Source organism: Pseudomonas sp. D8002 (assembly GCF_013385695.1).
GTDB lineage: Bacteria > Pseudomonadota > Gammaproteobacteria > Pseudomonadales > Pseudomonadaceae > Aquipseudomonas.
This window is the reverse complement of sequence record NZ_JACAPM010000031.1, coordinates 115,344-171,497: the sequence shown is the minus strand read 5'-3', so window position 1 is coordinate 171,497 and position 56,154 is coordinate 115,344. Positions and strand designations below refer to the sequence as shown.

The window sequence follows — 56,154 nt, the reverse complement described above, 5'->3', positions numbered from 1 at the left end:
GCGCCTCCAGGCCAGGTAGCCCAGTGGGTATTGCTGGGAAAACGGCAGCAGTTGGGTCGGGCCGGTTTCCAGGGGCATGTCGCTGTGGGCCACGGCCCCTTGCAGCGTGAGGTATTGGGACAGCGTGTGCAGGGGCAACGGAAAGCGCTCCACCACGTCGATGGTCTGGAACCCGAGGTGATAATCACGGTGCGGTTGCTGGGCTTGGCCACCGGGGTGCACCACGTTGACCTGGGCCGTGACTTGGTAGCCCGGGCCGAGCCAGGCTTGTGCGATCAACCCCAGCAGTGGGTTGGCGTAATATTCGACAAAGGATGCCGGCGACTGCAGTGCGGCCTTCTGTAATGAGTTCCAGATACGTCCGTTACTGCCGGCCTTGGCGAAGTGGTCGGCGGCCACACCTTGCGCAGCCTCTTGGGCAAAGATCGCTTCGAATACCTGGCTGTGACGGTCGACCACGTCCAGGTCGGCATAGCCCTGGCGCACCACCATCACTCCCGGCCCCTGGCTGAACAGGCGATGCAGTTCGTCCAGCACGGCGTGACGATCGCCGTTGCGCAGTGCCTGGGCCTGATAGATCGGGATGTTGCTGCACACTTCGGCGCAGTGCGGGTAGTCCTCGGCAGCAGCCTGCTGGGCACAGATCGAGTGAAAATCTTCCAGTTGCACCGCATCGGCGCTGACAAAGGCAGGCATCACGCACCCTCCACCAGGCTCAAGGCCTGATCGGGGCGTGGGGTGCCGCCGTCGCCACAGCCGATGACGCCTTGCTCCAGGTCGATCACCGTGCCGGTCATCATTCCCGACTCGCGTGACAATAGAAATGCCACGCTCTGGGCCACCTCTTCAGGTTTGAGCAGGCGGCCGAAGGGCTGCGCGGCTTCGGCGGCCTCCAACCAGCCATCCCCGGCACCGTGGTAGTGCCGCTGGATTTCATCCTCGTGAGGTGTGTCCATCCAGCCGATGTTCAAGCCGTTGACCCGAATCCGGTTGCGCAGGGCGCTGAACGCCACGTTTTTGGTCAGAATCGCGAGAGCGCCCTTGGACGCCGCGTAGGCACTCAAGAACGATTGCCCGCCGTGGCCGGTGACACTCTGGATATTGACCACTGCACCTTCAACCCTCTGGCTGATCATCAGCTTCAAGGCTTCCTGCATCAGGAAAAACGGCGCCCTCACATTGACCGCAAACAGTCGGTCAAACAGTTCAGGGGAGGTGTCGAGAATGGTGCCGCGATCCGACATCCCGGCGCAGTTGATCAGCCCGTGGAGGGTGCCGAAGTGGGCACGGGCCGCCTCGATCACGGCGCGGCAGTCGCCAATCTGTTCCAGGTCCGCCTGGACAAACACCGCGCGGCAATCGAGCGCTGCCAACTGCCGTACTTGCTCCTGGCCCTGGTCCGGACGGCGTCCGCAGATGATCAGGCCGGCAGCACCGCGCCGCGCCAGGGTATGGGCGACGGCAGCCCCCAATCCCTGGGTGCTGCCGGTGACGACAAAGTATTGGCCTTTGAAGGTATGGCTGAGGTCGGTTGAAGGCATCGGGGTCTCCTGGGTTGTTGTTGTTGTTTTGAAGGCCGGGCTCGACGCCGGGCAAAACTGAGACTAGCATTGCGGTCACCTCAACGAGTCTCAAAAAGACCTCAAAAAAACCTCAGGCTCAACGGCATGCTCGAACGCGCTAAACACTTTTCCATCAAGCAACTGGCCACCCAGGCGGGCGTCAGCAAGGCGACAGTCGATCGCGTCTTGCATGAGCGCGGCAGCGTGCACGCCCAAACCCGGCGGCGTATCGAACAGGCTCTGGATGAGCTGGAATCCCAGGAAAAAAATGGCCTGGCAGTAGGCCGTACCTTTCATGTCGATGTGATCATGCACACGCCCAAGCGCTTCAGTGCGGCGGTGCATGCCGCCATCACCGCCCAACTGGGCAGCCTGGCACCTTTTCGTATCGCCCCGCGGTTTCATGTGTTCGAAGAGATCGAGCCTCAGGCGATGCACGACCAATTGCTGCGCTGCCTCGAGTCCGGCAGCCAGGGTGTGGTGCTCAAGGCCGCGGACGAGCCGGCGGTGAATCTGGCGGTCAAGCACCTGGCGGCCGCAGGTATTCCGGTGGTGACCCTGGTCACCGATCTGCCCCACAGCGAGCGCATCGGCTACGTAGGCATGGATAACCGCACCGCCGGACAAACCGCCGCGTACCTCCTGTCCCGCTGGCTGTCACCCCAACCCCAGGAAGTGGCGGTGGTGATTGGCAGCGAATTGTTCCGGGGCGAGGAAGAACGCGAAATGGGTTTTCGCATGTGGCTGCGCGGCCGTGCGACGCACCTGCGGGTACTGGATATCAGCGGTGGGTACGGCGTGTATGACCGAACGTTTGCCCGGGTCACCGATGCGTTGAAGCAGCATCCGGAACTGAAGGCGGTGTACAGCGTCGGCGGTGGCAACCGCGCAATTGTCGACGCCTTCGCGGCTCTGGATCGCCCGTTGGACGTGTTTATTGCTCACGACCTCGACGAAGAGAATCGCCAGCTGTTGGCTGAAGAAAAAGTCGCCGCGATTATCGATCACAACCTGCAGATCGATGCGCGCCATGTGTTCCTGCACATCCTGCAATTTCATCGGCTGTGGAAGGCTGGGCCGATTGCGCCGTCACAGGTACAGATCGTCACACCGTTCAACCTGCCGGACTGAATCTCCACACCCAATAACAATCCCAGGAGTTCGACCATGCTACGTATCGCTGTCCTTGGTGCAGGGCGCATCGCCAACATTCACGCGGCCAATGTCGCGGCCCATCCTGATGCCACTCTGGTGGTGGTCGCCGACCCCTGGCGGGAGGGCGTCGATGGCTTGGCTGCGCAGCTGGGTTGCGAGGCGGCCTATGACTGCGCAGCAGTGCTAAGTCGGGACGATATCGACGCGGTGGTGATTGGCACACCCACCGACACTCATATCGATTTGCTGCTGGCGGCCGTGTCCCAGGGCAAGGCCGTGCTGTGCGAGAAGCCCATTGACCTGAATTTCGCCAAGGCGCGGGCGGCGGCGCAAGCTGTGGAGCGCGAGGGCGGTAAAGTAATGCTGGGCTTCAACCGCCGCTTCGATCCCGACACGCTGCGCCTGCGCCAGGCCATCGACGCGGGGCAAATTGGTGCTGTGCGGCAGGTGATCATCACCAGCCGCGACCCGGGGTTGGCGCCACGGGATTACCTGGCACATTCCGGCGGCATCCTGCGGGACATGACCATTCATGACTTCGACATGGCGCGGCACCTGCTGGGTGAAGAGCCCATTGAAGTCAGCGCGATAGCCAGCCGGCTGGTAGATCCGAGCCTGGCGCAGATTGACGACTTCGACAGCGTGATGGTGCTGCTGCGCACCGCATCCGGGAAACAGTGCCATATCAACTGCTGTCGGGAGGCGGTCTACGGGTATGACCAGCGACTTGAGGTATCCGGGGCCAAGGGGGTGCTGCTCACGGATAACCATCGACCCAGCACCTTGCGCCATTGGAACCACGAGCACACCGAGGCGTTGGAGCCGTTGCAGCATTTCTTCCTGGAGCGTTATGCGGATGCCTACCGCAATGAGTTGGGGCAGTTTATCCAGGCACTGAGCGCGGGGCGCGCGCTGCCCACCAACATGCGCGATGGGCTGTATGCGTTGCACTTGGCGGACTGTGCGCTGGAGTCCATCAAGACCGGGCGAATGGTTGAGGTCAATTACGCTATTTAAGGTGTTGCCGGAGCGGGCATGCTCGCTCCGGCAGATTGCGCGTTAGATTTTTGCCAACGCCTGCGCCAGATCCGCCCGCAGGTCTTCCACATCCTCAACCCCCACCGACAACCGCACCAACCCATCACCAATCCCCAGCTGCGCCCGGGTCGCTGCCGGGATGCTCGCATGGGTCATGATCGCCGGGTGCTCGATCAGACTTTCAACGCCCCCCAGGCTTTCAGCCAACGCAAAGATCTTCACGTTTTCCAGGAAGCGTGTCGCTCCTGCCAGGTCGCTTTTCAGGTCCACCGAAATCATCCCGCCAAACCCGCGCATCTGCCGGCGTGCCAGCTCATGCTGCGGGTGTGATGCCAGGCCTGGGTAATAAACCCGCGCCACTTGCGGCTGTTGCTCCAGCCACGTCGCCAGTTCCAGCGCATTGCTGCAATGGCGCTCCATGCGCAGCGCCAGGGTCTTCACCCCGCGCAAGGTCAGGAATGCGTCGAACGGCCCGGCAATCGCGCCCACGGAGATTTGCAGGAAGCCCAGGCGCTCGGCCAGTTCAGGGTTCTGGCCCACCACCGCAATGCCGCCGATTACATCGGAGTGGCCGTTGAGGTACTTGGTGGTGGAGTGCACCACGATGTCGAAACCCAGCTCCAGCGGGCGCTGGATCCAGGGGCTGGCGAAGGTGTTGTCGGCCACGCAGATGATGCCCCGGGCCTTGCAGATGCGGGAGATGGCACTGAGGTCGGTCAGGCTCAGCAGCGGGTTGCTCGGGGTTTCGACCCAGACCATCCGCGTGTCGTCCTGCAGCGCGGCTTCGAAGGCCGACAGGTCGGTCAGGTCGACGAAGCTGAAGCGATGCCCGGCGCTGCGCTGGCGCACTTTGTCGAACAGGCGGAAGGTGCCGCCGTACAAGTCATTGCCGGAAACCACGTGGGAACCGGCGTCGAGCAGTTCCAGCACGGTGGAAATCGCCGCCAGCCCGGAGGCGAACGCGAACGCCTGGGTGCCGCCTTCAAGGTCCGCCACGCAGCGTTCCAGGGCGAAGCGCGTCGGGTTGTGGGAGCGTCCGTAGTCAAAGCCTTTGTGAACGCCGGGGCTGTCCTGCAGGTAGGTGGAGTTGGCGTAGATCGGCGGCATCAGCGCCCCGGTGGTCGGGTCCGGGGATTGCCCGGCATGGATCACGCGGGTGGCGAAGGCGCTTTTATCGTGCTGGGTCATGCAAGGGATCTCCGTAGGTGATTGAGCAGGTCGACGCGGGTGATCAGGCCGTGAAAGCCCGAGGCGTCGGCAATGATTGCCACCAGCCCGCGATCCAGCTCGGCCTGCAATTGTGCAAGGCTGGCGCTGGGTGCGAGGGTGTGAAGGGCGTTGGTCATGGCGCTGCCCACGGTCATGGAAAAGTGCGCGGCGTTCTGATGCAGGCCGAGCAATACATCCGACTCGTCGAGCACCCCCACCAGTTGCTTGCCGTCCACCAGCACCGGCAGCTGTGAGACGTCGGCCAGGCGCATGCGCTGGAAGGCGGTGAGCAGGCTGTCGTCGGGGCCGACGCTGATCACCCGGCCGTCCTCGAAACGACGGGCGATCAGGTCGCGCAGGTCGCCGTAGTGTTTGTATTGCAGCAGGCCGGCGTCGTTCATCCATTGGTCGTTGTAGACCTTCGACAGGTAGCGCGTGCCGGTGTCGCAGACGAAGGTGACCACCCGCTTGGGCTCGGTCTGTTCGCGGCAATAACGCAGGGCTGCGGCCAGCAGGGTGCCGGTGGAGGAGCCACCGAGAATGCCTTCGGCCCGCAGCAGTTGGCGGGCGTGGTCGAAGCTTTCTTCGTCGCTGATGGAATAGGCGTGGCGCACGCTGGAGAGGTCGGCGATCGAGGGAATGAAGTCTTCGCCGATACCTTCCACGGCCCACGAGCCGGGCTCGGTCATGGTGCCGCTGCGGCTGTACTCGGCCATCACCGAGCCGACCGGGTCGGCCAGCACCATGGCCAGGTCAGGTTGCACGCGCTTGAAGAAGCGCGTCAGGCCGGTGAGGGTGCCGGCCGAGCCGACGCCAACCACGATGGCATCCAGGTCATGTTGGGTCTGGGCCCAGATTTCCGGGGCGGTGCTGGTCTCGTGGGCCAGGGGGTTGGCCGGGTTGTTGAACTGGTCGGCGAAGAACGAATCGGGAATGTCCTTGGCCAGTCGCGCCGCCACATCCTGGTAATACTCGGGGTGGCCCTTGCCGACATCCGAGCGGGTGATGTGCACCTCAGCGCCCATGGCTTTCAGGTGCAAGACTTTCTCGGTGGACATCTTGTCCGGCACCACCAGCACCACCCGATAGCCTTTGGCGCGTCCCACCAGGGCCAGGCCGAGGCCGGTATTGCCGGCGGTGGCTTCGATGATGGTGCCGCCGGGGCGCAGGCGGCCATCCCGCTCGGCGGCGTCGATCATGGCCAGGCCGATGCGGTCCTTGATCGAGCCGCCGGGGTTCTGGGATTCAAGCTTGAGGAACAGCGTGCACGGGCCGGTATCGAAGCGGCTGACCCGCACCAGCGGGGTGTTGCCGATCAGTTCGAGCACAGCGGGGCGGGAAGCGGTGGGCATGTCGTCACCTGGCTACGGAAAGGGCGTATGGGATGGACAGCAGCGTTTACAACATGGTTTCGAACATAGGCCGGTATCGGGCCGCTCGCAACCGCGCGGCCGCCAGAATGTCTTTTTTTGGCGCATTGCTGCTTCATGACGGAGCACGGCTGGAGGCGATCCATCGGCGGGTTTTCTGTCAACCTCACGTATTCATTGGCATGCAGCTGATTGGCCCAGGGTTTGCTAAAAGAAATCCAAACTTGGATACAAGATGGAATCCTCAATGCGCAACGAACAACTCGGCTGGACCCTGGGTGAATGGCAAGCTGCATACCGCACCCAGGCGCTGACTCCCGACATCCTGTTGACCCTGGCGAGCACGTTCCCCGCCGAGGACAATGCCTGGATCAGCCGGGTGCAACCGCAGCAATTGAGTGACCAGTTGGCGCAGTTGGCCGAGCGGCTTGCGGCGGTCGACGGCGATATCGACCAGTTGCCGTTGTATGGCGTGCCGTTTGCCATCAAGGACAACATCGATGCGGCGGGTTGGGAAACCACGGCGGCGTGTCCTGAGTTTGCCTATACCGCCGCGGCGGATGCCTCGGTGGTGGCGCGGTTGCGGGCGGCCGGGGCGATCCTGATGGGCAAGACCAACCTCGATCAGTTCGCCACCGGCCTGGTCGGTACACGCTCGCCCTACGGCGCGGTGGGCAACAGTTTTAACCCGGACTATGTCAGCGGCGGTTCCAGCTCGGGTTCGGCCTCGGTGGTTGCCCGCGGGCTGGTGGCGTTTTCCCTGGGCACCGACACCGCCGGTTCCGGGCGGGTGCCGGCGGGCTTCAACAATATCGTCGGGTTGAAGCCGACCAAGGGGCGCTTGTCCAACACGGGACTGGTGCCGGCCTGTCGTACCGTGGACTGTATTTCGGTATTTGCGCTGACGGTTGAAGATGCCGAGACGGTTGCGGGCCTCGCTGCTGCTTACGACGCCAGCGACGCCTATTCACGCGTCAATCCCAACACTGCTCCCGTAGCGGTCGGCGCCACAATCAAGCTGGCGGTTCCGGCCAGCCTGGAGTTTTTTGGCGACGCGCAGAACCAGGCCGTATTTGAACAGGCGCTGCTCAGGTTCCAGTCCCTCGGCGCCGAAATCACGGCGGTGGATTTCAGCCCGTTTCAGCAACTCGCCGAGCAGCTCTATTACGGCTCCTGGGTTGCGGAGCGCACGGTGGCACTGGAAGGCATGCTCGCCAGCAACGCCGAAGCGATCAACCCGGTGGTGCGTGGCATCGTGGAAAACGGCCACCAGTACAGCGCCTGCGATGCCTATAAAGCCGAATACCTGCGCGCCGAACTGAGCCGACGCATCAACGACAGCCTGGCCGGTTTCGACGCCTTGCTGGTGCCGACCTCACCGACGATCCGCACCCTGGCGGAAATGGCCGTGGAGCCGGTGCTCTACAACTCGCAGTTTGGCTTCTACACCAACTTCACCAACCTGGCCGACCTGTCGGCACTGGCCGTGCCCGCCGGGCTGCGCAGCGACGGCCTGCCGTGCGGCATCACCCTTATCGCGCCGGCCTGGCACGACGCCGCCCTGGCGCATCTGGGCAAGCGTTGGCAGGCCGGCCTTGATCTTCCGCTGGGCGCTACCCAACGCAATCTGCCGCAACCGGCACCGGCGGGGCAGGCGCCCGGCAGCGTGCGGGTGGCGGTGGTTGGGGCGCATCTCACCGGGATGCCGCTGAACTTCCAGCTGACCAGCCGCAACGCCGTGCTGGTGGAGCAAACCCTGACGGCGAGCAACTACCGCCTGCATGCACTGCCGGGCACGGTTCCGCCCAAGCCGGGGCTGGCCAGGGATGACTCGGGCCGCTCGATCATCGTCGAGCTGTGGGACATGCCTGTCGCCCGCTTTGGTGAGTTCGTCGCGGAGATTCCCGCGCCGCTGGGCATCGGCAACCTCACCCTGGCGGACGGGCGCAGCGTGAAGGGTTTTATCTGCGAGCCCTGGGCCCTGGCAGGCGCCACTGACATCACCGAATTCGGCGGCTGGCGCGCGTACATGGCGAGCAGGAACTAGGCATGCAGCTCTCAACCATGAGAAAACCCGGCGAACGGCCGGACAGCCTGGCGGAACGGGTCTACCAGCAGGTGAAGGACGACATCTTCGGCTTTCGCCTGCTGCCGAGTGATCGCTTCAGCGAAGGCGACGTGGCCGAGCGCATGCAGGCCAGCCGCACGCCGGTGCGCCAGGCGCTGTATAAGGGTACCTGGAGGTGTTTTTCAGGAGTGGCTGGCAGGTGCGGCCGTTCGACTTCAACTATTTCGAAGAGCTTTACGACGTAAGAATCGTGCTGGAGTTGGCCGCCGTCAGCCGCTTGTGTGGCATGGCGGAGCAGGGGCTTGAACGGCTTGAAGCGATCTGGCGGGTGGACGAAAGTGCGCGTCTGGATGACGCACAGGTCGTCTGCGCGCTGGATGAGGAGTTCCACTGCGGGTTGGTGCAGGCCACGGGCAACGCTGAAATGGCGCGCATGCATTACGAGATAACCGAGAAAATCCGCATCATTCGGCGGCTGGATTTCACTCAGCAATCACGTATCGCAGCGACCTATGAGGAACACGCAAGCATCCTCGATGCGATCTCGGCACGGCACAGCGATCTGGCGCAGCAACTGCTCAAGACTCACATCGAGGTGAGCAAGCAGGAGGTGCGCAAGATCACGTTGCATCGGTTGGCGGTGGCGAGAGGATAAGCCCTCGTATCGACGAGTCAGCCCGCCCCCTGTGGCGAGGGAGCTTGCTCCCGCTGGGGTGCGAAGCGCCCCCAAAACCGGTCACCCCATTTTACCTGGCGAAAACGCGGTGCCTGAATTGGGGCTGCTGCGCAGCCCAGCGGGAGCAAGCTCCCTCGCCACGGGTCATTGCCGCACGCCTAATACTTGCTGCAACCGATTTGTCACCGTCTCACTCGCCCCCAACATCGGCGCCCGCAACTCACTGCCGATCAAACCGTCCATCGCCAGCGCGGCCTTCACCGGTGCCGGATTGGGCTCCACGAACATTGTGTGAATCAACGGCAGCAGCCCGAAAAACGTCTCGCGAGCCGCCAGCAACCGGTTGTCGCGAACCTGTCGATGCAGCGCCACAAAATCCGCGGTACGCACATGCGCCGACGCGGCAATCGCGCCGGTCGCTCCCAGGCACAGCGCGTTGAATATCTGCACATCCTCGCCACACAACACATCCACATTCCCGCTGGCCAGCAGCGCCAGGGTATTGGCCAGGTTGCCGCCACAATCCTTGATCGCGACGATCCGTTCATGGGCGACGATGTTCAGCAACGTCGCCTGTTCGAAGGCGATACCGGTGCGGTAGGGAATGTCATACAGAATGATCGGCACACTGGACGCATCGGCCACGGTGCGGAAGAACGCCTCAAGGCCCGCCTGGGACGGGCGGATGTAGCTCGGCGGCGGTACCAGCAAACCGGCCACCGGGCGTTGCAGGATTTCACTCTGGAACTGCAGCAGCTCAATCTGGTTATACCCCGCCAGGCCCATTACCACCTGCTGCGGCGGTACCAGTTCCAGTACGGCATCCAGCATCGCCAACTGCTCACGGCGGCTCAGTGCTGCGGCTTCGCCGGTGGTGGTACAGACCATGATCCCGGCCACGCCTTGTTCCAGCAGATGGCAGACCAGGCGGCGCAAGCCGATGAAGTCGATGGCGCCGTTATGAAACGGTGTAACGACGGGAACCCAGATACCTTGAAACGATGACATGCGCTTTCTCCTGATGGTTGACCGATTTCGTCACCGTCAGAAGGGCAGAGGGAAGTAAGCAAGAGGAGGGGGCCTTCGCGCTCAATGTCCTGTCAGCTCATCTGACGGGACAGCGCGCCCCGGTCACATGAGCGACTGTTTCTTCGATTTGAGGGCGTGCGCAACGCAACCTTGCGCCTTGGCAATCAAGCCAATGACGGAAAAGTTGAAGGTCGTTGCAGACATTGAGGACACACCCTGAAGAAGGCGCTTATCTTTATGGATTATTACAGGGTGTGTCAACTCACGGCGATCAGTCGCGGTTCAGCCAGTGGCGCACGAAACGCACCTGCTCTGCCGACAGTTCTGCGTCTTCCGGCGCGCCCATGAAACCGCCGTGGGGCATTGCTTCAAAGATGTGCAGTTCCACCGGTACCTCGGCCCGGCGCAGCGCCCGGTGCAGGCGTACGGCGTTGGACAGGAACAGGTCGCGGGTGCCGCTTTGCACGAACGTCGGCGGGAAGCCTGGTGCGAAATCCCCGAACAGCGGCGACAGGTACGGGTGAGACAAATCCGCGCCAGCGGCGTACAGCAGGTTGGTGCTCATCAGCGGGTTGGGCAACACCACGTCGACGGTGCGGTTGACCTGGAAGCTGTCGCCCGATTCGGTCAGGTCCACTTCGGGTGACAGCAATACCAGCGCGGCCGGCAGCGGCAAGCCTTCGTCGCGGGCGCGCAGCACCATGGCAGCGGCGAGGTTGCCTCCGGCCGAGCGTCCGCCGATCACGATCTTGTCCGGGGTGTGGTGCTTCAGCACATGCCGGTAGGTGGCCATACAGTCATCGAGTGCCGCCGGGTACGGATGGTCAGGCGGCATGCGGTAGTCCACGCCGTAGCAGGTCAGGTTGTGCAGGTCGGCGTGCTTGCCGGCGGCGAGGCGGGCGTTTTCGCCGCCGCCGAACACCAGGGCGCCGCCGTGCAGGTCGATATAGGCGAACTCGGCCCCGTATGCCGGCGTCGCCCGGTACACGGTGGCGTCTTCCACGGTGAATGTCTCAACGTGGTCTGCCGTCTGTCCCGCCTGGGACGCCGCGTACTGTTGGGCAACTGCGGCCTGCATACGGCGCCAGCCAGCGTGGTCATCGGGTGCGGGCAGGGTGTACAGGCTGTTCAGCGGCACGCCATCGGCGTTCACCATGCGCTGCAGCATCGCCTGGGCCTCGGGGCTGATGGACCGCGGAACCGGGATGATTCGCGGGTCGATCCTTACACCATTACTCATTCTCTGCACCGTTTGGGTTCATGTCAGGACGCGAACGCATTCTTGTCGGTAGCGGTACTACACTGCAAGTCCGAACCTCCACGCTGGAGAACACTCATGCTCAACAAAAACACGGTGTGCCTTTGGTACGACGGCAGTGCACTGGACGCTGCCAACTTCTACGCCAGGACCTTCCCGGACAGCGCAGTGACTGCGGTCCATCACGCCCCCGGGGATTATCCGGCGGGCAAACAGGGCGATGTGTTGACGGTGGAATTCACCGTCATGGGTATTCCTTGTCTGGGGCTGAACGGTGGCTCCGGCGTGCAGCACAACGAGGCGTTCTCGTTCCAGGTAGCCACCGACGACCAGGCGGAAACCGACCGCTTGTGGCACGCGATTGTCAGCCATGGCGGCCAGGAAAACGTCTGCGGCTGGTGCCAGGATAAATGGGGTGTGAGATGGCAGATTACCCCGCGTGTACTGAGTGCGGCGATCACCCACCCCGACCCGGCAGCGGCCAAGCGGGCGTTTGAGGCGATGATGGGGATGACCAGGATTGATATTGCGGGGATTGAGGCGGCGCTCAAAGGTTGATGCACCGATTGAGTCAATCGGCGCCCACTGCCGTCCGGTCCACCAGACGAATACGGTTGCGTCCACCGCGCTTGGATTCATACAGCGCCGCGTCGCCTTGTTCGATCAAGGCCGCGAGGCTGGCGGGCGGCGTGTCGAACAGGCTGGCGCCGATGCTCAATGTCACCGCTTCGGGCGTGGCGAACGCCTGCGAGGCAGCCTGATGAAACTGTTCGCGCAGGGCGCTGCCCAGCGCGACAATGCGCGCGTTCGAGGTGTCATTAAGCAGGATCACGAACTCGTCGCCACCCAACCGCGCCGCCAGCGAATCATCGGGCAACTGCGCGCGAATCATCTCGCTCAGGGCCACCAGCAGCCGGTCGCCCGCGGTATGGCCGTACAGGTCGTTGATCAGCTTGAAATTGTCGATGTCGATCAACAGCAGGGCACCCGGCCGGGCCTGCGACACCTCGCTCAGCAGGCTCGGCGCGCGCATTTCAAGGGCGCGGCGGTTATACAGCGCGGTCAACGGGTCGCGGGCGGCCAACCGTGCAATCTGTTCCTCACGGCGGTAGCGCTCGGTGCCGGTCATCGACAATGCAATCAGCATGATCGCCATGGCGCCTTCCACCAGCGACACCTGAATGATCTCGCCACGAAACGCCGTCAGGTCGATCAGTGTCCCCGGCACGATCGCCACCAGCGACTTGGCCAGATAGAACAGCCCGTGGGCCAGCAGCACATAGCGCAGTTGCACCGCGCCCACGCTGAGTGATCGGCCATGGGGGCGCAACAGGAAACTGGCCCGCAGGGTCGGCAGGGCAACCAGCAGCGAGTTGGCCAGCAGCATGGCCCTGGACCACGACTGTCCTTCCGGCAACAGCAGCATGGCAAACCAGGCCACGAACATCAGGTACCAGGCGCGAGACAGGCGCACCTGGGTGAAACGCGCAACGCCCAGCAGGAACAGCCAGTGGGCGGTGATCAGCAACCCGTTGGCGAACCAGATGCCGATCAACAGCAGGCCGCTGGCCCGCAACAGCGCCAGGGTGCTGCCCACGCTGATGATGGCGAAACCGGCAGTCCAGTACAGCAGCGATGGCTCGCGGACATTGCGCCACTCGACGGCCAGGTACAGCGCGGCGGCGCCTGCCAGTGCGATGGTGAGGACCAGTATGGTGATGGGGTCGAGCGCCATGGGCGAACTGGCCTGCCTGAGTTGCGGTGAGACGGCGATTGTAAGCGTTTTCGCCGGTTTTTCGCAGTGCTCAGGCCCTGCGCGCCATCAGCAATACCGTCGCGGCGGCCGACAACAACCCCGCACAGCAGCGGTTGAAAATCCGCTTGCCCCGAGGCTGCGCGAACCAGCGGCGCATATGCAAACCCATATAGGCGTAGGCGCTGATGGCGAACCATTCCAGCGCCAGGAACATCGCTCCCAGCAGGGCAAATTGCGGCGTGATCGGATGTGCCGGGTCGACGAATTGCGGCAGGAAGGCGGTAAAAATCAGGATTGCCTTGGGATTGCCGGCGGCCACCAGGAACTCCTGTCGCGCCAAGGCCCACAAGCCCGCCTTGGGCGCCGTCGACTCAGCCTCCGCGTGCGGATTGGACCGCCACAGTTGATACGCCAGATAGAATAGATACGCCGCCCCCAGAATCTTGATCCCGTAGAACAACAACTCCGAGGTTTGCAGCACCACCGCCAGCCCGGCGGACGCGAGGGCGATCATCCCGGCAAAGGCCAGCAGTCGCCCGACGCCTGCCAGGCACGAAGTGCGGTAGCCGTAGCGGGTGGAGTTGCTCACGGACAGCAGGTTGTTCGGGCCTGGCGCCATGTTCAGGGCGAAGCAGGCCGGGAGGAAGAGGGTGAGGGTGGCGAGGTCCATGGGGGGCTCCGGCGGGCGCAGGCAGGTAAGGCCACGAGGATAAGGGATGTGAGGCGGTTGAACAATTTGCGCTAATGGGTAGAACCGATGGCGCTCTGGCCATGTCTGTGAGTCGTGGGTAAATAGATCGGTCACCATGACGCTCATTCGTTAATATGCCCGGCATGCCAATCGGGTAAAGGAAGTTGGCGTGAAGCACGAAGCGCTTTTCCCGGGAATTAAAAATAGAGTAGGCAGGGAATGGAATATCCTTCATTTGAAAACAAATCAAAAAAAAGAACCTTGTTGTTGGTGGTGTGTCTGTTATTTGGAACATGGATTGCTTATACGCTCTGGGCCGGTCGCATTGTAATGCGAACGGTTTTAATGCCATCGATTCCCGAGTGGACGACCTATATAGTCATTGGTTGTCTGGTTGGACTCTTTTTTGCTGCAAGGGCTACCTACTATCGTCCGGCTGTAAGAAACCCGAACCGTGTTGGAGAATCTTTTTTTGGTGGTTTTTGCCTGGGTCTGATTTTGTCCTTGCACAGTTATGACGTCATTACGTACCTGTTGCCCGGCGACATTGTTCAGTATGCGTCACCTTACGAGCTGGTGACTCCGGGGCCCTACGTTGGAAAGTTCAGTCGTTGTGAGGCGGGTCTGCGGATTAAGGATTTAAAGACTGAGCGCTGGGTTGCGCTTTGTACCACTCAGTCGGAATTCAACGATCAAAGAAAGACAGGCATGAATGCAGTGTGGGTGACTGCTCATTCAAACAAGATAGGTTCTTATATCAAGGCGTATGAATTTATTTATAAATAAATCATGTCGTCGTTGTACCGGCCTTCGTTCATAAGCCAATGACTCATTGTTGGCCGGGAGGGGAAGGTTTCGGTTTGCCATCAGCCACTTGTGTCTTGCCACAAACTTGCTGCGTTGCATTCGGCAGTATTGCGCCCCCTTGAAAGCCTCAGATGAACAGATCCGCCCCTTGCCTCTCAAAGCGCCGCATAGACAAGGGATGAAAGTCGGCGGGGGCGTGGATCAATCATCGAATGGCTGCCCGAAGTCGTGGTGACAAAACCGAAGCTCACTTGTTTTTCGGGATCAGCGAAACTGATCGGGCCACCAAGCCCGATATGGCCAAAGGTGTTCGGGCCCATTGCATGGGAAGCCGTCGGGTCGCGTTGCTGCTCGAGCATGCAACCCAATCCATAACGCATGGGGCGCATCCATACTCGATCCATGCCATGACTGTGCTCACGGCTGAATTCAGTAAGCAGCTCGGGACCGATAAAGTTTCCTGCCATCAATGCACTGTAGAAACCGGCCAGGCCGTGAGCCGAACCGTGTCCACACACGGCGGGTTGCCGGTAGGCCCACCAGCGAGGGTCACTGGTTCGTCTGGGCACCATTCCGGGGTTGGTGAAGGCGAGCGTCGCGATATGCGACGGCTCGTTTTTCACCACGGTTCGCAACGCCTGCGAGTAAGGGTCACCGACTCGTCCCGTGGCACTGTCGAAACGCGCGATACGGTGAAAGTGTTCTTCGCTCACGCCAAGGTGCACGTCCAACTCATGGGGATCGAGAATCTCTTCGTGGATAAACACACAGGGATCTCGTCCGTCCACCCGGCGAATCAACTCGCCGAGGATCCAGCCAAACGTGGTGGTGCCGTAGCCCAGGTCTGTTCCCGGTTCCCACCACAGCGGCTCGGCCTCCAGGAGTCGCAGCATGTGCTCCCAGTCATACATCATGGGGTTATGGTCGGGCCCCCGCAGCGCCGGCAGGCCTGCGGTATGGTTCATCACCTGGCGCAGGGTGACCTTTGCTTTCCCGCTCCGGGCGAACTCGGGCCAGTAACGGGCCACGGGTGCATCCAGCTCCAGCTTGCCCGCCTCAACCAACATCAGGACGGCCACCGCGACATAGGGTTTTATTACGCAGAAGGTATTGGCCAGCGTATCGCGGGTCCAGGGTTTCGTGCCCGCCTGGTCTGCCATGCCGGCCCACAGGTCGACAACGATCTCTGCGCCTACCTGCACGCACAGGCCGGCCCCACGTTCCTGCGGATCATCGAACATGTCCTCGAAGGCCTGCTTGACCGCTTCAAACTGCTTCGCACATATCCCTTGCGCTTTCATACCTCAACGTCCTCGTATTTGAAGTGCGGCCCTTGATACTTGCCGAACACGGATAATGGTTGTGGAGGAATTCACCCACGAGACCGAGTTTGGGAGTGCTCCATGGAAAAGCGATTTGCTCGTTTGTAGGTGCCGAAGTCATTGAACCTGACACCGGCCTGGGCCATGACTTTATGAGCATAAGGTGCCGTCATCTGACGCAGATAAAACGGGTCTCTCACCACGAAGTGATGGATGCTGTGAGTGCTGCCAAAGTTAAAACAGAACAACTGGAACGGCCACAGCCACCAAGGGTTCATCACCTGGGTTTGTTGTAATGCGTTACGCGGGGCAACATCGCCGTAATAGTGCATATTTGAACTTATAAAGAACAGGCAGAACTGCCGTATCATATTGGGCGCTATAAGAATAACCACTGCGCTATTGACGATATCCATTAATTCCAGCGTCGTAGCTGAACTGTGAACCTCCATCCCGGTAATTGACCCAAGCCAGACATACAGGTGGTAGCCGAGGAACACATACCAGCACCCCCAATACAGAAGCCCGAATGGTGTATTGAGCCGAATGATCTTGCCTAACAATTTTACCTTTTGCCGCCATCCAGGGGCAAACACCGCATTTAGAAAACCAAATACAAATCCGTCCACCAGTTTGAGTAATCGCAGTATTCCCCAAGGACTGCCGCTCGTGGTGATCCAGGCTTCAACATCAGAATCAGTTCCGGACTCCTTATGGTGATGAAAGTGCAGGCCGCGTCTTAGCCACGGACTGGGCATACCCGGGCGTGCCAGCCAGCAGAAGAGCATCATGGCATTATGGGCCAGCGGCTGTTTTCTAAAATAAAGGCGATGAATCAGGTCATGTTCGATTTCATGAATGAACGAAGTCAGCAGCGCATTGACCAGAATACACATCCATGCGGGGATAAAACCCTTTAGATAGAGCCCTCCCGTAATGACCATCCCTATCAGGGAAAACGCCATGACACTCGCGCCCAGAGCATCCTGGTGCTGCAGGATCGGATAACGCTTTCGCAGGTAGTTCCCATGATCGGTAATACTGCGGGTTACCTTATCAATCTTTTCCTGATCGGCAGTTGGGCGATCAATTTCGATGGCGCCTTCCAAGACATTCATCCATTCATCCTCTGATTGCATCGAGAAATTAACAGCCGCGTCAAGCCGGTCATGTCAATTATTTGAGCTGTAAAACAGTAGATACTCATATGGGTTGCTTGAATTGCACGGGGCATTCAAGGAATACGAAATCGACTTTTTTGCGAAAAGCTTGTTAGAATTCCATGCTTCAAAATGATAAGGGAAGTTCAACTCTTTGCAACTGTGTATTTTGGGTGGGTTCAGTGTTACAAGTGCGGTGTAAGGAATTGATGATTTAGTTACAGTTTGTACAAGTATAAAATGACGCTGTACAAGTATTGCCAAGGAGGCACCATGAGATTGCATCGCATCAAATATTTCCGGCGCGCTCTAAAAGAGCCCGAGGGTGGCGTAGAGAAAATAACAAGCGACGATGTATTTGATGCCGTGTTTTGCGATGAGCCGGCAGACAATGCCGCGAATCCTGCAGGCCTGGAAAGGCTACTCCGCTACCTGCAGTGCGGGGATACCGTGGTGGTGGACAGCATGGCAGCGCTGACTTCAAGCACGGAGCAGCTGTGCGCCATCATTCGCCGGTTGATTGAAAAGCAGGTCACGTTGGAGTGTTTGAACGAAAACCTGGTTTTCCGGCATGACTGTCTTGAAGTCGTGGAGTCGATCATTGCGGTAATGGAGCTGATTGCAGAGTTCGAGCGCGCAGCGATGAGGGAAAGACAGGCGGCGGGAATTGCCAGTGCAAAGAATCGTGGGACTTATAGAGGTCGCAAGAAAAAGCTGTCTGACAATCAGGTTGTAAACTTAATTGACCGGGCCACTGCAGGAGAAAGTAGATCCAAATTGGCGCGTGATTTTGAAATCAGTCGGCAGACGCTCTATCGGTACTTGAGATCCAGATAGGGGCTTCTACAGGTGGCACGAGGGAGCGGCTACCAACAAGATCCTACAGTTGAAAAAACCTGTAGGACGGCATGGCGCGAAAGCGGTGGAAGTCTTGCCATCATTGATTTCTTCACTGGCAAGACGACCCACTATCGCGGCCAACGCTCCTGCTCCCTCTATTCAAGGCAGCCTTCAGATGCTGCGGGCAAGCGCTCGAGAAACTCGGCGATCTGCCGGCCACCGCGCAAGTGCACCACGGGCACCGACGGGCCTGCCGCCAACCGCACCGCCTCGATACCTGGCCGGTGGCCGCGATCAAACGTCCACACGTACTTCAGGAATGTCAGGAACTCCCGGTCGAGTTTCTCGGTACAGCCGGCGGGAATATCCGGGCGCGGGCGGTTCAGCGCACTGCGCAGGATCACCCGGGTAAAGCAGGTGAGCCGTGGCGTGTCGAGCCAGATGATCAAATCGGCACGGGGCAGGCGCAGGTCGAACGTGCGCCGCGCATAGTTGCCTTCACACACCCAGCCATCGGCGGCAACGGCGTCGCGCACGCGGGTACGGAACTGCTCGGCGTCGGGCTCGACCCAGCCGGGCGACCAGAACAGGGTGTCCAGGTGCACCACGGGCAGGCCCAGGCGTTGTCCGAGGGCGCGGGCGAGGGTGGATTTCCGCTGCCCGCATTACCGAGAATCACGATGCGTTGCATGAAGGGACGTCCTGTCGCGGGAAAGCCCACAATTGTGCAGGTTTTACATGACCGACAAAAGCCATATGAGGTAGGTTGGGCGCCCCGGAATGGACCCTCTCGACCAAGGAAGCGCCTGTCAATGCCAAATGCCTTTTGCCAAATCAGCGAACGCCTGGACAACCGCCGGTTTATCGTCGCGGGCAACACCCATGGTGTGTCCGGTACAGGCACCGTGTTTCATTACCACGTCGATGAAAACGCCATCTGGGGCACCTACCAGGGCGGCCGGATTCGCATGGGCAATCAAGTCGGGCGCGCCACAGGCCCCGATACCATCGAGTTGCTGTACCAGTGCCTGACCACCGAGGGCGAGATTCTTGCCGGCTGGTCCCGGGGCACGCTAGGCGTGGATGACGCCGGGCGTACCACCCTGGCCTTCGTCTGGGGCTGGTTGTCGGGCGCGACGGGAGGCGGGGAGTCGAGCTACGTCGAACTCGTTGCCGAGTAATCATGCAATTTCGCGCCTACTGGAACCGCTCAACCAGGTAGTCGACAAAACACCGGACCCGCGCCGGCGTGTGGGTACCGCCGAGGAACACGGCATGGATCTCTTCGCCATCGCCTGGATTGAATGCCTCCAGCAGCGGCACCAGCCGACCCGCCTGAATGGCGTCCGCCACGGTCTCGGCGCAGACCCGCGCGATGCCGATGCCCTCGGCCGCCAATTGGCCCTGGGTGTCACCGTTATTGGTTTCGACATGGCCCTTGATCGTCAGTGAATAGTCGTGGCCATCCTTGCGAAACGGCCAGGTGGGCGCCGCACGCTTGAAGTTGAAACCAATGCAGTCGTGATCCAGCAGGTCTTCCGGCACCTGCGGCGTGCCGCGTCGTGCCAGATAGCTCGGCGCAGCAATGATGACCTTGTGGGTGGCGCCCAGCCGGCGGGACGTCAGGCTGCTGTCGGGCAGCGGGCCCAATCGCACTGCGACGTCGGCTTGCCCGGCGGCGATGTCGACCACGGTGTCGGTCAGGTTGATGTCCACCAGGATGTCCGGGTAACGCTGAATGAACTCGCCCAACAACGGGATCACGAAGGTCCTGCCATACAGCAGCGAACTGCTGACCCGCAGGCGCCCGCGGGGTGAACTCTGGTCGGTAATCTGCTGTTCGGTTTCCCGCAGGTCCGTGAGGATCCGCCGGGCGCACGACAGATAGGCGGCGCCCTCCGGGGTCACGGTCAGTGAGCGCGTGGTTCGCAGCAACAGGCGTACGCCCAGCCGGGCTTCCATGCGGTCCAGCACCCGCGCGATGGAGGAGGGGGCAAGGTTCAAGCGACGCGCGGCCGCCGAGAAACTCGCGGTCTCGGCCACGAGGGTAAAGATTTCCAGTTCGTCCGTTATGTCCACGGGAAACTCACTTGTGCGTTTTTCGCAAAGGCCTTGAGCGGCGTAATGGGGTTCACATCGGTTTTTGTCGGGTTCAGTATTGCGTAAAGCAATGTAATACGGAAACTCACCAGGAGAATCCCATGATCTTGCCCTACACCATCAATGTCCCCGACGAACGTCTTGTGGCCATCCGCGACAAAGTCGCCGCCTACGATTGGACCCGGCTTCCCGATTTGGGAGGGTGGAAGTCGGGCGTTGGCGTGCGCGACCTTCAGCGCCTGGTCGCTTACTGGCTGGAATCCTATGATTGGCGCCGGGTCGAAAAACACCTCAACCAACTGCCCAACTTCATCACCGAGATTGAGGGCGAGCACCTGCACTTCGTCCATGTGCGGGGCGACGGTTCCAGGCCGCCGATCCTGCTGCTCCATGGCTGGCCAGGTTCGTACCTGGAATTCGAGGCGCTGCTGGAACCGCTGGCGGCTGACGGACACGATGTGATCGTGCCGTCGCTTCCGGGGTTTGCATTCTCCAGGCCGATCACCGGAGTGATTGGCCCACGTCGGGCGGGCGAACTCATGCATGGGCTGATGGCCCGGCTGTTCGGGCCAACCCGCTTCATCGTTCAGGGCGGTGACTGGGGTTCGGGCATCGCCGGTTGGATGGCCCACGATCGGCCCGAGGCGTTACTGGGGATTCACCTGAACATGGCCGACCTGCTGGCCCAGGGCACCGTTGCGACCACGCCGGAGGAGGAGGCTTTCGTCGCCCGGCGTGACGTGCTGATCGACTGGGAAACCGGCTACAACCACCAGCAGGAAACCCGCCCGCAGACCCTGGGTGTCGCGCTGGCCGACAGCCCGGTGGGGGCCGCGGGATGGATCCTCGAAAAAATCGGCACATGGGCCGATCTGCCCACTACCGCCGATGGCAGCCCGGATCTCTGGGGCACCTTTACCGAGGAGCAACTGCTGACCAACATCATGTTGTATCTCGCGCCATCTTCCATGGTCACCGCGACGTGGATGTATCACGGCAAGCGCCTTGAGGGATCGTCAAAATTCCCGGTCGGCACCCGCATCCAGGTGCCGACCGGATTTGCCGCCTTTCGTGATCCGGTGTTCGTGCCGCCGCCGCGCTCATTTGCCGAAAAGACCTTCAACATCGTGCACTGGAGCGAGATGCCCGCCGGTGGTCACTTCGCGGCCTGGGAGCAGCCGGCGTTGATGCTGGCGGACCTGCGCGCCTTTATCGCTACGGTCTCGGCTTGATCATCAAATCCAGGTTCTGCACGGCGGCACCTGCGGCGCCCTTGCCGAGGTTGTCGAATATCGCCGCCAGCAGGACCTGGCCCGTCTCGTGGTTTTCACACACGATCAAACGCACATCGTCCGTGCCGTTCAGCGCTTGAGGGTCGAGGTAGGTCAACTCCCTCGCAGCCTGCATCGACAGCACCTGTACGTGACGGGTATCGCGGTAGTGCTGCGACAGGCAGGCATGCAACCGCGCGGCGTCCACGCCCGGGGCCAACAGCCGCAGTTGCAGCGGGATGGTTAGCACGATGCCCTGACGGAACGCCCCGTAGGCCGGCACAAACAGCGGCGGCTGCGTCAGCCCGCTTTGCTGCTGAATCTCCGGCACATGCTTGTGTGCCAGTCCCAGCCCATACACCAGGAACGCGGGCGCCTGTGAAGCGTCGGCGCCCTCGTGCTCCTGCACCCCGGCGCGGCCCTTGCCGGAATAGCCCGAGACGGCATGAATGGTCGTCGGGTAGTCCCCGGGCAGCAGCCCGGCCTCAAGCAACGGGCGCAGCAACCCAATCGCACCGGTGGGATAGCAACCGGGATTGCTCACCCGCTGCGCCGTGGCAATGCGTTGCGCCTGTTGCGGGGTCATCTCGGCGAAACCGTAGGTCCAGTCGGGATGAGTGCGGTGTGCCGAACTCGCGTCGATCACCCGCACGGCCGGATTGTGGATGCTGGCGACGGCGTCCCGTGCGGCGTCGTCGGGCAGGCAGAGAATCGCGATATCGCAGGCGTTGATCATCTCGGCGCGCTGCTGCGGGTCCTTGCGGTGTTCAGGGCTGAGGGTGATCAGTTGCAGATCGGTGCGGTCGCGCAGGCGTTGATGGATCTGCAGCCCGGTGGTGCCTTGGTCGCCGTCGATGAATACAAGAGGATTTGCCATGGGATGCACTCGGATAGGAAATCAGGTGTTCCAATCTTCGGCCAGCCGCTAGGATAGGAAAAGTTGAATTTCCAAACGATGAAGTTCAGTTTTTATGAACGAGGATTGACCCATGCGCGAAATCAGCCTGGACCGCCTGCGTACGTTGGTGGCAATTGCCGACCTCGGTTCGTTCGCCGAAGCAGCCCGCATGCTCAACCTGGCGCCACCCACCGTCAGCCTGCATATCGCCGACCTGGAGGCGCGAGTGGGCGGCAAGCTGCTATCGCGTACCCGTGGGCGGGTGCAGCCTTCAGCGATTGGCGAAACCCTGGTGGAGCGCGCGCGCCGCTTGTTGGCGGATGCCGAGCAGGCGCTTGAAGACGTGGAGCGACAGGTGCAGGGGCTGGCGGGGCGGGTGCGCCTGGGAGCCTCAACCGGAGCCATCGCACAGTTGCTGCCGCAAGCCCTGGAAACCTTGAGCCAACATCATCCCGCCATTGATGTGCAGGTGGCGGTGCTCACGTCGCAGGACACATTGAAGAAGCTGGCCGAGGGCGCCCTGGAGATCGGCCTGGTGGCGCTGCCCCAGGCACCGGTGAAGGGCTTGCGGATCGAGCCCTGGCGGCGCGACCCGGTCATGGCATTTTTGCCGGCGCGCCGGGAATGCCCCGAGGTGGTAACACCCGCCTGGCTGGCTGCCCAGCCGTTAATCCTGAATGACAACACCACCCGGCTTTCGCGCCTGACCTCGGAGTGGTTTGCCAATGACGGCTACCAGCCGACGGCGCGTATTCAGCTGAATTACAACGACGCAATCAAAAGCCTGGTGGCCGCCGGTTACGGGGCCACGTTGTTGCCCCATGAAGCGTCCACGCCCTTGCACGACACCCGGATTGTGATGCGGCCGTTGCAACCGTTGCTGTGGCGCCAACTGGGTATCGCCCATCGCGCCGGGGAGGTTGAGCGGCCTACGCAACATGTGTTGGACGTGTTGTGGGGATTGAGTGCGGGGTAGGGCGTTATGGAACGACTCATACGATCAGCCTATGAATACCTTCCCGAATCAGGAATTTACAGAAACCTGAATACCGTTGAAATTAACGGCTTTTGAGCCGCCAATCGGTTTTTCAGGGAGTCTTCACCATGCCATTCACCCACACACAACTCCCCATCGTCGTCGCCGATGTGCCGTTGAACATCGCCGCGATCCACCGCGCGGGTACCCTGGCGCCAATCGTGTTCCTGCATGGCTTTGGCTCGACCAAGGAAGACTACGCCGACATCGTCCAGCAACCTGCCTTCGACGGTCATCCATTTTTGGCTTATGACGCCCCGGGTTGCGGTGAGAGCCATTGCGATGACCTGTCGAAGATCTCCATCCCGTTCCTGCTGCAAACCGCCTTGCAGGTGCTCGAGCATTTCAACATCGAGCGCTTCCATCTGGTAGGCCACTCCATGGGCGGGCTTACCGCGCTGATGTTGGCGCACCAGTTCCCGGGCCGGGTGCTGAGCTTTGTCGATATCGAAGGCAATATCGCCCCGGAAGACTGCTTTCTCAGCCGGCAGATCGTCGACTACCCGGCGGACGATCCCGAGGCGTTTTTCAGCGCCTTTATCGTGCGCACCCGGCAGGCACCGGCCTACGCCAGCGCGCTGTATTCGGCGAGCCTGCGGCACAAGGTGCGTGCCGGGGCGGTGCGGGGGATCTTCCAGTCGATGGTCGAACTGTCGGATAACGCCGACTTGATGGGCAAGTTCCTCGGCCTGGAATGCCCGCGCATGTTCATGTACGGCGAGCAGAATGCCCATTTGTCGTACCTGGCGCATATCCAGGCGCAAGGCGTGCGGTTGGCGCCGATTGCCCGGTGCGGGCACTTCCCGATGTACTCCAACCCGATCGCGATGTGGCAGCAGATTGCGGACTTTCAACACGGCTGATACCCATCGCCAACGATCGGCCAGGCCCGAAAGCACAAGACTTACGCCTCGAAACCCGGATAATGGCGGCCATATTTTGCTCGCTATTCTGGTAATCCCGCATGGAAATCAAGGTCAATTTTCTCGACAACCTTCGACTTGAAGCCAAGTTCGACGACTTCACCGTGGTGGCCGACCAGCCTATTCGCTACAAGGGCGATGGCTCGGCCCCCGGTCCGTTCGATTACTTCCTGGCGTCGTCGGCGTTGTGTGCGGCTTACTTTGTGAAGTTGTACTGCGAAACCCGCAACATCCCTACCGACAATATTCGCCTGTCCCAGAACAACATTGTCGACCCGGAAAACCGCTACAACCAGATCTTCAAGATCCAGGTCGAATTGCCGGCGGACATCTCCGATAAAGACCGCCAGGGCATCCTGCGTTCCATCGACCGCTGCACCGTGAAAAAAGTCGTGCAGGCCGGGCCGGAGTTTGTCATCGAGGAAGTGGAAAACCTGGATGCCGATGCCCAGGCATTGCTGATGCCGAGCGCGGCGTCCGACGCGGGCACCTACATCGCGGGCAAGGACCTGCCGCTGGAAACAACCATCGCCAACATGTCGGCCATTCTCGCGGGCCTGGGCATGAAGATCGAGATCGCTTCGTGGCGCAATATCGTGCCCAACGTATGGTCGCTGCATATCCGCGACGCGCACTCGCCGATGTGCTTTACCAACGGCAAGGGCGCGACCAAGGAAGGCGCATTGGCGTCGGCATTGGGCGAGTTTATCGAGCGGCTGAACTGCAACTTCTTCTACAACGACCAGTTCTGGGGTGAAGACATCGCCAACGCGGCGTTTGTGCATTACCCGGACGAGCGCTGGTTCAAGCCGGGCCGCAAGGACGAACTGCCACCGGAGATACTCGACGCGAATTGCCTGCACATCTACAACCGTGACGGCGAGCTGCGCGGCTCACACCTCTACGACACCAACTCCGGCAACGAAGAGCGCGGCATTGTTTCGCTGCCGTTCGTGCGCCAGTCCGATGGCGAGGTGGTGTATTTCCCGTCCAACCTGATCGAGAACCTGTACCTCAGCAACGGCATGAGTGCCGGTAACACCCTGGCCGAAGCGCAAGTGCAGTGCCTGTCGGAAATCTTCGAACGCGCGGTAAAACGCGAAATCATCGAAGGTGAATTCGCGCTGCCGGATGTACCGCAGGAAGTGCTGGCGAAATTCCCCGGCATCCTGGCCGGTATCCAGGGCCTGGAAGCCCAGGGTTTTCCGGTACTGGTGAAGGATGCGTCCCTGGGCGGTGAATTCCCGGTGATGTGCGTGACGTTGATGAACCCACGCACCGGCGGCGTATTCGCCTCGTTCGGCGCGCACCCCAGCCTGGAAGTGGCGTTGGAGCGCAGCCTCACCGAACTGCTGCAAGGCCGCAGCTTTGAAGGCCTGAACGATCTGCCGCAGCCGACGTTTGAAGGCCATGCGGTGACCGAACCGAACAACTTTGTCGAGCACTTCATCGACTCCAGCGGCGTGGTGTCGTGGCGCTTCTTCAGCTCGAAGTCGGATTACGAGTTCGTCGAATGGGACTTCTCCGGCCAGGGTGAAAACTCCAATGCCGAGGAAGCCGCCACCTTGTTCGGCATCCTCGAAGGCATGGGCAAGGAAGTCTACATGGCGGTGTACGAGCACATCGGCGCGACCGCCTGCCGCATCCTGGTGCCCGACTATTCGGAGATCTACCCGATCGACGACCTGATCTGGGACAACACCAACAAGGCGCTGTTTTTCCGCGAGGACATCCTGAACCTGCATCGCCTCGACGAAGCGGAATTGAAGGGGTTGGTTGAGCGCCTGGTTGAAAGCGAACTGGACGACTACACCGACATCACCACCTTGATCGGCATCGAGTTCGATGACAATACGGCGTGGGGTCAACTGACCATCCTGGAATTGAAGCTGCTGATTTATCTGGCCCTGCAGCAGTTCGAAGAAGCCAAGGAACTGGTGGAGATGTTCCAGCAGTACAACGACAACACCGTCGAGCGCGGCTTGTTCTATCAGGCTGTGAATGCGGTGCTGGAGATGGAGTTGGACGAAGACCTGGAACTGGCGGACTACGAAGTGAATTTCCGCCGGATGTTTGGCAACGAGCGGATGGACGCGGCGATTGGGTCGGTGAATGGCAGTGTGCGGTTCTATGGTTTGACGCCGACGAGCATGAAGCTGGAAGGGCTGGACCGGCACCTGCGGTTGATCGACAGCTACAAGAAGCTGCACGCGGCGCGGGCCAATACGGCCAATTAAAAGCTGACACCGTACCTGTGGTGAGAGGGCTTGTTGTGGCGAGGGGGCTTGTCCCCCGTTGGACTGCGTAGCAGTCCCTCTTTTTTGGGGCCGCTGCGCAGCCCAACGGGGGACAAGCCCCCTCGCCACAGGTCAGTGGTCACTCGGGTTATTCGTCACAACGTCCATCCCAACCCCAGCGCCTTGTGCAACGACGCAAAGTCCTTGAGCAACAGCGCATCCCCGGAAATCCGGCTTTCCTGCGCCTGGTACCGCGTACGTTCCGCGTCCAGCCAATCCAGCGTGCTCGCCGTACCTGCCTTATAACGCTGGCGCGTCAGGTCCGCAGCCCGTACCGCCGAAGATTCCACGTTACGCAGCAGCACCACGTTCTGCCGCTGGTTGCCATACCGCGCCAGGGCCACATCCGCATCACGCAACGCACTCAACACCACGCTTTTGTAATGGGCCAGGGCCTCGTCGCGCCCGGCTTGCGCACCTTTGACACTGGCCGCCACCCGGCCGAAATCCAATGCGTTCCAGGTCAGCCGCGGCAACAGCAGCCAGGTGCCGCTGTCCTTGCGCGCCAGGTGCCCGGGATCGGCCGCCGAGAACGACAAGTCGCCCATCAGGCTGAGCTTGGGAAACCAGTCGGCGGTTTTCTCGCCGATCTGCGCGTTGCTGGAAGCCAGTTGGCGCTCGGCCACCCGGATATCCGGGCGTGCTTTCAGGATCGCCGCCGGGTCTGCAAAGGGTACCTGGCTAGGGATAGCGGGCAGGGCGCGGGGAGTGTTGAGGCTCGCGTCCAACTCGCCCGGTTCCAGGCCGCAGAGCAGGTTCAACTGGTCAATCGCCTCGACGATTGACGCTTGCAGCGGCAGGCGTTGGGCCCGGGTGTTTTCGGCCTGTGTCAGGACCTGCTCCAGTTGCAACTGCGAGGCCACGCCACGGCTGCGTCGCTGCTGGGTCAGGTCCAGCGCCTGTTCCTCAATCTCGACACTGGCGTCCACCAATGCCAGTCGCGCCTGCTGGTCACGCACGTCGGCATAGGTCTGCACCACCTCGGCTGCCAGTTGCACCTGGGCATCGGCCAGTTGCGCCTGCGAGGCGTCGTTCTCCGCCTGGGCCGCCTCGATTGCACGCCGGGTGCCGCCGAACAGGTCGGCCTCCCAGCTGGCATCAAAGCCGGCGAGGTAAAGGCTCAATGGCCCGCGACCACCGCCACTGCTGCCACCCAGCGCCGAGGTGTCGGGGGAGCGCAGCTTCAGCATCGCTGCATCGCCGGTGATCTTGGGCAGGGCGTTGGCGTTGGCGCCACTCAGACTGGCTCGCGATTGCTTGAGGCGCGCCTGGGCGGTCGCCATGTCCGGACTGTTTTGCAGGGCCTGGGCCACCAATTGGTTGAGCTGCGGATCGCCCAGGGCTTGCCACCACTGGGCGACCGCGGGTGCGCGCGGCAGGCCTATGTCGGCGTGGGGCAAGCGCCCGGCCGCGAGGGTCTTTGGTGAGGCATCCGGCGCACCCTGGTAGTCCGGCCCCACGGTACACGCCGTCAGCAGGCCGACGGTGAAGAGCAAGGGAAGTGAGCGATAAATCATGTTCGTTGGCCTGCCTGCGCCGCGCGCTTTTTCAGGATGAAGATCAGGGGAAGGCACGCCAGCATGGCGAGTCCCAGCACGTAGAACGCGTCGTTGTAGGCCATCACCGCCGCTTGTTGGGCGATGTCGTTGGCCAGATGACTGAGGGCCTGCAGCGAGGCGGTGGACGGGTCGCCGGTTTGCGCCAGGTAGCTGGCGGTATCGCTCGCCATTTGATCCTGGGTCAACTGGGTGTTGGCCTGGATGCCTTCGCGCAACATGTCGTCGTGGAAGTGGCTGCGCCGGTCCATCAGTACGCCGAGCAGCGCAAGCCCCAAGGTACCGCCGAGGTTGCGTGACATGTTGTAGAGCCCGGCCGCGTCACCCGCATCGCGGGTTTCCACCGAGCGCATCGACAGTTGGCTGAGGGGCATCATCACCAGGATCTGCCCGAAGCCCCGCAGGATCTGCGACCAGTAGAAATCATGGCCGACACTCTGGGCGGTGAGCTGGGTGTCGAGAAAACAGCTGGCCCAGTACATCAACAAACCCACGCCGACCATCATCCGCAGGTCCAGGCGGCCAAGCATTCGCGGCAGGATCGGCATCAGCAGGAACGCCGGAATCCCCGACAGCAACATGATCGAACCCGACTGTTGCGCGTTATAGCCCGACAGGATGCCGAGGAACTGCGGCACCAGGTACGCCGTGCCATACAGCCCGGCGCCGACCGCCGTGGCGATCAGCAGCACGCTGCCAAAGCTGCGGTTGAGCACCAGTTGCAGGCGCAGGATCGGCGTACTCGAGCGGACTTGCCCGACGGCAATCAGGAAGAAGCCGATCACCATCGTGATGCTCAACCAGATGATCAACTGCGAGTCGAACCAGTGTTCGCGCTGGCCTTCTTCCAGCACCACGGTGAGCGAACTCAGGCCCATGGCCAGGCCAATGATGCCCAGCCAGTCGGCCTTGATGAATTGCTGGAGGTTCATGCGGTCGCTGGGCAGGCCGGTGATCAGCAAGGTGATCAAGGTAATGCTGACGGGCAAGTTGATGAAGAAGCACCAGCGCCAGTTGATATTTTCCGTGAGCCAGCCGCCAATCACCGGGCCCAGCAGCGGGCCGAGGATCACCGTCATGCCGAACATCGTGGTGCCGATTGCCAACTGATGGGCAGGCAGGCGGGTGCGTACGATGGTCTGTGCGGTCGGGATCATCGCGCCGCCGGCAAAACCCTGGCCGATACGCCCGGCGATCATCGCGCCGAGGCTTGAGGAGAGCCCGCAGAACATCGAGAAAAACGTGAACATCAACGCGGTGCCGATCAGGAACCGGCGCAGGCCGAATACCCGGGTCAGCCAGGCGGCGAGGGGAATCATGACGATTTCCGACATCAGGTAACCGGTGGCGATCCACGTGCCCTCGGTACCGGTCGCGCCGATCTGGCCCTGGATCTGCGGCAGCGCCGAGTTGGTGATCGAGATGTCCAGGGTCGCCAGCAAGGCGCCCAGCGAGCCGGCGGCGACTGCGATCCAGTCGGTCAGCGAAGCGTTGCGCGGTTTGTCCGCGGGCACTTCGGTCAAGATGGCTTCAGCCATGGTTGGCGTCTGCCTTGTGGGTGCGGGTGTCGACTTCCACGGTGGCGGACAAGCCGGGCACCAGTGCCTGGCGCGCGTCGTCATCCGGTACATCCAGGGAAATCCGCACCGGCACCCGCTGCACGATCTTGGTGAAGTTGCCGGTGGCGTTGGACGGCGGCAGCAACGCGAACTGTGCGCCGGTGCCTGGAGACAGGCTGTCGATATGGCCCTGAATATCATGGCCTGGCAGTGCGTCCACATGCACGGTGACGGTCTGCCCGGCGCGCATCTCGCCGATCTGGGTTTCCTTGTAGTTGGCGGTCAGGTAGATCGCGCTCACCGGCACCACGGTCAACAAGCGTGTGCCTGGCTGCACGTATTGGCCGACGCGTACACCGCGATCAGCGACGCGGCCATCGAGCGGGCTGCGAATCACCGCGTCGTCCACATCCAGCTGGCTCTGGGCTTCGCTGGCCTTGGCCACGCCGAGTTGCGCCTGGGCTTGCTTGAGCTGGGCTTCGAGGGTGCCGTAGCGGGTCTGGCTGGAGCGCAACGCGGCCTGCTTGGCGGCCACGGTGCTGCGGGCCTGGGCGAGTTGGTTGTTGAGCTGCGCCAGGCGTTCTTCCGGCTCGGCCCCGGAACGCGCCAGCGGCGCATAACGTGCGACTTCGGTTTGCGCGTGCTGGGCGTCGGCCTGGGCGCCTTGCAGTTGGGCGCGGGCTTCGGCGATGGTCGAGTCCTGTTGCACGAGGTCGGCCTGGGCCTTGGCAAAGTCGGCCTCGCGGGCCGCAATCGTCGCCGAGGCTTCGTCACTGACTGCCTGGTATTTGCGCGCATCCAGGCGCACCAGCACGTCGCCACGCTTCACGTTCTGGTTGTCGGCCACCAGCACCTCGGCGACGTAGCCGTTGATTTTCGGCGCCACGCTGATGCTGTCGGCTTGCAGATAGGCGTCGTCGGTGGTCTCGATAAAGCGCCCGGTGAGCCACCACCAGGCGCCCCACGCCAGCCCGGCCAACAGCGCCACGCCGGCGAGTGACAGTAGAATCCGTCGGGCTTTGCCACGTTGGCCGTTGACGGTGGTTTCAGGAATGACCTGAGGAGAGGGAGGTGCAGCGGACATCAAGTCACTCCAGTTTTATATCAGTTGGAATAAATTCGTTTTTTCGCGAATTTTTGTCAACTGGTATATTTTGGTTACGTTAAAAAAATGGAGTGGCACATGGCACGACACAAACCGGCCGCCGAAGGGGGTTATCAGCGGGGTGAAGAAACCCGCGCACGCATTATCGAGGCGGCTGTCGAGGTATTTGGCGAGCGTGGCTACGACGGCGCGTCCACGCGAGACATCGCGAATGCTGCCGGCGTCAATGCGCCCGCGATCCAGTACTACTTCGATGGCAAGGAAGGCGTGTACCTGGAATGCGTCGAGCACTTGATCGCGCTGTTGTGGCAGAAGATGGCGCCCACCGTTGAAGCCGCAGAAGGTGCGCTGGCCGATCCCGGGGTCGACGATCAGAGGTTGATCGAAGCCTCACTGGGCATTCTCGGCGCGGTGGTTTCAACGATCCAGGACAGTCCCCAGACCACCGCGTGGCGAGCGTTTCTTGATCGCCATCAAGCCGGGCTCTGCCCTGAAAGCGCGACCATGGCGTTCGAGGAACGCTTCAAGGCGCGCATCGCCAACGTGATCCGCCTGCTGATCGCGCGCGTTGCCGGCCTTGCCGTCGACGACGAGCGCACGGTGATCCACTCGATGGCGCTGTTCACCCAGGGCCTGGCGTTTCGGGTGCAGAAACCCAAGCTGCTCTCCGCCTTGAACTGGACCGAAGTGAGCCAGAAGGAAATGGAACTGGTGCGGGATGTGGTGCTGATGCAGGCGCGGTTTACCCTGGAAGGCCTGGTACGGCATCGGGACCGGCGCTGACTTCAGCGCTTGCTGAAGGCCAGCCGGGCCGCGAACAGCACGAATATCATGCCGGTGGTGCGGTCCATCCACTTGATCACCTTTTCACGCCGCAGCATGCCGGCCAATGGCTGCGTGGCACCGATCAGTATCAGTGACCAGGCCAGGCTGATCACCACGTGGATGCTCACCAGCCCGAACGTCCACGCCACCAGCGGATGCCCCTGGGGAATGAACTGCGGCAGGAAAGACACGTAGAAAATCCCGATCTTGGGGTTGAGCACGTTGCCCATCATGCCTTTCAGGAACCAGTTGGCACCGGGTTTTCCATCGGCCTCGACGGACGCCAGCGAACTGCGCGGGCGCACCAGCATGTTCAAGCCCAGCCACGCCAGGTAAGCCGCGCCGCAGTACTTCAAGACGTTGAAAGCCACCTCGGACACGGCAATCAACGCGCCCAGCCCAAAGGCCACCGCCGCGCCCCACAGCAAGCAGCCCGCGTTGATACCCAGGGTGGCGCGCAACGCTTGTTGCTTGCCTTCGACCGTTGCGGTGCGCAGCACCAGGGCCGTGTCCAACCCTGGGGTCAGCGTCAGCAACGTGGCGGCGAAGGTAAAGGCGAGCAGGTTATCGGTGATGGACATGGTTATTTACCTGAAATCAGAAACTCTCAAGACTGGCGTTGATACCGGCAACACGCGCCAGCTCGATGGTTGCCTCGACCTGTTCAGCATCGATGATAAAGCCCTGGAAATCGTCATCTCCCGAGTCCAGATGAACGTAACGCTTGCCGAACCGAGCCAGCCATTGGTCGAAACGGTCCAGCACCTCAGCCATTGATGACCTGCATACGTTGTGTTCATCGTTCGTGGGGCAGATTACGGTCATGGGCGCGCGGCTGTCGATATTTAATCAAGAGCGTTGTGGTTTTCTGGAAAGGCTCATGACGCATTACACCGTCACGCCACGCGATTGCGCCCCGACGACTTGGCCCGATACAACTGCTGATCCGCACGCTTGATCAGCACTGTGGTGTCGCTGTCCGACGCTTCAACGAGCCCGACGCCAATACTCACCGTGACCTGCCCAGCGGTCTCGAAATACGCTCCGGCAATTGCCGCGCGAATCTTCTCGGCCACCACATCCGGGCTGTCCGGCGCTTCGATTTCCGGCAACAGCACCGCAAACTCTTCACCGCCGTAACGGGCGACGAAGTCAGTGGCGCGGGTGGCGTCCTGAATCAACTGCGCGAGCTGGCGCAGTACATCGTCCCCGACGGCATGCCCATGGGTATCGTTGATCCGCTTGAAATGATCAACGTCGATCAGCAGCAAGGCAAATGCGCGCCCGCTGCGCTGGAACAGCAGGCTGTACTCCGCCAGTTTTTCATCGAAGCGCCGACGGTTGTAGACGCCGGTCAGGGCGTCATGGCTGGCCAGGTTCAACAGCTCGGCATTGGCCTGGGTGAGGGCGGCAGTACGCTGGGCGACGGTGGCTTCCAGGGACGCATTGGTGTCCTGCAGTTCGCGCTCTTTGCCAAGCAGCGATTGGGTCATGCCCTTGATGGAGCGCCCGAGCTGGGCGATTTCCAGTACGAAATGGTCTTGAGGGAAATACGCGCCAGGCTGTTGGTTTTGGACCTGCTTGGCTGAACGCGCGAGTTCTTCGATGGGCCGGCTGAGGTACGACGCCAGGTAATACGCCACGAAGCCGAAAATCACCGCGGCAATGACGCCCAACAGCAGCAGTTTGTAGAGCAATACGCGGGCAGGGTGCAGGGCGATTTCCAGCGGCTGGCGCATCACGATGTACCAGGTCAGGCTGGAATTCGACGGGCTGGGCACCGCCACGGCGCTGGTCACGTAGCCGTTGTCGACCGACCAGCCGGTGTCATTGGCCAGGCGGTCCTGGGGCAGTTGCTGGCCGGCCAGTTGTTCCGGGTAGAGCACCTTGCCGTCGTTGTCGATGATCAGCGCCTCGATGTCCGGCGTATTGCCTTTGGCCGCTTCGACAATTTGTGTCACCCACGTCCAATGGGCGTGAGCCCCCAGTACGCCGATCACCTGGCCCCCGGCATTGCGAATCGGTGCGGCAAAGTCGATGAAGCGCCAGGGCTCACCGTTGGAGCCCGGCAGCAGCTTGGCAAGCAGTACCGCCTCGTGGGGATCGCCGGTGTAGTTGCCCTGCAAACCGGCCTGGAACCAGGGCCGTGCCGTTACGGATTGGTCGACCAGCAGCCCATTCACCGCCTGGCGCACACGCCCGTCTGTGTCGGCGACGCCCATCCACGCGTACTCGGCGCGGGACTGGGTGCGTTGTTCCATGGAGGTCAGTATGTCCGGATCGTCCAGGTTGCCCCGTCTGAACAGCGGTGCGCGGCTGAGCAGCGACACTTCGAGCTGGCGTTCACGCAGCTGCACCGCCAATAGCGCGGCGGTGGAGCGGGCAGTGCTCAACAAGGCATTGCCACTGGCCAGTTTCAGTTGCTCGGTAGCGATGTGCCCAACGTAGAACCCTACGCTCACCAGGGTGAGCAGCGACAAACCGGCAAACCAGAGGGTCAGGTGACTACGCAGGCTGGCTTTGATCATTGGGGGCTATCTGAAAGGAGTGTGACTACATGGTAGTCGTACCATTCGGATAGTTGCCATAGCCTGATGATTTATACGCGCATTGATTTCCCACCTGCTTTCCCATGACGGCCATGCCAGAATATGGCGCTTAGCCACTTAGGGAACTCAAGGATGAAAACGCTGTGTGCTGCGCTGTTGTTGACGGTTGTAACCGGTCTGGCCCAGGCCAATGAGGTTCGGATCGGCTTCCAGGAAATAGTGATTCCCGACGCGGAGCACGGCAGGCCGTTGCAGGTGGCGGTGTGGTACCCGACCCATGCTTCCGGCACACCAGAACTGATTGCTGACAATCCGGTGTTTGTCGGCGCGCCGGCCTTGAAGGACGCCGCACCGGCCGCCGGCGAGCATCCGTTGGTGGTGATCTCCCACGGCATCTTCGGCAACTGGATCAACCAGTCCTGGCTCGCCAGTGCGTTGGCCGGGCAGGGTTATATCGTCGCCTCGCCCAACCACCCCGGCACCACCAGCAAGGACCGCACACAGCCGGCCGCTTCCGAGCTGTGGAAACGGCCCCTCGATATCCATCGGGTGATTGATGCCGTGATTGCCCAGCCGAAACGCTTCGGCGCGGTGGCCCAACGCAAGATCGCCGTCGTCGGCCACTCCCTCGGTGGCTGGACCGCACTCGAAGTCGGCGGTGCCCGCTTTGATCCGCAGCGCTTTACCGAGGACTGCAAGTTGCATCCGGAAATTGCCCCTTGCAAGGCCTACGAACAACTTGAGGTTGGTCGCACCGAGCAGGCGAGGCAGCGACTGGCCGGTGACTTGAGCGACCCGCGCGTGGCGGCCATTGTTTCCCTGGACCTGGGATTCGCCCGCGGCTTCAGCGATGCCAGCCTCGCGGCGCTGAACCGCCCCACGCTGGTGATTGCGGCGGGCACACCGTCGCCGGAATTGCCCGCCGCACTCGAGTCGGCCGACTTGGCCAAGCGCCTGCCGCAGAAGACTTCACGCTACGTGGAAATCAGCGACGCCACGCACTTCAGCTTCCTGCCCATCTGCAAGCCGGGCGCGGTGGAGCGGATTGAACAGAGCGACCCCGGCGAAGGCTTCATTTGCCTGGATGCCAAGGGTGCTCGTCCCAAGCCGCAGATCCAGCAGCAGGTACTCAGCTTGATCAGTGAGTTTCTGCAGCAGTCCCTACACTAGCCGTCAGATATCTTCGGACAACACACAGCCTGTGGCGAGGGAGCTTGCTCCCGCTGGGCTGCGAAGCGCCTCCAACGACAGGACCGCTACGCAGTCCAACGGGAGCAAGCTCCCTCGCCACAATGGTATTTGCATTGGATCACTTCCCCACCCGCCCCGGAATGGCCACCCGACTTGTCGCCTTCACCTCCCGCAACGCCAGGCTCGACTGAATCGACGCAATCCCCAATTGCCGCCGCAACACGCTCTCTACAAAATCGCTGTAGGCATCCAGATCCTCCGCCAGCACCTGCAGCAGATAATCCGCATCCCCGGTGATCTTGTGGCAGGACTGCACCTGCGGCAGCTCCTTGATCACGGCCTCAAAGTCTTCTGGCGTATGGTCGGAATGCACGGCAAACCGCACATGCACAAACGCCATGATCTCCAGGCCCAGCATCTTGCGATCGAGGTTGGCCTGGTAGTCCTTGATCACGCCTTCTTCCTCCAGCCGCTTGCGCCGTCGCCAGCATGGAGTGAGGCTCAGTGACAGCCGCTCGCTGAGTTCGGCGTTGGAAATACTCGCGTCTTCCTGCAGCAAGGCGAGGATGGCGAGATCGGTGTCGTCAAGTGCGACCTGTCTGGTTTTATTTTTCTTCATGGCGGCTCTTTGGGGTAAAAATTCCCGATTACGCTAGCATCGGCGCACGTAAAAGCAAAGAAAGCCCACCGCAGCCAGAACAAAATAATCACCTGTCTTTCACGGGTGGATGTCTTTCATGTTGACTGTTTTCAGCGACTCTCATCGTTTGCACCATGGCACCGAACTCAAGGATGGCGTGCTCAAGCCGTCCTTCGAACAACCCAGCCGCGCCGACACGGTGCGTGATCGGGTCAAGCACGTTGGGCTGGGCGATATCATCGTGCCGCGCACGTTCGACCGGGCCTGTTACGTCAATGCCCACAGCGAACGCTACGTGTCCTTCCTGGAAACTGCCTGGGCCGAATGGACGGCGATTGGCCGTGCCCATGACGCCTTGCCGCTGGTGTGGCCGGTGCGGGACCTGGCCAATGAGCAGGTGCCGGAATTCATCGACGGCAAGCTCGGGTTTTTCGCGATGGATGCCGGTTCACCGATCACCAGCACCACCTGGGAAGCGGTGAAGACCAGCGCCGATATCGCACTCACCGGCCTGGCATTGATTGATGAAGGCCACGACAGCGCCTTCGCCCTGTGCCGGCCACCGGGCCACCATGCGGCGCGGGAATACATGGGCGGTTATTGCTACCTGAATAACGCAGCCATTGCCGCGCAACAGGCGATCACCCAAGGTGCCAAACGGGTCGCGGTGCTGGACGTGGATTTCCACCACGGCAACGGCACGCAGAACATCTTCTATGATCGCAATGACGTGATGTTCGTCTCGCTGCATGGCGATCCGTCGGTGTCGTATCCCTACTATTCGGGCTTCAGTGCCGAGCGCGGTGCCGGGGCGGGCGAGGGGTTCAACCTGAACTACCCGCTGGCGAAAAACACTGGGTGGAGCACCTACAAAGAAGCGTTGCTCGACGCCTGCAATCAACTCAGAACGTTCTCGCCGCAAGTGCTGGTGATTTCCCTCGGCGTCGACACCTTCAAGGACGATCCCATCAGTCATTTCCTGCTGGAAAGCCGCGACTTCCTCGGCATCGGCGAGATCATCGCCAGCGTCGGCGTGCCCACGCTGTTTGTGATGGAAGGCGGCTACATGGTCGATGAAATCGGCATCAACGCGGTCAACGTGCTGCACGGTTTCGAGAACAAACACGCCTGACCCCGATGCCATTCCAACAATAAACAACGCCTGACTTTTTTCTGCCAAAACTCAAAAACATAACAAGAGGTTTTGTGATGAAAACAACCGTGCCCGGGCTGATTGAAAAGCCCGCTTTGCAACGCACCCTCAACAACCGCCATATCCAACTGATGGCCATGGGCGGTGCGATCGGCACCGGCCTGTTCATGGGGTCGGGCAAGATCATCGCGCTGTCCGGCACCTCGATCATCCTGATCTACATGATCATCGGGCTGTTTGTGTATTTCGTGATGCGCGCCATGGGTGAGCTGCTGCTGTCCAACCTGAACTTCAAGAGCTTCGCCGACTTTGCCGGTGCCTACCTGGGGCCGCGTGCGGCGTTTTTTCTTGGCTGGTCGTACTGGCTGAGCTGGAGCGTGGCGGTGGTGGGGGATGCGGTGGTGGTCGGGGGCTTTTTCCAGTACTGGTTCCCGCACGTGCCGGCCTGGATACCGGCGATTGCAATGCTGCTGACCCTGTTTGCCTTGAATGTGCTGACGGTGCGGCTGTTCGGCGAGGTGGAGTTCTGGTTTGCGATCATCAAGATCATCGCCGTGGTGACCCTGATCAGTGTGAGTGTGGTGTTGATTGCCAGCTCGTTTGTGTCGCCCACCGGCGTCACGGCTTCCCTGAATCATTTGCTGGATAAACAGGCGGCGTTTCCCAATGGCGTGTTCGGCTTCTTTGCCGGGTTCCAGATGGCGATCTTCTCGTTTGCCGGTACCGAGTTGATCGGCACGGCGGCGGCCGAAACCCGTTCGCCGGAGAAGACGCTGCCCAAGGCAATCAACTCGATTCCGCTGCGGATCATCCTGTTCTACGTGCTGGCCTTGGCCTGCATCATTGCGGTGACATCCTGGGAGCAGGTGTCGCCCAGCAAGAGCCCCTTTGTCGAGCTGTTCCTGGTGGCCGGCTTTCCCGCCGCCGCCGGGATTGTGAATTTCGTGGTACTGACCTCAGCGGCTTCTTCGGCCAACAGCGGGGTGTTTTCGGCGAGTCGCATGTTGTTCGGCCTGGCGGACCTGGGAGACGCACCCGGGATATTCCGACGACTGTCGAAAAACAGCGTGCCGTTTATCAGCCTGGCGTTTACCACCTTCCTGATGCTGCTGGGCTTGTTGCTGCTGTTTATAGTCCCGGAAGTGATGACGGCCTTTACCATCGTCTCCACCGTTTCGGCGATCCTGGTGATCTTTACCTGGTCGACCATCCTGGCGTCCTACATCGCCTATCGGAAAAAGTGCCCGGAGCTACATGAAAAATCCCTCTACAAAATGCCCGGTGGCGTGCCGTTGGCGTGGGTTTCACTTGGCTTCATGGCGTTCGTACTTTGCCTGCTGGCACTTCGCCCAGATACCCGCCTGGCCCTTTGCGTGATGCCTGCATGGTTTATGTGGCTGGCGGTTGCCTACCATTTCTCGCATTTTCGCCACCGACTCCAGCCTGATCAACGCACGGCGCAGTAGCGGTTGTCGTACAACCGCAGGCCATTCAACCCTCGAAAAAGGCCGGCTTGTACGGCCTTTTCATGACGGTTTTTTCATCGGTACATGACAAAAATTTCACAATCTGCGCCATCGGCCCCATGCCACAATCCGCAGCGTTTGCAGGGCCGCAACGGTATTCGCTCGAAGGACAGTAAAAAAATAATGTTCACAGGGGCGCAGTAAATGAAACTCTCTACATTAGCGTTGGCCATCACGGCGGCTGTCCTTGCACAACACGCCAGCGCAGACGGCTTTGGTCTTGGCTCACTCGGCACGGGTGACGGCCATAGCGGCTTCCTCGAAGACAGTCATTCTTCGATCAGTTCGCGCACCATGTACTACAACGCCGACGTTCACTCCGGCACGGCGAACGACCTGCGGGAAGCGGCTCAAGTACTGCGTTTCGACTATAAATCCGGTTACACCCAGGGCACCGTCGGCGTAGGTTTCGACGTGATGGCTTTCGGCGCGTTGCGCCTGGACGGTGGCGATGGCCACGCAGCGGGCAATGGCCTGTCGGGTAACGGCAACAGCTTCTTCCCGGTGAAGAACAACGGCACCGAGCCTGCTGACAGCTTCGGTCGCGCAGCCGGCAACGTTAAATTCCGTATTTCCCAGACTGAATTGCACGTGGGCGGTGGCCTGGCACCGATCCTGCCGATCCTGGTGTCCAACGACAGCCGTGCCGCACCGCAGACCTTTGACGGCGGCATCCTGACTTCCAAGGACATTCCCAACGTCACCTTCACCGGCGGCGAGCTGAACAAGGCTGAAGGTCGTGCATCGAGCAACTCCACGGGCTTGAGCGTGGCCGGTGCCACTCGCGACAGCGACAGCTTCCGTTTCGGTGGTGTCGACTACCAGCCGTTTGGTTCTTCTGACAACGTCATCGCTAAAAACCTGACGTTGCAGTACTACTACGCCAACCTGGAAGACTTCTACAAACAGAACTATTTCGGCCTGGTCCACGTATTGCCGTTGGGCAATGACCAGTCGTTCAAGACTGACCTGCGTTATTTCGACAGCACCAGCGACGGCAAAAACGGTTCGGCCGGCTATGCGTTCAACAACAACGGCGGCTATGCCAAGCACGCCGGTGAAGTCGACAACAAAACCTACAGTGCTGCCTTCACCTATCAGTTGGGCGGCAGCCAGTTGATGCTCGGCCATATCGGCGTGAGTGATGACGGTGGCTTCGTCTGGGTCAACCAGGGCAGCATCGCCGATCCAACCGCCCAAGGCGCGGCCGGTTCCGACTTCTACCTGTTCACCGACGCGGTGGTTGGCCAGTTCTCCCGTGCGGGCGAGCAGGTCAATTTCGGTCAGTACCTGTATGACTTCAGAACCCTGGTGCCGGGCCTGAAAGCCTCGATTGCCTACCTGAACGGCAGCGACATCAAGGCCAAGGTTGCCGGTGGCAGCGATCAGTCGGAACGCGAAACCGATTTCCGTCTTGATTACGTCGTGCAGGAAGGCCCGCTGAAAGGCTTCGGTACTACGTTCCGTACCGGCAGCTACCACGGCCATAACACCGGCACCGCCGACCAGGATCAGACTCGCCTGATCTTCAACTACACCTACGCGCTGTTTTAATCAGTCGTCGGTAACTGCTCCAGATGAAGGCCGCCCATTGGGCGGCCTTCTTTATTGGCGTGGGGTTCCAGGCAGAGCGGGGCGCTATAGTTGTTTTTACACAACGCAACGTTTAATCATGCGCGGCAATTCCTAACCTATAAGTCAAGAAAAGGACCGTTCCCATGAAAGTCAGTGCACGCAACGTATTCAAAGGCCAGGTCAGCCAGGTCCAGGACGGCGCGGTCAATGCCGAAGTGGTGTTGACCCTGCCCGGTGGCGAGCAGTTGGTGGCGGTGGTGACCCTGGAAAGCATCCGCAACCTGGGCATTGCCGTAGGCAAGGAAGCGGTCGCGCTGATCAAGGCGCCGTGGGTGATGTTGATGACCGAATCCAGCGACATCCGCCTGTCGGCCCGCAACTGCCTGGAAGGCAAGGTGCTGAGCGTGAATGACGGCGCGGTGAATGCGGAAGTGGTGATCGAGTTGGCGGGTGGTTCGAAGGTGTTTTCCATCGTGACCCGCGACGCGGTGGCCGAGCTGGGGTTGAAGCCGGGCGTGAGCGCCACGGCGGTGATCAAGGCGTCCCATATCATTCTGGGCGTTCCGGCCTGATAAAACCCCACACAACGTAGCAGCTGTCGAGCCCAAGCGAGGCAGCTGCTACGGGATGCCCGGTTGCCGCGGCGTTTGTTGTTGAAAAAGGCTATTGCGCTAAGGCGCCAGCCGGGTGAACACATAATCATGGTTCTTCACCAGCGCCTGATGGCAGGCAAAGCACGTCTCATGCTGCGCCTGGTCCACCGGCTTGCCATTGATGAACCGTCCAAAGCCCCAGCCTCCGGTCGCTGCGTATTTCTTCGAGTCCTTGACCATGAACTGCACGGTGGTCGCCGCACCGGGAATCGACGCGGTCTTGAACTCCGGCGATTGCACGTGCTTCCAGGCCAGTTTCGCCAGCACGGTGCCGTCGGGGAAGGGCAGCGTGCCGTCGCGGTACGCCTTGAGCGCCACTTTATTGCCCAGCACCACCCGCAGTTCATTCAGCGGGTCGGCTTCCTGTGCCGGCGCGATCAGCTCCCATTGGCGGTAGCCGTCGGGAATGGTCACGCCGTAGATCGGCGAAGGCTCGCTGGTAGCCGGGCCGCCAAAGGCGAACCCGGTAGCGGTGGCCACCACGGCAGCTGTTGCAGCGACGAGTGCAGCAAGATGCAGGCGCTTCATCACAGGTGGTCCGCATCGATCACTGCCTTGGCAAAGGCTTGCGGTGCTTCCTGCGGCAGGTTGTGGCCGATGCCGCCGCTGATCAGGCGGTATTCGTACTTGCCGGTAAAGCGTTTGGCATAGTCCTCTGCGGCCGGGTGCGGCGCGCCGTTGGCGTCGCCTTCCATGGTGATGGTGGGCACGTTGATGGACGGGGCGGTGGCGAGTTTCTGCTCCAGCGCAGCGTATTTTTTCTCGCCCTGGACCAGCCCCAGGCGCCAGCGGTAGTTGAAGATCGATACGGCGACGTGGTCGGGGTTGTCCAGGCCCTTGGCGCTGCGGTCGAAGGTGGCGTCGTCGAATGCCCATTTTGGCGAGGCGATTTGCCAGATCAACTTGGCAAAGTCGTGGGTGTTTTTCGCATAGCCGGCGGCGCCGCGATCGGTGGCGAAGTAGAACTGGTACCACCATTGCAACTCGGCCTTGGGCGGCAATGGGTTCTTGCCCGCGGCCTGGTTGCCGATCAGGTAGCCGCTGACCGATACCAGCGCCTTGACCCGCTCAGGCCACAACGCCGAGACGATGTCGGCGGTGCGCGCCCCCCAGTCATAGCCGCCGAGCACGGCCTGCTTGATCTTCAGCGCGTCCATGAAGTCGATCAGGTCGACGGCGAGGGCGGCCGGCTGGCCGTTGCGCAGGGTCTTTGCCGACAGGAAATGGGTATCGCCATAGCCGCGGGCGTAAGGCACCAGCACCCGGTAGCCCTGGGCAGCCAGCAGCGGCGCTACCTCGGAGTAGCTGTCAATGTCGTAGGGCCAGCCATGCAACAGGATCACCACCGGGCCATCGGCCGGGCCGACTTCGGCGTAGGCCACATCCAGCAAGCCGGCTTTCACATGCTTCAACGGGCCGAGCGCGCTGTGGGCAGTTGCGCTGGCAGCCGCCGGTGCTTGCGCGTCCTGTGCACTGGCGACGCCGAGGGCACCGAACTGCAACAGCGCAAAGGCCAGCAGCGACGCGCCCATCAGGCGGCGGGGTGGGGTGTTCAACTGTGTGTGCATGGTGAGTCTCCGGCGGCGGGTGGTGTGCCTGGCTCACAGTTGAACGTAGTTGTGTATCCCGTCTGTTTCGAGAAAGCGGTTGGGTTAAAGGTTTTGTATCGCAGCGGTGTTTGGACACACTGCGATACAAAGGTCAGAGGGCCCGCCGGGCCACATACACCAGGCTCGGCGCCTGACCGGGTACATCGTCCAGCTCATCGATGTACTGCATGCCGATTTTCTCCAGCACCTTGATCGACGCTGTATGCGCCGGACGCACCACGCCGTACACCTGCGGCTGGTCCAGTTCGACAAAGGCAAACTGCAACGCCGCCCTGGCAATCTCGGTTGCAAAGCCCTGGCCCCAGGCGCTGACCGCAAAGCGGTAGCCCAGGTTGATCCGCTCAACGTCGTTGTAGGGGTACAAGGTGATGCCACCAAAGCCGATCACGCGGTCCGGCGCCTCTTGTGTGGCAATCGCCCATTGGCCGAAACCATGTTCTGTCCAGTGCAGCAGCCAGCGAGCCAGGGCGGCCTCGGCTTGGCCCAGGTCCGTCAACGGGCCGGCCGGGTTGTAGCGGTTGGTCTCGGGATCGCCATAAATGGCAAATACACTGGCCACATCGTCGGCCGCTGCGGGCCTGAGAATCAGGCGTTCGGTGGTAATCGGGTGGGTATTCATGGGTGGACTCTGATCCTTGGAGCGAGCGAGAAGGTGTTCACCTATATTTATCCTGCTTTCGGCGCTCTAGCACGCTTGATTCAGTTGTTAGGGCTACTGGCAGGATGCCACAATGGCACTTTGTCGCGGCAGTAAGATCAGGCGGACCAAATGAATGGCCTTGGGCGTGGGCAGGACCAGGATTGCTTCATCGAGGAGCAGGTACGAACAGATCGATTGCACCAGCTGTTTCGCCAGTCATTCTCTGCAGTGTTCGGCAGTTATATGGCGGCCGCCATGCTGTGCTGGCTGTGCTGGGAACGTTTTGATCACCGGGTAATGCTGGTCTGGCTGGTGGTATTGGCGGGGACGTCGTTGCTGCGGGTGTGGATGTTCTTGGACTGGTTTCGCTGCCCCAACAGTGAACGCACCCCCGCGCGCTGGGAGCGGCGCTACTGGGTAACGCTGATGTTGTCGGCCGGGGTCTGGGGCATCGGCGCATTCGCCCTGATGCCCACCGACGACCGCCTGTCCCAGGCCCTGGTGATGTTGTTCACCGTGGGCATGTCGGTCAGCGCAGTCTCGTGTTATTCGGCCTATCGCTACATGACCCTGGTCTCCATGGGCCTGGTACTGTTGCCGTGCACCCTGTGGCTGCTGTTTCAACCGTCGTCGATGCAAGTCGGCATGGCCCTGGCGGTGCTGGTGTTCTCTTCGTTTGTCGGTGGCGCCACGCGCAAGCTGTCGGATGCCCTGGAAAAAGCCTTTCGCCTGACCCGGCAAATGGAACGTACCCACAACATCTCCGCCCGCGCCGCACAAACCGACGAACTCACCGGCCTGATGAACCGCCGGGCGTTTTTCGAGCATGCGCAGTTGCTCTACGAACAGTGCCGGCATAACCAGCAGCCGTTGTGCGCGCTGATGATGGACATGGACCACTTCAAGGACATCAATGACACCTACGGGCACCAGGCCGGGGACCAGGTGCTGCGCCAGATCGGCGGGGTGATCAGCGCGTCGTTTCGCCAGGCCGATGTGTATGGGCGGCTGGGGGGCGAGGAGTTTGCGGTGCTGCTGCCGGATACGTCGCTGGAGACCGGGCGGGACATCGCCGAGCAGTTGATCAAGGCCATCGCCGGGCTGACCAGCGAGCCGGTCCAGGGGTTGACCGCCAGCCTCGGCGTGGCCTGGGCTCGCGCGGTGGACCAGGACCTGCACGGCCTGATGAACACCGCAGACAAGGCGCTGTACCGCGCCAAGGCCCTCGGGCGTAACCAGGTGGCCGTCGCGGAATAGGCCTCAGCCCTTGAGCAGCGCCTTGGCCAGCACCTGTGAGACCTGGTCGGCCGAGTAGGGCTTGGGCAGGAACACCAGGCCTTCATAGCCGCTTTCCGCCAGTTCCTCGCTGTAGCCCGAGGTCAGTACCACCGGCAGGCCGGGCCGGCGGCGTCGCAGTTCCCTGGCCAGGGCCACCCCGGTGATGCCGGGCATCACCACGTCGGAAAACACCGCATCGAACCCCAACGCGTCTGCGCCGGCCAGTTCCAGCGCCTGTTCGGCATTGGTTGCCCAGGTGGTCTGGTAGCCGAGGTCCTGGAGGATCTGATTGGCAAAGCGGCCCACTTCCAGGTTGTCTTCCACCACCAGGATATGGCGCTGGGCGCATTCGGTGATCAGCCCGCAGGTGTCCGGGGTGTCACGTTGGAAGCTCTCTTCAGGTACCACTTGCGGCAAGTACAGGGTAAACACCGTGCCCTGGCCAACCTGGCTGGCCACATCGACGTTGCCGCCCGATTGCTTGGCGAAGCCGAACACCTGGGACAGTCCCAGGCCGGTGCCCTTGCCGACTTCCTTGGTGGTGAAGAAGGGTTCGAAGATGCGCTCGAACGTCTCCCCGGGAATCCCGCTGCCGGTGTCGGTGAGTGAAATGGCGATGAACGCCTGGCGTGAACCGGCGTCACCACGGATGCTCGGCAGTGCTTGATCGGCGTCCAGTCGCAGGGTCAGGCTACCCTGGCCGTTCATCGCGTCCCGGGCGTTGAGGGCGATGTTGATCAGGGCGGTTTCAAACTGGCTGGAGTCGGCGCGGATGTAGCACGGCTGCCCGGGCAGTTCGACGTGCACATGAATTCGCGCGCCAGTCACCGTCTCGAGCATCTCGCCGATGTTTTTCACCCGCAGGCCTGCATCGAACACTTCCGGGTTCAGCGGCTGGCGCCGGGCAAATGCGAGCAACTGGCTGGTCAATTTGCCGGCCCGGTCCACGGTGTCGGTGACCGCGCTCATGTAGCGCTGGCGACGCTCTTCGGACAGGCTCGGCATCCGCAGGAAGTCGACGGATGAGCGAATGATGGTCAGCAGGTTGTTGAAGTCGTGGGCCACGCCACCGGTCAACTGGCCGATGGCTTCAAGCTTTTGCGATTGACGCAAGGCGGCTTCGGTCTGGGTCAGCAGGGTGGTCCTTTCGGTGACGCGCTGCTCCAGGCTTGCATTCAGCTCGGCCAGGCGCTGGGACAAAACCACGGTGGCGGTGGTTTCGGTCACGGTGTCGAGCATGCCGACCACCTTGCCCTGTACGTCGCGGATCGGGCTGTAGCAGAAGGTGAAGTACGCCTGCTCCGGCGCGCCGCCGCGTTCGATCGTCAGCGGGAAGTTTTCGATAAAGGTGGCTTCACCCGCGAAGGCAGCATCCGCGATCGGACTGATCTGGGGCCAGGCTTCCTGCCAGATCTCGTTGAATGGCCGCCCGAGGGCATCAGGTTTGTCGCCGAGAATCGGGATAAACCCGTCGTTGTAAAGCGTGATCAGCGCAGGCCCCCAGACGATCGCCTGGGGGAAACTGGAGGCAAGGCACAGGGCGACGGTGGTCTTCAGTACGTCCGGCCAGTGTTCCAAAGGCCCCAATGGCGTATTGGCCCAGTCGTGATGCCGGACCCGTTCGGCCATTTCGCCGCCGCCTTGCAGCCAGTTTGTCATTCGGTGAACGCCTTCTTGCCACGGTTCGCTGAGGTAGGGATGCCAAGCTACAGACATCCCGGGACTCAGCCAGTTCAGTGGGATTATCCACTAGATGGCACTTTAGTGTCTCGGCCGGATAATGCTTTGCTGAGCTCCCTTCAGGCCACCGTAATCGTTACCGCGATATTGCCGCGGGTGGCCTTGGAATACGGGCACGTCTGGTGGGCACGGTCCACCAGTGCCTGGGCGGCCGAGTGTTCGATACCCGGCAGGCTGACCCGCAGGCGCGCCTGCAGGTAATAGCCATCTTCCGGGCTGTTCACCAGGTCCACTTCGGCACTCACTGCCGTGTCGGCGGGCAGGCGGATGTGAAGGGTTTGTGCGGCTTTGCCCATTGCGCCGATAAAGCAGGCGGACCAGCCGGCACCAAACAGTTGCTCGGGGTTGGTGCCGGGCGCCTTGGAGCCGGGCGGCGACAGCTTGATGTCCAGGTGCAGGTCATCGCTGTGGGACGCGCCTTCACGCCCGCCGGTGGTGTGGGTTCTGCCGGTGTAGAGCACGGTGCTGTTCTGGGACATGACGGTTTCCTCGCAAGTGGCCCGGGGTGGGCCGGTGTGCACAGGAAACCGCGCCGGCGTATCCGCAATGTGTCATCGCCGGGGCCCTGCACCTCGCAGTGTGTCGCCTCGCCGGGAAGATACGTTGGGATACAAACCGTTATTGCTGCTGCACGCCAAACAACCCGGTCCAGTAGATGCCGGCATCACTTTTCGGGTCCATGGCGTAGGCGGCGCCCATTTCGCGGAACTGCGGGTTCATCAGGTTGGCACAGTGCCCGGGGCTGGCCAGCCAGCCGTCGACCACCTTGCGTGGGGTGTCCATGCCGGCGGCGATGTTCTCGCCGATCTGCTGGCCGATGTAGCCTGCCAGTTCAGCCCGGTCACCCGGGGTGCGGCCATCGTGGTCCAGGTGATCGAAGAAGTTGCCGTTGGCCATGTTGCGCGCGTGGCCGGCGGCGGCGTTGGCGAGTGCTTCGTTCCAGCTCAGGGGTGTGGTGGCGGCAAAGGCCTGGGCGCCACATTGGCGTGGTTGCTGGCGGGCGGTGTTGATCAGGTCGAGCACCTTCTTGCCTTCGGTCTGGGTCTCGCCCAGGCCGCTGGTCAGCAGCGGGCGGGCCAGCACGATGCGCCAGTCCTGGCCGCTGTTGCTCACGCCGATATCAATGAACTGCGGGTCGAGCACCACCCGGCAAAAACTTTCGCGCACGGCTTTCATCGCGGCTTCGGCGTTCCTGGGCCCGGACAGGCTGATGGCCTGGACGTTGACCATCGGGTACGCCGCCCGCGCCAGCGCCTGCTGCAAGTCGCCGACACTGTTGACCGGCAACACCAGCCGCGTGTCGCTGGCCAGCGGTGGCAATTCCTGGGAACCCTGGTTGCCGCAGCGCTGGACCTGGCTGCGGTATTGATTGATCGAGTCGACCAACAGGCTTTCTTCACCCGCCTGCGCCTGGGCGGTAAACACCAGACTGGCGGCCAGCGTCGTAAGACCCATCATCAATGACAGAACGCGCATGGACGTTTCCCTTGAGCTTGAAAGTGCCCATGATGCGCGATGAAGGGGCATCCATGCACCCGTTGGTCCGAACTTTTTGCCTCAGTTCTTGAATGCCGAGTGTTTACGGCCCTGATCGCACAAGGCGAACACCACCACCAGCAGGGACGAGATCGCGAGGATTATCACAACGCCATCAGTGGAGTGAGTGGCCGACGCCGCCACCATCGACAACGCCCCTAATGGCGCCAGGCCACCTGCGATCGCGGTGCCGATTTCCCGCCCGGTGCCAAAGCCCGAGGAGCGGGTCTGGGTCGGGAACTGGCGGCTCAGGAACGAACCCTGCGGCGCAAACATCATCGGCGCGAGGATGCCGGTGCCCACGCCAATGGCGACATAGATCATCAGGCTTTCACCGGTATTGAGCAGCGCAAGGAACGGGTAGGCAAACAGCAGCGACAGCAGGCCGCCGAGCATCAGCACGGTCTTGCTGCTCCACTTGTCGCACAACCAGCCGAAGCATGGCACGGCGACGATGGCGATCAGGCTGGCAATGGTCACCGACAGCGACGTGACGTGCACATCGACACCCTTGAACTGGGTGAGGTAAGCCAGGGAGAAGGTCTTGAAGATGTAGCTCAGCGCGTTGTAGCCAATCGCCACGAAGAACACCACGGCCAGGCCCTTGAGGTCGTTCTTGAACAGCGCCTTGAGCGGCGACGCCTTGGCCTTTGCGGTTTCCTTGCTCAGTTCCTTGAATTCCGGGGTTTCCGGGATGCTGTTGCGCACCCACAGGCCCACACCCACCAGCGCGATGCTGCAAATGAACGGAATCCGCCAGCCGCCGGCCAGCAGGAATTCATTGCCGTTGATGGTCAGCAGGTACACGGTCAGCGAAGACAGCAGCAAGCCCAGGTTCAGCCCGAGCGCCGGCCATGCACCCTGGCTGCCGCGCTTGCCTTCTGAGGCGTGCTCGTAGGAGGTGACCGCCGCGCCGGACAGTTCGGCACCGGCCCCCAGGCCCTGGATGATGCGGATAAACACCAGCACGATCGGCGCCCAGATGCCGATGGAGGCGTAGCTGGGGATCAGCCCGATCAGTGTGGTGCACACGCCCATCATGCAGAAGGTCAGCACCAGCACTTGTTTACGCCCGAACTTGTCGCCCAGGTAGCCAAACAGAATGCCGCCGAACGGGCGCGCGATGAAGCCGATGGCAAAGGTGGAAAACGCCATCAGCGTAGCGGCTTTCGGGTCGCTGTTATCGAAGAAAATCTTCGAGAACACAATCGCCGCCATGGTGGCGTACAGGTAAAAGTCATACCACTCCAGCATCGAACCGAAGATCGTCGCGGCCGCGACTTTGCGCAGGCGTTTCCTGGTTTGCTCGGGGGTTTCAACGTCCGGGGTGCGGGCTGTAGCCGTCATTCTGTACTTCCTTATGAGTCATTATATTTATTGTCAAAGTGAGGCGTGGTGCGGTGCGTCAGTGGGGCTTGAACATGCGGTCGGCGATCATCGAACCGATGGGAATCGCGGAGGTGGCAGCGGGTGAGGGCGCATTGCACACGTGGAGCATTCGCGGGGTCTGGGCGAACAGGAAGTCGTGCACCAGGGTGCCGTCGCGCATCACGGCCTGGGCGCGGATGCCGGCTTCATAAGGCAGCAGGTCTTCGATGTTGAGCGATGGGCAGTACTTGCGGCACTGCTCCAGGTAGCCGGACTTGAACAGCGAGTTCTTCATCTCGACGCTGCCCGAACCGAGGTTCTGCCAGATGGTTTTCCAGAAGCCCGGGAAGCTCGCGTACTGCGCCACGTCGCGCCAGTTCACCGAGAATTTGCGGTAGTTCTCGCGACCCAGGCCGAGTACGGCATTCGGGCCAACGGTGACGCTGCCGTCGATCATGCGGGTCAGGTGCACGCCGAGGAAGGGCAGCTCCGGGTCGGGAATCGGGTAGATCAGGTGGTTGACGATGGTGTTCTTCGATTCCGGCAAGCGGAAGTATTCGCCACGGAACGGGATGATCTGGTGGTCGATCTTGACGCCGGCCATCACGGCCAGGCGGTCCGATTGCAAACCTGCACACACCACCAGATGCCTGGCCTGCCAGCTTTCGCCCCGGGTGCTGACGGTGACTTTGTCGGTGTCCTCGACGATCGCAGTGACGGTGCGTTCCAGGCAGATTTCCCCGCCGGCGCGACGAATCACCCGGGCCATGGTTTCGCAGACTTCGCGGTAATCGACAATGCCGGTGGCGTCGAGAAACAGCCCGCCCAGCCCGACGATGTTCGGTTCGCGCTGGCGCAACTGGTCGGCGTCCAGGCGTTCGACTTTCATGCCGTTGAGCTGCGAGCGGGCGTACAGCGCTTCCATCCGTTGTACTTCCAGATCAGTCGAGGCCACCAGCAACTTGCCGCACACCTCGAACTTGATCCCGTGCTCGGTGCAGAACTGCTTCGTGGCTTCGGCGCCGCGTTTGCACAAGTCGGCCTTGAGGCTGCCCGGCGCGTAGTAGATGCCGGCATGGATCACGCCGCTGTTATGGCCGGTCTGGTGCTTGGCCAGCAGGCTTTCCTTCTCCAGGATCACCAGCGAGGCGGTGGGCTGGCGCTTGAGCAACTCCATCGCGGTGGCCAAACCGACGATGCCGCCGCCGATGATGCAAAAGTCGTAAATCATTGTTTTGGGTACCTACGCATTTCAGTCTGCTTATCAGGTTGTCAGACTAATGGTTTTGTTAAAAAAACAGCGCGCCATCGGCACGCTTTAAACGGGTTCGGATCGGTCAATTGATAGCGGGCAGTTCCAGATGCAGGCGCCTTGCTGCGGCGCGCAAGTGAGCCTCGGCACAGGCGGCAGCACCTTGGGCATCACCGTCGACGATGGCCTGGTAGAGCGCGGTGTGTTCCTGGGTGGCATCGGCCGAGCCGCTGACAAAGCGGGTGGCGGAGTTTTCCCAGGCGGTCTTGCGGGCGCTGGCCAGTTGGCTTCTGAGGAAGTCATGGAAGGCCACGAAATAGTCGTTCTTGCTGGCCTCGGCGATGGCGCGATGGAATTCCACATCGGCCAGGGCGGCGGCGTCGAAGTCGGCGCGTTTGTCGTGCATTTCCTGCAGGGCGGTCTTCATGCGCTGCAGGTCGGCGGCGTCGCGGCGTTGGGCGGCAATCGAGGCGGCCTGGGTTTCGATCCACAGGCGCACTTCGAACATTTGCGCCAGGTCCGGGCGGCGACCGTTTTTTTCCGGGAAGCGGAACACGGTGCCGGCCGGGGTTTGCGAGATAAATGAGCCCAGGCCACGCCGCGCAGTCAGTACGCCGTCGGCCTTGAGCTGGGCAATCGCTTCGCGCACCACCGAACGGCTGACATTGAGTTGTTCAGCCAGTTGCTGTTCGGTGGGCAGGCGCGCTTCGGGCGCCAGTTGGCCGGAATCGATTTCTGCACGAATGGCGCTGACAACGCGCATAACGAGCGAATCAGGGCGCTGGAGCTCAAGCATGGGAAAACCTTGGTAATCAGGTTGTCAGACAATAGTCGTTACGATTTTATCTTGTCAAGACAGGTGTGGTGCCGAGGCGGGTGCGCAGGGCCAGGAAAAGACCTGCACCAATCAGTGCCAACGCCACACCGAACGTGGCTTGCATCCCACTTCCCACATCGCCGGGAGTGGCTGTGGCGAGGTCACCTGAAACCTGCGAAAACACTGCGCCCAAGGCCGAAGCCCCGGCGATCAGGCCCAGATTGCGCGACAGATTAAGCAAGCCGGCGATCACGCCACGGCGGTCTGCCAGTACGTCGCTCATCACGGCGGTGTTGTTGGCGGCCTGAAACTGGGCGTAGCCGAGGGTGAGGATGATCAGCGGGGCGATGTACCAGGCAACCCCAAGGTTCAGCGGCGCCAGCGAGAGCAGCAGGCAGCCCGCCAGCATCGCCAGCAGCCCGGCAATGGTCATCGGGCCGCAGCCGAAACGGTCGGTCAAGCGTCCCGCAGGGATGCCCGTCAATGCCGAAACGCAGGGCCCGACTGCCATTGTCAGGCCCATCCAGGCAGGGTCGAGGCCTGCACCGTGGGTCAGGTAGAAGGGCCCGACCACCAAGGTCGCCATCATCACCGCCGATACCAGCGCGCTCATGGCCAGGCCAGCGCTTAGCGTTGAATCCCGTAAAGTTGACAAGAAACTGAACCCGGATTGCGCGGGCTGTAGCCCATGGCGGTCGACGCGCAGATAGCGCCGGGCGAGGGCAAATGTCAGCAAACCCAGCGGCACGGTGATGAAAAACAGCGCGCGCCAGCCAAACGCCGCGATCAACACCCCGCCAAGGCTTGGCCCCAGCGCGGTACCCATGGCCGACATCGTGCCCAGCAACCCCATGGCGCGGCCGGTGCGTTCCTTGGTCACGGTGCCGCCCACCAGCGCCATGGTCATCGCCATCATGACCGCCGCGCCCAGGCCTTGCAGGGCGCGGGCCGCAATCAACAGCCCGAGGGACGGAGCCATGCCGCACAGGGCCGAGGCAACGGTGAAGAGCAATAACCCGGCCAAGAGCAGGCGGCTGCGGCCCATCAGGTCGCCCAGTCGCCCGACGCTGACGATCACCGCAGTAATCGCCAGCAAGTAGGCGAGCACCACCCACTGCGCCGCCTGGAACGATGCATCAAACGCCTGCACCAGGCTCGGCAGGCCGACGTTGGCGATGCTGGTGCCCAAGGACGCCAGCAACATGGACAGTGACAGGGCGACGAGAGCGCCACGGGGTGCAGGTGATTTCATCAAGAGGCTCCTGGGTTTGACCGCTGTCAGAAATCTACGCCGTCACCTAACATGGCGGAAGGCGCAGCATTTGCACTTTATACGTGCGCCAAACGCCCTATGAGGTTTGCCGTGTCGACACCTGATTTCAATCTGCTGGTCACCCTGGATGTGTTGCTCGCCGAAGGCAGCGTCGCCCGTGCCGCTCAACGCTTGCGCCTGAGCCCGTCGGCGATGAGCCGGGCGCTGGCGCGACTGCGGGAAACCACCGGCGATCCGTTATTGGTCCGTGCCGGCCGCGGCCTGGTACCCACGCCGCGCGCTCTGGCGTTGCGCGAACAGGTCAGCCAGTTGGTGCAGGACGCCGAAGCGGTGTTGCGACCCGCTGCGACGCTGGATGTGAGCCAACTGGTACGCACCTTCACCTTGCGCACCAGCGACGGATTTGTTGAAAACTTCGGCCCGGCGCTGTTGACGCGGATCGCCCGGGAAGCGCCTGGCGTGCGGTTGCGCTTCGTGCACAAGCCGGACAAAGGCAGTACGCCGCTGCGCGATGGCAGTGTCGACCTGGAAACCGGCGTGGTCGACAGCAGCGCCAGCCCCGAGGTGCTGACCCAGGCGCTGTTCCGCGACCGGTTTATCGGCGTGGTGCGCAAGGGCCATCCGCTCAGCCAGGGCGAAGTCACGCCGCAGCGCTTCGCCGAAGGCCAGCACATCTACGTGTCCCGGCGTGGCCGTGATCAAGGCCAGATCCATCAAGCCCTTGAAGCGCTCGGGCTGACCCGGGACGTGGTGACCATCGTCGCCGGCTTCTCGACCGCCCTGGCCCTGGCCCGCAGCACCGACCTGATCGCCAGCGTGCCGGAGCGGCATACCGCCAATCTGCACAGCGACCTCTACCGCTTTGCGCTGCCGTTCGTGTTCCCGGACTTCACCGTATCGATGCTCTGGCACCCGCGCCTGGACGCCGACCTGGCCCATCGCTGGCTGCGCGGTTGCCTGCGGGAGGTATGTGCGCAATGAGCCGAGCAGCCCCCTTGTGGCGAGGGAGCTTGCTCCCGCTGGGCTGCGAAGCAGCCCCAAAACCTGCATCCTGTTTCCCGCGAAAAGAACGCGGCGCGCTTAATGGGGCTGCTACGCAGCCCAGCGGGAGCAAGCTCCCTCGCCACAATGGGTGCTTGCGGGTCCACGGCGGCCCTTCAGCAGGTACAATCCGCCGGGCCTTAAAATGAAACACCAGGAATTCAAATGTTCAGCCTTACCCATTACGAAACCCCATGCCCCGAGCCGATCAACGCGCAGATCCTGCAGATGGTGGTCGACTACCTGACGGACATCAGCATGGTCGCCATCCCGCCAAGCAATCTGCTGTACAACGTCTACCAGTACGCCATCGGCTACGAGGTGCACCTGTACCTGGAAGCGCTGGACGGGTCCAAGGGCATTGCGGTGGAATTGATCGTCGCGCTGGACGCGCAAGAGCAGGTGATCGGCTTCCTGCTGTACCTGCCGGTGAAGGACGATCCCGAGGCGTGCGGCGTGGCTTACATGGCGGTGCACGCCAGCCATCGGCGCAAAGGCGTGGCGCGGGCGATGATGCAGGACATGCTGGCCCGCTACCCCCATGCCGAACTGACCTGCGCGGTAGAGAAGGTACCGGCGTTCGAGTCCATGGGCTTTCAACTGCGCGGCGTGCGCGGTACCCAGGTGCTGATGAACACCCGCGACTACAGCACTGACGGTCTGATGGGTTTGCTGGATGTGGCGTCGATCTACAGCTCGCTGGAGGTGCGACAGATCCACACTTATCTCCTGCAAAAACACGGTAAGCGGGCGATGATCGATGCGGAAAAACAACGTGATCGTCACTTCGACCAAATGACCCACAAGGCCCGGATGTTTGTGCACGCAAGGCTGGGCTAACGCGCTCCTCGACTCACCATCGACTTGATGCTCGCAAACAGCTCCTCCTGTGCCTCCAGCGCGCTGATTTCCCCGCTCGCTGCGGCATGGGACAAGGCTTCCGCTGCGCCCAGCATCCCCCTCAAACCGGCCTGGGTTATCACACCGTCCACGGCAAAAGGGGCGAGGGCATCGCGGCACTTGCCGAGGAATATCACGTCGTACTCACGCTTGATGCTTTCCAGTTCCGGGCTGCCAGCCAAGGCGGAAATCACGCCCGGAATTTCACGTCCCTGCAGCAACACACAGTCGACATAGCACGAGGCGATGACCCACGCGCGGTCGTCCAGGGTGGGTTCGCTGGCCTCGATTGCGGCGGCAAATACCTGGTTCTGACGGGCGTCGAAATCTTCATACAGCGCGGCCAACAGCCCCGCGCGATCGCCAAAATGGTCATACACCACCGGCTTTGTAACGCCGGCCAACTCAGCCAGATGCCCCAGGGTCAGGGCATCGGTGCCTTCTTCTCGCACCAGTTGCCAGGCCACGTCGAGCAGCTGGCGCAACCGGTCATCCCGGGACAAGCGGCGGCGAGGGGCAGGGGATTGATCGCTTGACATGCTTATATACCAAAAGTAACTTACCAACGGTAACTTAGCTCAAGCCTACTCAATTTGCCTGCTCATCGCCACCCCCCGAAGGAGTCATTGCCATGCACGCGCTGATCGTTGTTGCACATCACGACCCACAATCCCTCACCCACAGCCTCGCCAAACAGGCTGCTGCCGGCATCACTGCCGCAGGGCACACCTTCGAGATCGCCGACCTCGCCGCTGAAGGTTTCGACCCGCGTTACAACGCCGCCGACCATAAAGTGCATCGCACCCGCGCCACGCCGCCGGCCGACGTACTGGCCGAACAGGCCCGACTCGACCGCGCCGACGCCTTGGTGCTGGTGTACCCGATCTTCTGGTGGTCGATGCCGGCCTTGCTCAAGGGCTGGATCGACCGGGTATTCGTCAACGGTTGGGCGATCGACTACAGCCTTGAGACGAAGGTGGTGAAAAAACTCGGCCACTTGCAGGTGCACTTACTGGGCGTTGGCGGGGCGGACGAAGGGGTGTTTGAACGCCACGGCTATGCCGACGCCATGCGCACGCAAATCGACCATGGGATCTTTGATTACTGCGGTGCGAAAGTGCTGACATCCGAGCTGCTGCTGGACTCGGAAAGCGGCGCTGCCGAACAGCATCTGGAGACGGCGACGAAGTTGGGGCGACAACTGTTCGTCACTCTGCAACCCTGCGAAACCGCCTAAACCAGGCTGCTCTGTATGAGCGCTGCCAGCTGTTCGACCGCAGCGCCTGGCGCTGGATGGCTGCAATGCAATTCATAGCCAAGGGACGACACCGGCGGCAGACCGTCGAGTACACGCAGGTGCGCAGGCAAACCGATACGGGTGCGCAAGGTCACACCCAACCCGGCATCGACCGCCGCCCAGATCCCACCCACGCTGGGGCTGGTGAAGGCAATGCGCCAGGCAATGCCGGCGCGGTCCAGGGCTTCGGTGGCAGCGCTGCGCAATACGCAGGGTGCCTCGAACATCACCAGCGGCAGCGGCGCGTCTTCGGCGCGCGGTAGTTGGGGCTTGTCCCGGGGCCCGATCCAGTGCATGGGTGTTTGCCCCAGGCGGGTGCGGCAGGACGATGTCTGACCGGTTTCCCAGGTCAGCGCCAGGTCCAGGCTCGCGCTGTCGATCAGGGTCAACAGCTCGGCATTGCGGCCTATCCGCACTTCAAGGCTGATCATCGGATAAAGCCTGGCGAAGCGCCGCAGGATGTCACTGAGCACATGCTCGCCGAAATCCTCCTGTAAACCGAGGCGCAAAGTGCCTGCGGTTTGGGTTTCGTTAAGGCTGCTGAAGACAGTGTCATTGAGGTCCAGCAACCGCCTGGCGTGGCCGAGCAGCGCTTCACCCACCG

The 56,154-nt window shown here is 61.7% G+C and carries 52 protein-coding genes and 2 pseudogenes (2 of these 54 running past the window's edge); 22 read left to right on the top strand and 32 right to left on the bottom strand.

Going from position 1 to position 56,154, the window contains the following annotated elements:
* Together HX807_RS17880 and HX807_RS17875 are read right to left on the bottom strand one after the other, a co-directional pair.
* Window positions 1-696, bottom strand: the 5' portion of a protein-coding gene (locus tag HX807_RS17880) for a phytanoyl-CoA dioxygenase family protein (RefSeq protein WP_003215107.1). 447 nt of this gene lie to the left of the window's left edge; 696 of the gene's 1,143 nt are visible here — the first part of the coding sequence; the start codon lies at window positions 694-696; the stop codon falls past the left edge of the window.
* Window positions 696-1,541, bottom strand: a complete 846-nt coding sequence (locus HX807_RS17875) for an SDR family oxidoreductase (RefSeq protein ID WP_063029668.1) — start codon at window positions 1,539-1,541, stop codon at window positions 696-698. Before HX807_RS17875 ends, HX807_RS17880 begins: the two co-directional genes overlap by 1 nt.
* Window positions 1,542-1,667: 126 nt before the next feature.
* Here HX807_RS17875 and HX807_RS17870 point away from each other — a divergent pair, with 126 nt between their 5' ends.
* Window positions 1,668-2,693 (top strand): LacI family DNA-binding transcriptional regulator, encoded by a 1,026-nt coding sequence (locus tag HX807_RS17870; RefSeq protein WP_177050614.1) that lies wholly within the window; start codon window positions 1,668-1,670, stop codon window positions 2,691-2,693.
* Window positions 2,694-2,729: 36 nt separating this feature from the next.
* Entirely contained in the window at window positions 2,730-3,734 is a 1,005-nt protein-coding gene (iolG, locus tag HX807_RS17865; RefSeq protein WP_177050611.1) for an inositol 2-dehydrogenase, read from the top strand.
* Between the two features lie 42 nt (window positions 3,735-3,776).
* On the opposite strand, the gene HX807_RS17860 is transcribed toward iolG, so the two are convergent.
* Both HX807_RS17860 and HX807_RS17855 read right to left on the bottom strand, forming a co-directional pair.
* Window positions 3,777-4,943, bottom strand: coding sequence for a cystathionine gamma-synthase (locus HX807_RS17860; RefSeq protein WP_177050609.1), 1,167 nt, complete (start codon window positions 4,941-4,943; stop codon window positions 3,777-3,779).
* The gene (locus tag HX807_RS17855) at window positions 4,940-6,316 is read right to left on the bottom strand and encodes a cystathionine beta-synthase (RefSeq protein ID WP_003215116.1); all 1,377 of its coding nucleotides are present in this window, start codon (window positions 6,314-6,316) and stop codon (window positions 4,940-4,942) included. Before HX807_RS17855 ends, HX807_RS17860 begins: the two co-directional genes overlap by 4 nt.
* 265 nt (window positions 6,317-6,581) lie before the next feature.
* Between HX807_RS17855 and atzF the strand changes: the two genes are divergently transcribed.
* Window positions 6,582-8,381 (top strand): allophanate hydrolase, encoded by a 1,800-nt coding sequence (gene atzF / locus HX807_RS17850; protein WP_177050607.1) that lies wholly within the window; start codon window positions 6,582-6,584, stop codon window positions 8,379-8,381.
* A gap of 2 nt (window positions 8,382-8,383) precedes the next feature.
* Window positions 8,384-9,057: pseudogene (locus tag HX807_RS17845) on the top strand (GntR family transcriptional regulator).
* A gap of 165 nt (window positions 9,058-9,222) precedes the next feature.
* Here the strand turns inward: HX807_RS17845 and dapA are convergent.
* Both dapA and HX807_RS17835 read right to left on the bottom strand, forming a co-directional pair.
* On the bottom strand, window positions 9,223-10,086 hold the full coding sequence (gene dapA / locus HX807_RS17840) for a 4-hydroxy-tetrahydrodipicolinate synthase (RefSeq protein WP_177050605.1): 864 nt from the start codon (window positions 10,084-10,086) through the stop codon (window positions 9,223-9,225).
* Window positions 10,087-10,378: 292 nt separating this feature from the next.
* The gene (locus tag HX807_RS17835; RefSeq protein ID WP_043224716.1) at window positions 10,379-11,347 is read right to left on the bottom strand and encodes an alpha/beta hydrolase; all 969 of its coding nucleotides are present in this window, start codon (window positions 11,345-11,347) and stop codon (window positions 10,379-10,381) included.
* A 96-nt stretch (window positions 11,348-11,443) separates the two neighbouring features.
* Between HX807_RS17835 and HX807_RS17830 the strand changes: the two genes are divergently transcribed.
* Window positions 11,444-11,923, top strand: coding sequence for a VOC family protein (locus HX807_RS17830; protein ID WP_177050603.1), 480 nt, complete (start codon window positions 11,444-11,446; stop codon window positions 11,921-11,923).
* 13 nt (window positions 11,924-11,936) lie between these two features.
* Here the strand turns inward: HX807_RS17830 and HX807_RS17825 are convergent, their stop codons facing one another.
* Both HX807_RS17825 and HX807_RS17820 read right to left on the bottom strand, forming a co-directional pair.
* Entirely contained in the window at window positions 11,937-13,100 is a 1,164-nt protein-coding gene (locus tag HX807_RS17825) for a GGDEF domain-containing protein (RefSeq protein WP_008436297.1), read from the bottom strand.
* A gap of 70 nt (window positions 13,101-13,170) precedes the next feature.
* Window positions 13,171-13,791 carry a LysE family translocator gene (locus HX807_RS17820; protein WP_008436300.1) on the bottom strand — a complete coding sequence of 207 codons (621 nt, stop codon included), beginning with the start codon at window positions 13,789-13,791 and terminating at the stop codon, window positions 13,171-13,173.
* A gap of 240 nt (window positions 13,792-14,031) precedes the next feature.
* Here HX807_RS17820 and HX807_RS17815 point away from each other — a divergent pair, with 240 nt between their 5' ends.
* Complete coding sequence (locus HX807_RS17815) at window positions 14,032-14,598, top strand: hypothetical protein (protein WP_177050601.1); 567 nt, start codon at window positions 14,032-14,034, stop codon at window positions 14,596-14,598.
* A 176-nt stretch (window positions 14,599-14,774) separates the two neighbouring features.
* Here the strand turns inward: HX807_RS17815 and HX807_RS17810 are convergent, their stop codons facing one another.
* Both HX807_RS17810 and HX807_RS17805 read right to left on the bottom strand, forming a co-directional pair.
* Entirely contained in the window at window positions 14,775-15,920 is a 1,146-nt protein-coding gene (locus HX807_RS17810; RefSeq protein WP_177050599.1) for a serine hydrolase domain-containing protein, read from the bottom strand.
* Between the two features lie 71 nt (window positions 15,921-15,991).
* Window positions 15,992-17,059 (bottom strand): fatty acid desaturase, encoded by a 1,068-nt coding sequence (locus tag HX807_RS17805; protein WP_177050597.1) that lies wholly within the window; start codon window positions 17,057-17,059, stop codon window positions 15,992-15,994.
* Between the two features lie 315 nt (window positions 17,060-17,374).
* On the opposite strand from HX807_RS17805, the gene HX807_RS17800 reads away from it, so the two are divergent.
* A complete protein-coding gene (locus HX807_RS17800; RefSeq protein WP_177019791.1) occupies window positions 17,375-17,938 on the top strand; it encodes a recombinase family protein in 564 nt (187 codons plus the stop codon).
* 158 nt (window positions 17,939-18,096) lie between these two features.
* On the opposite strand, the pseudogene HX807_RS17795 reads toward HX807_RS17800, so the two are convergent.
* Window positions 18,097-18,632: pseudogene (locus HX807_RS17795) on the bottom strand (AAA family ATPase).
* A gap of 121 nt (window positions 18,633-18,753) precedes the next feature.
* Here HX807_RS17795 and HX807_RS17790 point away from each other — a divergent pair.
* Window positions 18,754-19,122, top strand: coding sequence for a hypothetical protein (locus HX807_RS17790; protein WP_008436319.1), 369 nt, complete (start codon window positions 18,754-18,756; stop codon window positions 19,120-19,122).
* 16 nt (window positions 19,123-19,138) lie between these two features.
* Here HX807_RS17790 and HX807_RS17785 read toward each other — a convergent pair whose 3' ends face one another.
* Window positions 19,139-20,020, bottom strand: a complete 882-nt coding sequence (locus tag HX807_RS17785; protein WP_003215146.1) for a LysR family transcriptional regulator — start codon at window positions 20,018-20,020, stop codon at window positions 19,139-19,141.
* 122 nt (window positions 20,021-20,142) lie between these two features.
* On the opposite strand from HX807_RS17785, the gene HX807_RS17780 reads away from it, so the two are divergent.
* The gene (locus HX807_RS17780) at window positions 20,143-21,273 is read left to right on the top strand and encodes an epoxide hydrolase family protein (protein WP_003215148.1); all 1,131 of its coding nucleotides are present in this window, start codon (window positions 20,143-20,145) and stop codon (window positions 21,271-21,273) included.
* On the opposite strand, the gene argC is transcribed toward HX807_RS17780, so the two are convergent.
* Window positions 21,257-22,189, bottom strand: coding sequence for an N-acetyl-gamma-glutamyl-phosphate reductase (gene argC, locus HX807_RS17775; protein WP_008436321.1), 933 nt, complete (start codon window positions 22,187-22,189; stop codon window positions 21,257-21,259). The two genes, HX807_RS17780 and argC, sit on opposite strands and share 17 nt — an antisense overlap.
* A 112-nt stretch (window positions 22,190-22,301) precedes the next feature.
* Here argC and HX807_RS17770 point away from each other — a divergent pair, with 112 nt between their 5' ends.
* From HX807_RS17770 to HX807_RS17760, 3 genes are all read left to right on the top strand, one after another.
* Window positions 22,302-23,186, top strand: a complete 885-nt coding sequence (locus HX807_RS17770; protein WP_134326737.1) for a LysR family transcriptional regulator — start codon at window positions 22,302-22,304, stop codon at window positions 23,184-23,186.
* Window positions 23,187-23,314: 128 nt separating this feature from the next.
* The gene (locus HX807_RS17765) at window positions 23,315-24,109 is read left to right on the top strand and encodes an alpha/beta fold hydrolase (protein WP_177050595.1); all 795 of its coding nucleotides are present in this window, start codon (window positions 23,315-23,317) and stop codon (window positions 24,107-24,109) included.
* A 101-nt stretch (window positions 24,110-24,210) separates the two neighbouring features.
* Window positions 24,211-26,406, top strand: coding sequence for an OsmC domain/YcaO domain-containing protein (locus HX807_RS17760; RefSeq protein ID WP_177050593.1), 2,196 nt, complete (start codon window positions 24,211-24,213; stop codon window positions 26,404-26,406).
* Window positions 26,407-26,561: 155 nt separating this feature from the next.
* On the opposite strand, the gene HX807_RS17755 is transcribed toward HX807_RS17760, so the two are convergent.
* The 3 genes from HX807_RS17755 to HX807_RS17745 are packed head-to-tail and all read right to left on the bottom strand — an operon-like array spanning window position 26,562 to window position 30,665.
* Complete coding sequence (locus HX807_RS17755; protein ID WP_087695053.1) at window positions 26,562-27,983, bottom strand: efflux transporter outer membrane subunit; 1,422 nt, start codon at window positions 27,981-27,983, stop codon at window positions 26,562-26,564.
* Window positions 27,980-29,560, bottom strand: coding sequence for a DHA2 family efflux MFS transporter permease subunit (locus HX807_RS17750; protein ID WP_003215162.1), 1,581 nt, complete (start codon window positions 29,558-29,560; stop codon window positions 27,980-27,982). Before HX807_RS17750 ends, HX807_RS17755 begins: the two co-directional genes overlap by 4 nt.
* Window positions 29,553-30,665, bottom strand: coding sequence for an HlyD family secretion protein (locus HX807_RS17745; protein WP_177050591.1), 1,113 nt, complete (start codon window positions 30,663-30,665; stop codon window positions 29,553-29,555). The genes HX807_RS17750 and HX807_RS17745 overlap by 8 nt, the downstream gene beginning before the upstream one ends.
* A 99-nt stretch (window positions 30,666-30,764) precedes the next feature.
* Here HX807_RS17745 and HX807_RS17740 point away from each other — a divergent pair, with 99 nt between their 5' ends.
* Window positions 30,765-31,469 (top strand): CerR family C-terminal domain-containing protein, encoded by a 705-nt coding sequence (locus HX807_RS17740; protein ID WP_177019802.1) that lies wholly within the window; start codon window positions 30,765-30,767, stop codon window positions 31,467-31,469.
* A gap of 2 nt (window positions 31,470-31,471) precedes the next feature.
* Here HX807_RS17740 and HX807_RS17735 read toward each other — a convergent pair whose 3' ends face one another.
* From HX807_RS17735 to HX807_RS17725, 3 genes are all read right to left on the bottom strand, one after another.
* Window positions 31,472-32,092, bottom strand: coding sequence for a LysE family translocator (locus tag HX807_RS17735; RefSeq protein WP_087695055.1), 621 nt, complete (start codon window positions 32,090-32,092; stop codon window positions 31,472-31,474).
* Between the two features lie 16 nt (window positions 32,093-32,108).
* On the bottom strand, window positions 32,109-32,285 hold the full coding sequence (locus HX807_RS17730) for a hypothetical protein (protein WP_177050590.1): 177 nt from the start codon (window positions 32,283-32,285) through the stop codon (window positions 32,109-32,111).
* 122 nt (window positions 32,286-32,407) lie between these two features.
* On the bottom strand, window positions 32,408-34,039 hold the full coding sequence (locus HX807_RS17725; protein WP_003215172.1) for a sensor domain-containing diguanylate cyclase: 1,632 nt from the start codon (window positions 34,037-34,039) through the stop codon (window positions 32,408-32,410).
* 153 nt (window positions 34,040-34,192) lie between these two features.
* On the opposite strand from HX807_RS17725, the gene HX807_RS17720 reads away from it, so the two are divergent.
* On the top strand, window positions 34,193-35,230 hold the full coding sequence (locus tag HX807_RS17720) for an alpha/beta fold hydrolase (protein WP_177029149.1): 1,038 nt from the start codon (window positions 34,193-34,195) through the stop codon (window positions 35,228-35,230).
* A gap of 139 nt (window positions 35,231-35,369) precedes the next feature.
* Here HX807_RS17720 and HX807_RS17715 read toward each other — a convergent pair whose 3' ends face one another.
* Window positions 35,370-35,870, bottom strand: a complete 501-nt coding sequence (locus HX807_RS17715) for an Lrp/AsnC family transcriptional regulator (RefSeq protein ID WP_008436349.1) — start codon at window positions 35,868-35,870, stop codon at window positions 35,370-35,372.
* Window positions 35,871-35,988: 118 nt separating this feature from the next.
* Between HX807_RS17715 and HX807_RS17710 the strand changes: the two genes are divergently transcribed.
* The 4 genes from HX807_RS17710 (at window position 35,989) to HX807_RS17695 (ending at window position 40,717) form a co-directional block, all read left to right on the top strand.
* Window positions 35,989-37,023, top strand: coding sequence for a histone deacetylase family protein (locus HX807_RS17710; protein ID WP_177050589.1), 1,035 nt, complete (start codon window positions 35,989-35,991; stop codon window positions 37,021-37,023).
* A 77-nt stretch (window positions 37,024-37,100) separates the two neighbouring features.
* On the top strand, window positions 37,101-38,510 hold the full coding sequence (locus HX807_RS17705) for an amino acid permease (RefSeq protein ID WP_003215190.1): 1,410 nt from the start codon (window positions 37,101-37,103) through the stop codon (window positions 38,508-38,510).
* Window positions 38,511-38,714: 204 nt separating this feature from the next.
* Complete coding sequence (locus HX807_RS17700; protein ID WP_023658889.1) at window positions 38,715-40,124, top strand: OprD family outer membrane porin; 1,410 nt, start codon at window positions 38,715-38,717, stop codon at window positions 40,122-40,124.
* A 164-nt stretch (window positions 40,125-40,288) separates the two neighbouring features.
* Window positions 40,289-40,717, top strand: coding sequence for a molybdopterin-binding protein (locus HX807_RS17695; protein ID WP_087695062.1), 429 nt, complete (start codon window positions 40,289-40,291; stop codon window positions 40,715-40,717).
* A 99-nt stretch (window positions 40,718-40,816) separates the two neighbouring features.
* On the opposite strand, the gene HX807_RS17690 is transcribed toward HX807_RS17695, so the two are convergent.
* From HX807_RS17690 to HX807_RS17680, 3 genes are all read right to left on the bottom strand, one after another.
* On the bottom strand, window positions 40,817-41,326 hold the full coding sequence (locus HX807_RS17690; RefSeq protein WP_003215197.1) for a cytochrome P460 family protein: 510 nt from the start codon (window positions 41,324-41,326) through the stop codon (window positions 40,817-40,819).
* Entirely contained in the window at window positions 41,326-42,366 is a 1,041-nt protein-coding gene (locus tag HX807_RS17685) for an alpha/beta fold hydrolase (RefSeq protein WP_003215199.1), read from the bottom strand. The genes HX807_RS17690 and HX807_RS17685 overlap by 1 nt, the downstream gene beginning before the upstream one ends.
* A gap of 133 nt (window positions 42,367-42,499) precedes the next feature.
* Window positions 42,500-43,027 (bottom strand): GNAT family N-acetyltransferase, encoded by a 528-nt coding sequence (locus tag HX807_RS17680; RefSeq protein ID WP_008436356.1) that lies wholly within the window; start codon window positions 43,025-43,027, stop codon window positions 42,500-42,502.
* 150 nt (window positions 43,028-43,177) lie between these two features.
* On the opposite strand from HX807_RS17680, the gene HX807_RS17675 reads away from it, so the two are divergent.
* Complete coding sequence (locus HX807_RS17675) at window positions 43,178-44,305, top strand: sensor domain-containing diguanylate cyclase (RefSeq protein ID WP_177050587.1); 1,128 nt, start codon at window positions 43,178-43,180, stop codon at window positions 44,303-44,305.
* A gap of 3 nt (window positions 44,306-44,308) precedes the next feature.
* Here HX807_RS17675 and HX807_RS17670 read toward each other — a convergent pair whose 3' ends face one another.
* The 7 genes from HX807_RS17670 to HX807_RS17640 all read right to left on the bottom strand — a co-directional run bounded on the left by HX807_RS17670 (window position 44,309) and on the right by HX807_RS17640 (window position 52,291).
* A complete protein-coding gene (locus tag HX807_RS17670) occupies window positions 44,309-45,985 on the bottom strand; it encodes an ATP-binding protein (RefSeq protein ID WP_177050577.1) in 1,677 nt (558 codons plus the stop codon).
* 140 nt (window positions 45,986-46,125) lie between these two features.
* On the bottom strand, window positions 46,126-46,545 hold the full coding sequence (locus HX807_RS17665; RefSeq protein WP_087695064.1) for an organic hydroperoxide resistance protein: 420 nt from the start codon (window positions 46,543-46,545) through the stop codon (window positions 46,126-46,128).
* Window positions 46,546-46,684: 139 nt separating this feature from the next.
* On the bottom strand, window positions 46,685-47,542 hold the full coding sequence (locus HX807_RS17660) for a CAP domain-containing protein (RefSeq protein WP_003215212.1): 858 nt from the start codon (window positions 47,540-47,542) through the stop codon (window positions 46,685-46,687).
* Between the two features lie 81 nt (window positions 47,543-47,623).
* On the bottom strand, window positions 47,624-48,949 hold the full coding sequence (locus tag HX807_RS17655; RefSeq protein WP_008436370.1) for an MFS transporter: 1,326 nt from the start codon (window positions 48,947-48,949) through the stop codon (window positions 47,624-47,626).
* 58 nt (window positions 48,950-49,007) lie between these two features.
* The gene (gene lhgO, locus HX807_RS17650) at window positions 49,008-50,201 is read right to left on the bottom strand and encodes an L-2-hydroxyglutarate oxidase (RefSeq protein ID WP_177050575.1); all 1,194 of its coding nucleotides are present in this window, start codon (window positions 50,199-50,201) and stop codon (window positions 49,008-49,010) included.
* A 106-nt stretch (window positions 50,202-50,307) separates the two neighbouring features.
* Window positions 50,308-51,018, bottom strand: coding sequence for a FadR/GntR family transcriptional regulator (locus tag HX807_RS17645; protein ID WP_008436372.1), 711 nt, complete (start codon window positions 51,016-51,018; stop codon window positions 50,308-50,310).
* A 46-nt stretch (window positions 51,019-51,064) separates the two neighbouring features.
* Window positions 51,065-52,291 carry an MFS transporter gene (locus HX807_RS17640; RefSeq protein ID WP_177050574.1) on the bottom strand — a complete coding sequence of 409 codons (1,227 nt, stop codon included), beginning with the start codon at window positions 52,289-52,291 and terminating at the stop codon, window positions 51,065-51,067.
* A 111-nt stretch (window positions 52,292-52,402) separates the two neighbouring features.
* Here HX807_RS17640 and HX807_RS17635 point away from each other — a divergent pair, with 111 nt between their 5' ends.
* Both HX807_RS17635 and HX807_RS17630 read left to right on the top strand, forming a co-directional pair.
* Window positions 52,403-53,293 carry a LysR family transcriptional regulator gene (locus tag HX807_RS17635; RefSeq protein ID WP_003215222.1) on the top strand — a complete coding sequence of 297 codons (891 nt, stop codon included), beginning with the start codon at window positions 52,403-52,405 and terminating at the stop codon, window positions 53,291-53,293.
* 225 nt (window positions 53,294-53,518) lie between these two features.
* Window positions 53,519-54,193: a GNAT family N-acetyltransferase gene (locus HX807_RS17630; RefSeq protein WP_177050573.1), complete on the top strand. Its 675-nt coding sequence runs from the start codon at window positions 53,519-53,521 to the stop codon at window positions 54,191-54,193.
* On the opposite strand, the gene HX807_RS17625 is transcribed toward HX807_RS17630, so the two are convergent.
* Complete coding sequence (locus tag HX807_RS17625) at window positions 54,190-54,792, bottom strand: TetR/AcrR family transcriptional regulator (protein WP_102605868.1); 603 nt, start codon at window positions 54,790-54,792, stop codon at window positions 54,190-54,192. The genes HX807_RS17630 and HX807_RS17625 overlap by 4 nt on opposite strands.
* Window positions 54,793-54,884: 92 nt before the next feature.
* Here HX807_RS17625 and HX807_RS17620 point away from each other — a divergent pair, with 92 nt between their 5' ends.
* Window positions 54,885-55,490, top strand: a complete 606-nt coding sequence (locus HX807_RS17620) for an NAD(P)H-dependent oxidoreductase (protein WP_102605867.1) — start codon at window positions 54,885-54,887, stop codon at window positions 55,488-55,490.
* Here HX807_RS17620 and HX807_RS17615 read toward each other — a convergent pair.
* On the bottom strand, window positions 55,487-56,154 hold the 3' portion of the coding sequence (locus HX807_RS17615; RefSeq protein ID WP_102605866.1) for a LysR substrate-binding domain-containing protein. 190 nt of this gene lie beyond the right edge of the window; only the last 668 of its 858 coding nucleotides appear in the window; its start codon lies beyond the right edge, outside the window; its stop codon occupies window positions 55,487-55,489. The two genes, HX807_RS17620 and HX807_RS17615, sit on opposite strands and share 4 nt — an antisense overlap.

Bases quoted from the DNA above. Each gene is read 5' to 3' on its own strand.
- HX807_RS17875 (WP_063029668.1), bottom strand. From the start codon at position 1,541: ATGCCTTCAACCGACCTCAGCCATACCTTCAAAGGCCAATACTTTGTC.
- HX807_RS17870 (WP_177050614.1), top strand. From the start codon at position 1,668: ATGCTCGAACGCGCTAAACACTTTTCCATCAAGCAACTGGCCACCCAG.
- iolG (WP_177050611.1), top strand. From the start codon at position 2,730: ATGCTACGTATCGCTGTCCTTGGTGCAGGGCGCATCGCCAACATTCAC.
- HX807_RS17860 (WP_177050609.1), bottom strand. From the start codon at position 4,943: ATGACCCAGCACGATAAAAGCGCCTTCGCCACCCGCGTGATCCATGCC.
- HX807_RS17855 (WP_003215116.1), bottom strand. From the start codon at position 6,316: ATGCCCACCGCTTCCCGCCCCGCTGTGCTCGAACTGATCGGCAACACC.
- atzF (WP_177050607.1), top strand. From the start codon at position 6,582: ATGCGCAACGAACAACTCGGCTGGACCCTGGGTGAATGGCAAGCTGCA.
- dapA (WP_177050605.1), bottom strand. From the start codon at position 10,086: ATGTCATCGTTTCAAGGTATCTGGGTTCCCGTCGTTACACCGTTTCAT.
- HX807_RS17835 (WP_043224716.1), bottom strand. From the start codon at position 11,347: ATGAGTAATGGTGTAAGGATCGACCCGCGAATCATCCCGGTTCCGCGG.
- HX807_RS17830 (WP_177050603.1), top strand. From the start codon at position 11,444: ATGCTCAACAAAAACACGGTGTGCCTTTGGTACGACGGCAGTGCACTG.
- HX807_RS17825 (WP_008436297.1), bottom strand. From the start codon at position 13,100: ATGGCGCTCGACCCCATCACCATACTGGTCCTCACCATCGCACTGGCA.
- HX807_RS17820 (WP_008436300.1), bottom strand. From the start codon at position 13,791: ATGGACCTCGCCACCCTCACCCTCTTCCTCCCGGCCTGCTTCGCCCTG.
- HX807_RS17815 (WP_177050601.1), top strand. From the start codon at position 14,032: ATGGAATATCCTTCATTTGAAAACAAATCAAAAAAAAGAACCTTGTTG.
- HX807_RS17810 (WP_177050599.1), bottom strand. From the start codon at position 15,920: ATGAAAGCGCAAGGGATATGTGCGAAGCAGTTTGAAGCGGTCAAGCAG.
- HX807_RS17805 (WP_177050597.1), bottom strand. From the start codon at position 17,059: ATGAATGTCTTGGAAGGCGCCATCGAAATTGATCGCCCAACTGCCGAT.
- HX807_RS17800 (WP_177019791.1), top strand. From the start codon at position 17,375: ATGAGATTGCATCGCATCAAATATTTCCGGCGCGCTCTAAAAGAGCCC.
- HX807_RS17790 (WP_008436319.1), top strand. From the start codon at position 18,754: ATGCCAAATGCCTTTTGCCAAATCAGCGAACGCCTGGACAACCGCCGG.
- HX807_RS17780 (WP_003215148.1), top strand. From the start codon at position 20,143: ATGATCTTGCCCTACACCATCAATGTCCCCGACGAACGTCTTGTGGCC.
- argC (WP_008436321.1), bottom strand. From the start codon at position 22,189: ATGGCAAATCCTCTTGTATTCATCGACGGCGACCAAGGCACCACCGGG.
- HX807_RS17770 (WP_134326737.1), top strand. From the start codon at position 22,302: ATGCGCGAAATCAGCCTGGACCGCCTGCGTACGTTGGTGGCAATTGCC.
- HX807_RS17765 (WP_177050595.1), top strand. From the start codon at position 23,315: ATGCCATTCACCCACACACAACTCCCCATCGTCGTCGCCGATGTGCCG.
- HX807_RS17760 (WP_177050593.1), top strand. From the start codon at position 24,211: ATGGAAATCAAGGTCAATTTTCTCGACAACCTTCGACTTGAAGCCAAG.
- HX807_RS17755 (WP_087695053.1), bottom strand. From the start codon at position 27,983: ATGATTTATCGCTCACTTCCCTTGCTCTTCACCGTCGGCCTGCTGACG.
- HX807_RS17750 (WP_003215162.1), bottom strand. From the start codon at position 29,560: ATGGCTGAAGCCATCTTGACCGAAGTGCCCGCGGACAAACCGCGCAAC.
- HX807_RS17745 (WP_177050591.1), bottom strand. From the start codon at position 30,665: ATGTCCGCTGCACCTCCCTCTCCTCAGGTCATTCCTGAAACCACCGTC.
- HX807_RS17740 (WP_177019802.1), top strand. From the start codon at position 30,765: ATGGCACGACACAAACCGGCCGCCGAAGGGGGTTATCAGCGGGGTGAA.
- HX807_RS17735 (WP_087695055.1), bottom strand. From the start codon at position 32,092: ATGTCCATCACCGATAACCTGCTCGCCTTTACCTTCGCCGCCACGTTG.
- HX807_RS17730 (WP_177050590.1), bottom strand. From the start codon at position 32,285: ATGGCTGAGGTGCTGGACCGTTTCGACCAATGGCTGGCTCGGTTCGGC.
- HX807_RS17725 (WP_003215172.1), bottom strand. From the start codon at position 34,039: ATGATCAAAGCCAGCCTGCGTAGTCACCTGACCCTCTGGTTTGCCGGT.
- HX807_RS17720 (WP_177029149.1), top strand. From the start codon at position 34,193: ATGAAAACGCTGTGTGCTGCGCTGTTGTTGACGGTTGTAACCGGTCTG.
- HX807_RS17715 (WP_008436349.1), bottom strand. From the start codon at position 35,870: ATGAAGAAAAATAAAACCAGACAGGTCGCACTTGACGACACCGATCTC.
- HX807_RS17710 (WP_177050589.1), top strand. From the start codon at position 35,989: ATGTTGACTGTTTTCAGCGACTCTCATCGTTTGCACCATGGCACCGAA.
- HX807_RS17705 (WP_003215190.1), top strand. From the start codon at position 37,101: ATGAAAACAACCGTGCCCGGGCTGATTGAAAAGCCCGCTTTGCAACGC.
- HX807_RS17700 (WP_023658889.1), top strand. From the start codon at position 38,715: ATGAAACTCTCTACATTAGCGTTGGCCATCACGGCGGCTGTCCTTGCA.
- HX807_RS17695 (WP_087695062.1), top strand. From the start codon at position 40,289: ATGAAAGTCAGTGCACGCAACGTATTCAAAGGCCAGGTCAGCCAGGTC.
- HX807_RS17690 (WP_003215197.1), bottom strand. From the start codon at position 41,326: ATGAAGCGCCTGCATCTTGCTGCACTCGTCGCTGCAACAGCTGCCGTG.
- HX807_RS17685 (WP_003215199.1), bottom strand. From the start codon at position 42,366: ATGCACACACAGTTGAACACCCCACCCCGCCGCCTGATGGGCGCGTCG.
- HX807_RS17680 (WP_008436356.1), bottom strand. From the start codon at position 43,027: ATGAATACCCACCCGATTACCACCGAACGCCTGATTCTCAGGCCCGCA.
- HX807_RS17675 (WP_177050587.1), top strand. From the start codon at position 43,178: ATGAATGGCCTTGGGCGTGGGCAGGACCAGGATTGCTTCATCGAGGAG.
- HX807_RS17670 (WP_177050577.1), bottom strand. From the start codon at position 45,985: ATGACAAACTGGCTGCAAGGCGGCGGCGAAATGGCCGAACGGGTCCGG.
- HX807_RS17665 (WP_087695064.1), bottom strand. From the start codon at position 46,545: ATGTCCCAGAACAGCACCGTGCTCTACACCGGCAGAACCCACACCACC.
- HX807_RS17660 (WP_003215212.1), bottom strand. From the start codon at position 47,542: ATGCGCGTTCTGTCATTGATGATGGGTCTTACGACGCTGGCCGCCAGT.
- HX807_RS17655 (WP_008436370.1), bottom strand. From the start codon at position 48,949: ATGACGGCTACAGCCCGCACCCCGGACGTTGAAACCCCCGAGCAAACC.
- lhgO (WP_177050575.1), bottom strand. From the start codon at position 50,201: ATGATTTACGACTTTTGCATCATCGGCGGCGGCATCGTCGGTTTGGCC.
- HX807_RS17645 (WP_008436372.1), bottom strand. From the start codon at position 51,018: ATGCTTGAGCTCCAGCGCCCTGATTCGCTCGTTATGCGCGTTGTCAGC.
- HX807_RS17640 (WP_177050574.1), bottom strand. From the start codon at position 52,291: ATGAAATCACCTGCACCCCGTGGCGCTCTCGTCGCCCTGTCACTGTCC.
- HX807_RS17630 (WP_177050573.1), top strand. From the start codon at position 53,519: ATGTTCAGCCTTACCCATTACGAAACCCCATGCCCCGAGCCGATCAAC.
- HX807_RS17625 (WP_102605868.1), bottom strand. From the start codon at position 54,792: ATGTCAAGCGATCAATCCCCTGCCCCTCGCCGCCGCTTGTCCCGGGAT.
- HX807_RS17620 (WP_102605867.1), top strand. From the start codon at position 54,885: ATGCACGCGCTGATCGTTGTTGCACATCACGACCCACAATCCCTCACC.